This is a genomic window from Pedobacter steynii, assembly GCF_001721645.1.
Classification (GTDB): Bacteria; Bacteroidota; Bacteroidia; order Sphingobacteriales; family Sphingobacteriaceae; genus Pedobacter; species Pedobacter steynii_A.
Genome location: NZ_CP017141.1, coordinates 5,132,757 through 5,190,427 on the forward strand (window position 1 = coordinate 5,132,757; position 57,671 = coordinate 5,190,427).

The 57,671-nt window shown below is 43.1% G+C and carries 51 protein-coding genes (2 of these 51 cut by a window edge); 28 read left to right on the top strand and 23 right to left on the bottom strand.

The genetic code is table 11. The features are described 5' to 3' along the window. On the top strand, positions 1-1,047 hold the end of the coding sequence (locus BFS30_RS21140) for a glycoside hydrolase family 127 protein (protein WP_083252337.1). It extends 1,359 nt beyond the left edge of the window; only the last 1,047 of its 2,406 coding nucleotides appear in the window; its start codon lies beyond the left edge, outside the window; it ends in the stop codon at positions 1,045-1,047. A 20-nt stretch (positions 1,048-1,067) separates the two neighbouring features. Here BFS30_RS21140 and BFS30_RS27555 read toward each other — a convergent pair whose 3' ends face one another. Both BFS30_RS27555 and BFS30_RS21150 read right to left on the bottom strand, forming a co-directional pair. Further along, positions 1,068-1,769: a DUF4240 domain-containing protein gene (locus tag BFS30_RS27555; RefSeq protein WP_083252162.1), complete on the bottom strand. Its 702-nt coding sequence runs from the start codon at positions 1,767-1,769 to the stop codon at positions 1,068-1,070. A gap of 199 nt (positions 1,770-1,968) precedes the next feature. Next, entirely contained in the window at positions 1,969-4,326 is a 2,358-nt protein-coding gene (locus BFS30_RS21150) for a glycoside hydrolase family 127 protein (protein ID WP_069381107.1), read from the bottom strand. Between the two features lie 260 nt (positions 4,327-4,586). On the opposite strand from BFS30_RS21150, the gene BFS30_RS21155 reads away from it, so the two are divergent. The 6 genes from BFS30_RS21155 (at position 4,587) to BFS30_RS21180 (ending at position 13,490) form a co-directional block, all read left to right on the top strand. Then, the gene (locus BFS30_RS21155; protein ID WP_069381108.1) at positions 4,587-5,489 is read left to right on the top strand and encodes an AraC family transcriptional regulator; all 903 of its coding nucleotides are present in this window, start codon (positions 4,587-4,589) and stop codon (positions 5,487-5,489) included. Then, complete coding sequence (locus BFS30_RS21160) at positions 5,486-7,261, top strand: DUF885 family protein (protein ID WP_069381109.1); 1,776 nt, start codon at positions 5,486-5,488, stop codon at positions 7,259-7,261. The genes BFS30_RS21155 and BFS30_RS21160 overlap by 4 nt, the downstream gene beginning before the upstream one ends. Before the next feature lie 29 nt (positions 7,262-7,290). Continuing rightward, entirely contained in the window at positions 7,291-8,706 is a 1,416-nt protein-coding gene (locus tag BFS30_RS21165) for an APC family permease (protein ID WP_069381110.1), read from the top strand. A 173-nt stretch (positions 8,707-8,879) separates the two neighbouring features. Continuing rightward, positions 8,880-10,424, top strand: a complete 1,545-nt coding sequence (locus BFS30_RS21170; protein WP_069381111.1) for an alpha-N-arabinofuranosidase — start codon at positions 8,880-8,882, stop codon at positions 10,422-10,424. An 80-nt stretch (positions 10,425-10,504) separates the two neighbouring features. Further along, the gene (locus BFS30_RS21175; protein ID WP_069381112.1) at positions 10,505-11,164 is read left to right on the top strand and encodes a hypothetical protein; all 660 of its coding nucleotides are present in this window, start codon (positions 10,505-10,507) and stop codon (positions 11,162-11,164) included. A 73-nt stretch (positions 11,165-11,237) separates the two neighbouring features. Next, a complete protein-coding gene (locus tag BFS30_RS21180) occupies positions 11,238-13,490 on the top strand; it encodes an ATP-binding cassette domain-containing protein (RefSeq protein ID WP_069381113.1) in 2,253 nt (750 codons plus the stop codon). On the opposite strand, the gene BFS30_RS21185 is transcribed toward BFS30_RS21180, so the two are convergent. From BFS30_RS21185 to BFS30_RS21210, 7 genes are all read right to left on the bottom strand, one after another. Beyond that, entirely contained in the window at positions 13,480-14,655 is a 1,176-nt protein-coding gene (locus BFS30_RS21185) for a chromate transporter (protein WP_069381114.1), read from the bottom strand. The two genes, BFS30_RS21180 and BFS30_RS21185, sit on opposite strands and share 11 nt — an antisense overlap. A 9-nt stretch (positions 14,656-14,664) precedes the next feature. After that, positions 14,665-15,195 carry a hypothetical protein gene (locus BFS30_RS21190; RefSeq protein WP_069381115.1) on the bottom strand — a complete coding sequence of 177 codons (531 nt, stop codon included), beginning with the start codon at positions 15,193-15,195 and terminating at the stop codon, positions 14,665-14,667. 43 nt (positions 15,196-15,238) lie between these two features. Continuing rightward, positions 15,239-16,096, bottom strand: coding sequence for a chromate resistance protein ChrB domain-containing protein (locus BFS30_RS21195; protein WP_069381116.1), 858 nt, complete (start codon positions 16,094-16,096; stop codon positions 15,239-15,241). Between the two features lie 130 nt (positions 16,097-16,226). Then, positions 16,227-16,658 (bottom strand): DUF1810 domain-containing protein, encoded by a 432-nt coding sequence (locus tag BFS30_RS21200; RefSeq protein WP_069381117.1) that lies wholly within the window; start codon positions 16,656-16,658, stop codon positions 16,227-16,229. 11 nt (positions 16,659-16,669) lie between these two features. Further along, positions 16,670-16,927 (bottom strand): hypothetical protein, encoded by a 258-nt coding sequence (locus BFS30_RS21205; RefSeq protein ID WP_157262993.1) that lies wholly within the window; start codon positions 16,925-16,927, stop codon positions 16,670-16,672. 143 nt (positions 16,928-17,070) lie between these two features. Next, positions 17,071-17,220: a lmo0937 family membrane protein gene (locus tag BFS30_RS27830; protein WP_157262994.1), complete on the bottom strand. Its 150-nt coding sequence runs from the start codon at positions 17,218-17,220 to the stop codon at positions 17,071-17,073. Between the two features lie 50 nt (positions 17,221-17,270). Then, positions 17,271-18,005: an SRPBCC family protein gene (locus BFS30_RS21210; protein ID WP_069381119.1), complete on the bottom strand. Its 735-nt coding sequence runs from the start codon at positions 18,003-18,005 to the stop codon at positions 17,271-17,273. Between the two features lie 138 nt (positions 18,006-18,143). Between BFS30_RS21210 and BFS30_RS21215 the strand changes: the two genes are divergently transcribed. The 3 genes from BFS30_RS21215 (at position 18,144) to BFS30_RS21225 (ending at position 21,312) form a co-directional block, all read left to right on the top strand. Beyond that, the gene (locus BFS30_RS21215) at positions 18,144-18,752 is read left to right on the top strand and encodes a DUF4142 domain-containing protein (RefSeq protein WP_069381120.1); all 609 of its coding nucleotides are present in this window, start codon (positions 18,144-18,146) and stop codon (positions 18,750-18,752) included. 71 nt (positions 18,753-18,823) lie between these two features. Next, positions 18,824-19,765: a YihY/virulence factor BrkB family protein gene (locus tag BFS30_RS21220; protein ID WP_069381121.1), complete on the top strand. Its 942-nt coding sequence runs from the start codon at positions 18,824-18,826 to the stop codon at positions 19,763-19,765. Positions 19,766-19,797: 32 nt separating this feature from the next. Beyond that, positions 19,798-21,312, top strand: a complete 1,515-nt coding sequence (locus BFS30_RS21225) for a PAS domain-containing sensor histidine kinase (RefSeq protein WP_069381122.1) — start codon at positions 19,798-19,800, stop codon at positions 21,310-21,312. Here BFS30_RS21225 and BFS30_RS21230 read toward each other — a convergent pair whose 3' ends face one another. After that, positions 21,313-21,588, bottom strand: a complete 276-nt coding sequence (locus BFS30_RS21230) for a hypothetical protein (RefSeq protein WP_069381123.1) — start codon at positions 21,586-21,588, stop codon at positions 21,313-21,315. It lies immediately after the preceding gene. A gap of 59 nt (positions 21,589-21,647) precedes the next feature. Continuing rightward, complete coding sequence (locus BFS30_RS27560; protein WP_083252163.1) at positions 21,648-22,787, bottom strand: GNAT family N-acetyltransferase; 1,140 nt, start codon at positions 22,785-22,787, stop codon at positions 21,648-21,650. A 357-nt stretch (positions 22,788-23,144) separates the two neighbouring features. Here BFS30_RS27560 and BFS30_RS21240 point away from each other — a divergent pair, with 357 nt between their 5' ends. The 12 genes from BFS30_RS21240 (at position 23,145) to BFS30_RS21295 (ending at position 40,481) form a co-directional block, all read left to right on the top strand. Continuing rightward, complete coding sequence (locus BFS30_RS21240) at positions 23,145-24,083, top strand: lysophospholipid acyltransferase family protein (protein WP_069381124.1); 939 nt, start codon at positions 23,145-23,147, stop codon at positions 24,081-24,083. Between the two features lie 70 nt (positions 24,084-24,153). After that, complete coding sequence (locus BFS30_RS21245; RefSeq protein ID WP_069381125.1) at positions 24,154-24,729, top strand: RNA polymerase sigma factor; 576 nt, start codon at positions 24,154-24,156, stop codon at positions 24,727-24,729. Between the two features lie 122 nt (positions 24,730-24,851). After that, on the top strand, positions 24,852-25,976 hold the full coding sequence (locus tag BFS30_RS21250) for a FecR family protein (RefSeq protein ID WP_069382587.1): 1,125 nt from the start codon (positions 24,852-24,854) through the stop codon (positions 25,974-25,976). Positions 25,977-26,322: 346 nt separating this feature from the next. After that, positions 26,323-29,592, top strand: a complete 3,270-nt coding sequence (locus BFS30_RS21255) for a SusC/RagA family TonB-linked outer membrane protein (protein ID WP_083252338.1) — start codon at positions 26,323-26,325, stop codon at positions 29,590-29,592. A gap of 28 nt (positions 29,593-29,620) precedes the next feature. Beyond that, a complete protein-coding gene (locus BFS30_RS21260) occupies positions 29,621-31,138 on the top strand; it encodes a RagB/SusD family nutrient uptake outer membrane protein (protein ID WP_069381126.1) in 1,518 nt (505 codons plus the stop codon). A 32-nt stretch (positions 31,139-31,170) separates the two neighbouring features. Then, on the top strand, positions 31,171-32,040 hold the full coding sequence (locus tag BFS30_RS21265) for a PKD domain-containing protein (RefSeq protein ID WP_069381127.1): 870 nt from the start codon (positions 31,171-31,173) through the stop codon (positions 32,038-32,040). Positions 32,041-32,058: 18 nt separating this feature from the next. Further along, entirely contained in the window at positions 32,059-33,183 is a 1,125-nt protein-coding gene (locus tag BFS30_RS21270) for an acyltransferase family protein (RefSeq protein WP_069381128.1), read from the top strand. Positions 33,184-33,230: 47 nt separating this feature from the next. After that, a complete protein-coding gene (locus BFS30_RS21275) occupies positions 33,231-34,781 on the top strand; it encodes a DUF4832 domain-containing protein (protein WP_069381129.1) in 1,551 nt (516 codons plus the stop codon). 12 nt (positions 34,782-34,793) lie between these two features. After that, positions 34,794-36,410 carry a glycoside hydrolase family 31 protein gene (locus tag BFS30_RS21280; protein ID WP_069381130.1) on the top strand — a complete coding sequence of 539 codons (1,617 nt, stop codon included), beginning with the start codon at positions 34,794-34,796 and terminating at the stop codon, positions 36,408-36,410. Positions 36,411-36,415: 5 nt separating this feature from the next. Beyond that, a complete protein-coding gene (locus BFS30_RS21285) occupies positions 36,416-37,975 on the top strand; it encodes a right-handed parallel beta-helix repeat-containing protein (protein WP_069381131.1) in 1,560 nt (519 codons plus the stop codon). Between the two features lie 30 nt (positions 37,976-38,005). Then, complete coding sequence (locus BFS30_RS21290; protein ID WP_069381132.1) at positions 38,006-39,130, top strand: phosphotransferase enzyme family protein; 1,125 nt, start codon at positions 38,006-38,008, stop codon at positions 39,128-39,130. Positions 39,131-39,134: 4 nt separating this feature from the next. After that, positions 39,135-40,481, top strand: a complete 1,347-nt coding sequence (locus BFS30_RS21295; protein ID WP_069381133.1) for a Gfo/Idh/MocA family protein — start codon at positions 39,135-39,137, stop codon at positions 40,479-40,481. A gap of 70 nt (positions 40,482-40,551) precedes the next feature. Here the strand turns inward: BFS30_RS21295 and BFS30_RS21300 are convergent, their stop codons facing one another. Next, positions 40,552-41,346, bottom strand: coding sequence for an alpha/beta hydrolase (locus BFS30_RS21300; RefSeq protein ID WP_069381134.1), 795 nt, complete (start codon positions 41,344-41,346; stop codon positions 40,552-40,554). Positions 41,347-41,450: 104 nt separating this feature from the next. Beyond that, positions 41,451-42,299: a helix-turn-helix domain-containing protein gene (locus BFS30_RS21305; protein ID WP_069381135.1), complete on the bottom strand. Its 849-nt coding sequence runs from the start codon at positions 42,297-42,299 to the stop codon at positions 41,451-41,453. Positions 42,300-42,335: 36 nt separating this feature from the next. On the opposite strand from BFS30_RS21305, the gene BFS30_RS21310 reads away from it, so the two are divergent. The 4 genes from BFS30_RS21310 to BFS30_RS21325 all read left to right on the top strand — a co-directional run bounded on the left by BFS30_RS21310 (position 42,336) and on the right by BFS30_RS21325 (position 45,960). Further along, positions 42,336-43,184 carry a helix-turn-helix domain-containing protein gene (locus BFS30_RS21310; RefSeq protein ID WP_167353178.1) on the top strand — a complete coding sequence of 283 codons (849 nt, stop codon included), beginning with the start codon at positions 42,336-42,338 and terminating at the stop codon, positions 43,182-43,184. Positions 43,185-43,263: 79 nt separating this feature from the next. Beyond that, positions 43,264-44,457, top strand: a complete 1,194-nt coding sequence (locus BFS30_RS21315) for an MFS transporter (RefSeq protein WP_083252165.1) — start codon at positions 43,264-43,266, stop codon at positions 44,455-44,457. Between the two features lie 34 nt (positions 44,458-44,491). Further along, positions 44,492-45,274 (top strand): siderophore-interacting protein, encoded by a 783-nt coding sequence (locus tag BFS30_RS21320; protein ID WP_083252166.1) that lies wholly within the window; start codon positions 44,492-44,494, stop codon positions 45,272-45,274. Between the two features lie 101 nt (positions 45,275-45,375). Beyond that, positions 45,376-45,960 (top strand): DUF4136 domain-containing protein, encoded by a 585-nt coding sequence (locus BFS30_RS21325; protein WP_069381137.1) that lies wholly within the window; start codon positions 45,376-45,378, stop codon positions 45,958-45,960. 138 nt (positions 45,961-46,098) lie between these two features. Here the strand turns inward: BFS30_RS21325 and BFS30_RS21330 are convergent, their stop codons facing one another. Together BFS30_RS21330 and BFS30_RS21335 are read right to left on the bottom strand one after the other, a co-directional pair. Next, complete coding sequence (locus BFS30_RS21330) at positions 46,099-46,302, bottom strand: KTSC domain-containing protein (protein ID WP_069381138.1); 204 nt, start codon at positions 46,300-46,302, stop codon at positions 46,099-46,101. Between the two features lie 3 nt (positions 46,303-46,305). After that, positions 46,306-46,713 carry a hypothetical protein gene (locus tag BFS30_RS21335; protein WP_069381139.1) on the bottom strand — a complete coding sequence of 136 codons (408 nt, stop codon included), beginning with the start codon at positions 46,711-46,713 and terminating at the stop codon, positions 46,306-46,308. Positions 46,714-46,873: 160 nt separating this feature from the next. Here BFS30_RS21335 and BFS30_RS21340 point away from each other — a divergent pair, with 160 nt between their 5' ends. Continuing rightward, positions 46,874-47,083, top strand: coding sequence for a hypothetical protein (locus BFS30_RS21340; RefSeq protein ID WP_069381140.1), 210 nt, complete (start codon positions 46,874-46,876; stop codon positions 47,081-47,083). A gap of 85 nt (positions 47,084-47,168) precedes the next feature. On the opposite strand, the gene BFS30_RS21345 is transcribed toward BFS30_RS21340, so the two are convergent. Together BFS30_RS21345 and BFS30_RS21350 are read right to left on the bottom strand one after the other, a co-directional pair. Further along, positions 47,169-47,534 (bottom strand): YtxH domain-containing protein, encoded by a 366-nt coding sequence (locus BFS30_RS21345; RefSeq protein WP_069381141.1) that lies wholly within the window; start codon positions 47,532-47,534, stop codon positions 47,169-47,171. A gap of 41 nt (positions 47,535-47,575) precedes the next feature. Further along, positions 47,576-48,139 carry a type 1 glutamine amidotransferase domain-containing protein gene (locus tag BFS30_RS21350; RefSeq protein WP_069381142.1) on the bottom strand — a complete coding sequence of 188 codons (564 nt, stop codon included), beginning with the start codon at positions 48,137-48,139 and terminating at the stop codon, positions 47,576-47,578. Between the two features lie 138 nt (positions 48,140-48,277). On the opposite strand from BFS30_RS21350, the gene BFS30_RS21355 reads away from it, so the two are divergent. Then, positions 48,278-48,487 carry a hypothetical protein gene (locus BFS30_RS21355; protein ID WP_157262995.1) on the top strand — a complete coding sequence of 70 codons (210 nt, stop codon included), beginning with the start codon at positions 48,278-48,280 and terminating at the stop codon, positions 48,485-48,487. A gap of 62 nt (positions 48,488-48,549) precedes the next feature. Here BFS30_RS21355 and BFS30_RS21360 read toward each other — a convergent pair whose 3' ends face one another. From BFS30_RS21360 to BFS30_RS21385, 6 genes are all read right to left on the bottom strand, one after another. Next, positions 48,550-49,692: a TlpA disulfide reductase family protein gene (locus BFS30_RS21360; protein WP_083252167.1), complete on the bottom strand. Its 1,143-nt coding sequence runs from the start codon at positions 49,690-49,692 to the stop codon at positions 48,550-48,552. A 48-nt stretch (positions 49,693-49,740) separates the two neighbouring features. Then, positions 49,741-51,153, bottom strand: coding sequence for a RagB/SusD family nutrient uptake outer membrane protein (locus BFS30_RS21365; protein ID WP_069381144.1), 1,413 nt, complete (start codon positions 51,151-51,153; stop codon positions 49,741-49,743). Positions 51,154-51,164: 11 nt separating this feature from the next. Beyond that, on the bottom strand, positions 51,165-54,665 hold the full coding sequence (locus BFS30_RS21370) for a SusC/RagA family TonB-linked outer membrane protein (RefSeq protein ID WP_083252168.1): 3,501 nt from the start codon (positions 54,663-54,665) through the stop codon (positions 51,165-51,167). A gap of 225 nt (positions 54,666-54,890) precedes the next feature. Further along, positions 54,891-56,069: a FecR family protein gene (locus BFS30_RS21375; RefSeq protein ID WP_069381146.1), complete on the bottom strand. Its 1,179-nt coding sequence runs from the start codon at positions 56,067-56,069 to the stop codon at positions 54,891-54,893. A gap of 101 nt (positions 56,070-56,170) precedes the next feature. Then, positions 56,171-56,713: a sigma-70 family RNA polymerase sigma factor gene (locus tag BFS30_RS21380; RefSeq protein WP_069381147.1), complete on the bottom strand. Its 543-nt coding sequence runs from the start codon at positions 56,711-56,713 to the stop codon at positions 56,171-56,173. Between the two features lie 330 nt (positions 56,714-57,043). Further along, a protein-coding gene (locus BFS30_RS21385; protein ID WP_069381148.1) for an ADP-ribosylglycohydrolase family protein crosses the window boundary here: on the bottom strand, positions 57,044-57,671 show its end. The gene runs 902 nt beyond the window's last position; the window shows 628 of its 1,530 coding nt (coding positions 903-1,530); its start codon lies off the right edge, out of view; it ends in the stop codon at positions 57,044-57,046.

A 57,671-nucleotide genomic window follows, 5' to 3' on the forward strand; every position in this document is an offset into this window, starting at 1 on the left:
GGTTACCCATGGAACGGAAAGGTAGAGCTGAGCGTTGACCCCGCAAAATCATCCACTTTTGCCCTTCATATCCGCATCCCTGGCTGGGCCGCACAGTCGCCGGTACCTGGTGATCTGTACCGCTACATGGACCCGAATAAGGCTACTTTCAAATTGCTGTTAAACGGTGCACCTGCAACCTATAAAATGATTAAAGGTTATGCGGTAGTAGAACGCAAATGGAAAAAAGGTGATCAGCTGAGCCTGGACCTGCCGATGGAAGTAGAAAAGGTCGTAGCCAATGCGAATGTCAAAGATGATGTGGGCAGGTTTGCTTTTCAGCGCGGGCCAATTGTATACTGCCTGGAGGGACCGGACAATAAAGACGGATTGGTTCAAAACATTATGGTCGACAAAAATGCTCCTGTAACGACCACATTTAACAAAGCCAAACTAAACGAAATTCAGGAGATCTTAGTAGAAGGAACCGGTACCAAAAGACAGCTGAACTCGGATGAACTGATTGAGGTAAAACAAAAAGTAACCGCCATACCATATTATGCCTGGGCTAACCGCGGACCAAGTGATATGACGGTTTGGATTCCTTATGAAGCTTCCTCGGCGCGGCCACAACCTGCACCAACCATTGCATCGCTAAGCAAGGTGAGCGCTTCTTCAGATAATAAACGCCTGCTGGAAGCCATCAGAGACCAATACGAACCGGTAGATTCAAAAGACACCAATTATCCCTACCTCCATTGGTGGCCAAAAAAGAACAGTAAAGAATATGTTCAATATGATTTTGCCGAAGCTCAGACCGTTTCAGAGTCAGAAGTCTATTGGTATGACGATCAACCCTGGGGTGGCTGCCGCATCCCGCTTTCTTATCAGATCCTGTATCTGAAGGAGGGGAAATGGATACCGGTAGAGATTGCCAGCGATTCCGGAATTGCTAAAGACCGGTTTAATGTGATTAAATTCAAACCTGTACATACCACAGCCCTGAAACTGGAGGTCCAGCTGCCAGTAGAACAATCTTCGGGTATTCAGGAATGGAAAGTGAAATAATGAAAAAGGATGGCTGGCATTTATGCCGGCCATCCTTTTTCATTACTATAAGTTTCATAAGAAAGTCTGGTATACAGATTTTCGTCTTCGGTGTTCATCTTTTTATTGTAGGCCTCGTCTGCCAGATATAACAAGGCTTCAAAGTCCATTTCTTCCGGCATCTCGGTCGGATTACTGAGCACATGTTCGTAATATTCTTTTCCATTGGCAACCACACAGCATCGAACGTAAAGGAAATAATCAACGGAAAAATGTTTGCCGTCTTTATAAGAGTCCGGACCGATATTGGAAGCATAAGCAAGACCATCCAGCTGGTATAATTTTTCCGAAAGAATTTCAGCGAATTGCTGGATGTCGGTTACTTCCATGGCAACCAGTTTTTTCAATGCAGGTTTTAATACCGCATCATCATCACCGGTCTTTTTCCAGTTGAAAGCAGCGATAACCTCCCAGAACACATCTTCATCCATCGGGCGGTAGCTCGCTGCGGTTTTTTCGGGAATGGCCTGACCCGCTGCCAATTCTTTGTAACCGCTGCGTTGTTTGTCTAGGATCAGCTTTTCTACTTCTTTGGTACAGCTCGCTTCATCAACAAATTCCTTTGTGTTTTCCCTTGCTTTCGCGCCCACTTTGCCAAAGGTGACGGTATAACTTGTGCCCTTGATTTCAACTGTCCAAAGTTTATTGGATTCCCCCTCCTGATTTAAAAACGTTCTTTTCATTGGTAACTGGCTTTATCCTTTGAGTAAATTCATGCTCCTAAAATAAGATTAATTACCATTTAAAAATACTGGAAGATGCACTTCCCGAACGGATCTTTTTCCGTACTCACCATTCGTTTATGTTTTCTTCGGGTAAGATCAGAATACTGCCATCAATTAAAACATATTGGAAGTGCATGGGTTCCAGGTGCTTCTTAAGCTATCCCTTAACTGCCCGTATCACATAAATGGGCCCTGCGCTGTTTTTTGCTTTGGGAACCAGTTTAACTGTTACTTTACTTTTGCCATTGGTCAATGCAGCAGGGATGGGATAGGAGATCTCATAAAAACGACTTTCTTTATACTTGTTGAGGTCTTCGGTGGCAATCAATGTTCCATCTACAAATACTTCAAAGTTCCTTCCCCGGTTGTCCATTCCCCAATAGGAGGCAATAAGGGTATTGGAGAGTTTTGGATCTGTTTTCATATCGAACTGAAGAAATCCTTCTTCTCCGGCCATACGCCATTTCTTTCCATGTTCCTCACCGCTCGTTGCTTTTTCGGATAGGAAGTTATGATCGCGCTCCGGCTGCATTTCCCCAAACCTGAAAAGATCGGTGGTCCGGTCGTCCAGTTCTTTTTGGAGTCGCTTTTTTTCCTCATACAGCTTTTGCTGTACCAGCCATTGTTCAGGCGTGAAAACATCCCAGTAGACACTATAATGTTGATTTTCTGTTTGATTGAAGGGGATGAGTGTCACATCATGAGGTTTTGCAATGCCTGTGGTTTTGAAGCTGAGCTGCTTTTGATCCACCATTTTTAACCATTCCTTAGGATCCTGCTCGGCACTTACAAATACGGGTACGCCCTGCACCGGATCTGGTTCCGTTAATCCGAGGTCGCCGGCCAATAATACCGGGCCATAAAATACAGCTCTGCGGTTGGGATTGTCGGGCATAGCCTCTGTATACAGTTTTTCAGGTGTGGTATAGACTACCTGATCCTTGTTTTTCCAGGTTCTGCGGATCACATAGTAGCCATTTTCTTCCGTTACATTTGCTGGTTTTCCATTAACCAGGATTGTAGCATCAGCAGACCATTTCGGTTTTCTGATCCGTATGGCAAAGTTAGCAGCCTTGGTTGTGCTGATCCGCAGGCTGGTCTTATCGCCATAAGGCAGGGCAGATTCCTGGGTAACCCGTAAACCTTTTTCCTTCCAGTTCAATACCGAAGGGATAAACAGGTTCACATATAAACTGCCATCTGCACCTTTAAAGTAAATGCTTTCATTGTACTTGACATGGTTTTCCATCCCTGTTCCCACACAGCAGGTAAAGCTGTTGAACTCATCGCTATACTCTTTTTTGCCGCCCATTCGCAAGGGTACAAAATAACACATCATACCGGTATGGTGGTTTTGAGAAGCCAGGATGTGGTTGTATAATCCCTTTTCATAATAATCAAAAAATGTAGAAGAGGGATCAAGTGCAAACAGATGCTGGGTCAGCTTCAGCATGTTATAGGTATTGCAGGTTTCTGTAGTGTTCTCGGTCAGTTTATCGTTCAGCTTATCGGCCTCACTCAGGTATTCATAATTGCTGTTCCCGCCCGTTACATAAGAATGGTGATTGACCACGGTTTTCCAAAAAAAATCTGCAATGGCCAGGTCATTTTTATCGCCCGTAAGCTGGTACCTGCGGGCACTGGCAATGATTTTAGGGATTTGGGTATTGGAATGTTTGCCGGGCAAAATGTCTTTCTGCTCTGCCAGCGGATCCAGAATGCGCTTGTCGTAGAACTTATAGGAAAGATCAAGGTAGGTTTTGTTGCCGGTAATTGCGTAGAGGTTCACCAGGGTTTCGGCCATTCCTCCATACTCACAAATGAGCATTTTCTGATTTTGTTCCTCTGTCAGGTGGTTGATGGTAGCACTGGTCCATTTGGCCAGTTCTTTTGAAACGGTTAAGGCTTTTGAATTGCCAGCATATAAATAGGCATCCAATAAACCGGCCATGATTTTATGTACGGTATACCAGGGCGCCCATCCGCCATTCAGGTCAAAACCACGGGTTTCAATGTCGCCTTTTGCTACTCTTGCCCAAATGTTATCTTCGTTTGGAATGGCGCCGATGTATCCGGTTTTCCTGGCCTGCTGACAAACAACAAGTTCATCTACAATATAATTGATTCTTTTTAACAGCTCCGGATCTTTTGTCGCAGCATACTGAAAGGAAATGGCTGATAAATAATGTCCAAGGCTATGCCCCGCAAGGCCATCCGATTCCCATCCTCCGTATTTTTTCGCTTTCTCCGGTAAACCGGCATTGCTTCTGAATCCGGCCAGTAAACGATCTGATTCTATCTTAAGCAGATAAGCCACATCTGCATTCATCGCAGTTTTAAAAGGGCTTTCCAGCAGCGATACTTCCGAGAGCTGGAAAGCATAAGCTTTGATGGGAATGGTATTCTTAACGGTCATCCTGGTATCGTTTAATCTCGGTACGTAGGATTGGGCATTACCTGATAAAGCATAAAGCAATGCTGCCGTTAGTAGGTTAGTGCAAAGGGTTCTGTTCATATTTTTCGCTTTGGTGTCGATCTTAAAGGAATAAAATTAGGCAATTCAACAGCGGCCGATATTGCATTAATTTGCCGATACCACTAGCATTTTAGCCATTGTGCAAATTAGCTTATTTTATCGCGAATAATAAGCGTTAACTTGACGTATATTAGCATGTGTTGACCGTATTTTAACCTGTTTGCTATTGAATTCTTGACTGGTAGTTAATATCTGTACATTAATGCTCCACAACCTAACCACTAACCAAAAGACCGACCATGAAAGTACTTCCTTTTACTTTGCTTGTACCGGATGATAAAAGTGTAATATCCGAACAGATTGAGTTACCTTATTTCTATCAGTATCTTCACCGTCATGAAGAATGGCAGATCACCTGGGTAGAGCGGGGAGAGGGCACACTGATCGCCGGGAATAACATGCATGCATTTCGTTCCGGCGATCTGTTCTTAATCGGAGCCAACCTGCCTCATTTATTCAAAAGTAACCCCGAGTATTTTGTGGGTGATGAAAGTAAATGCATCAGGGCAAGCTCTGTTTATTTCAACCCTAATGGCAGATTATCAGGTTTGTTCAACATGCCTGAGCTGAAAACTGCAAGCGCTTTTCTGAAGAACAACAAGCACGGATTTAAAATTCCGGAGGCTTATGCTTCGTCATTAGCCGGGCGGATGCAAGAGCTGCATGAAGCCACAGGATCAGCAGTTCTGTTTGCTTTTTTACGACTACTGGAAGTCCTGCAAAGCGTGGAGGAAGCTGGAGAACCACTTTGCCCTGATTTTTATTCTTCCAACCTTTCGGAGCATGAAGGGATGAGGCTCAGCAACATCATCAATTTCATTATGCGCAATTACAACAACCGGATCGACCTGGAAGATGTGGCCAACGCAGCTTACATGACGCCTCAGGCTTTCTGTCGCTATTTTAAAAAGCATACCGGGCATACCTTCATCTCTTTTCTGAATGAAGTACGGATCAATGATGCCTGTAAAAGCCTGGTTTCGGATGAAAAGCCCGACTGTATTTCGGGCGTGGCTTATAAAGCCGGTTTCAATAGCATCGCGAACTTCAACCGGGTGTTTAAGAATTTAATCGGACGCTCTCCAAGGGCCTATATAGATGAATACCATAACGTAAGTCGAATCAACAGCATTGCAGGATGAAAAAACCATACCAACTACTATTTATTATCATGTGCCTATTGCCATCAGCTATTTTTTCACAGGAAAAAGCAGTACCCAGTCTCTATGAGCAAACCAGCGAAATGGGGACGACCATCATTACTTATCAAAGGGACCTGAGGGCCATCCAGGATTTTTATTCGCCTTATGTCATCGAAGGGACTTATCCCGAAGTTGCCCGGGTGTATTATTCGCCGGAACAGCGGAGCCGTTTGCTGGCCATCCAGAAGGAGTACCTGAAAGGAATGGAACAAATGAATTTTGATGCCTTCAGTATATATGGAAAGGTGGATTACCTCCTCTTAAAAAAGGAAATCAAAAAAGAAATCGCTCAGTTGGAAAAGACCGAAAGCAATGAAAAAGCGATCCTTAAATACATTCCTTTTGCAACAGGGATTTATGCGATTGAAAAGGAAAGACGCAGAGGAAAAGCCATGGATTGGCCGGCCGTAGCGGCAAAGCTGAACGCCATCGCTAAGGAAGTCGGCACTTTTAACGCCACATCGATAAATAAAGCGGCATTAAACAAGGCAAACATCAGAAATATCAATGAGGTGATCTATGGTTTGAAAACAAGACTACGTGGGGTATACGAATTTTATAAGGGCTATGATCCTTTATTCGACTGGTGGGTGTCGAAACCTTATGGAAACCTGGTCCAGGCTTTAGATAATTATGCTTCGCTGTTTGCTGAAAAAGGAACGGAAGCACCTGCTCAGAAAGACAGCAATTACGGAATAAAAGGAAACCCAATCGGACAGGCGGAGTTGTTGACGCAATTACAGGCCGAAATGATTCCTTATACTCCTGAGGAACTGGTTAAAATCGCGGAGAAGGAATTTGCATTTTGCGATCAGGAGTTGTTAAAAGCCTCGGCAGAAATGGGTTTCGGGAAAGATTGGAAGAAAGCCCAGGAGAAAGTTAAGGAAAGCTTTGTGGCACCAGGCAAACAACCTGAACTGATTGTGCAGTTACAGGACGATGCACTGGACTTTATCAAAAAGCAGGACCTGATGAACATTCCTGAGCTGGCAAAAGAAACCTGGGGCATGGTCATGATGTCGGCAGAAAGACAACTGGTCAATCCGTTTTTCACGGGAGGCCGGGAGATCAGTATTTCTTATCCGACAACAAGCATGACGGAAGGGGATAAACTGATGAGTATGCGGGGCAATAACCCTTATTTTTCAAGAGGCACGGTACAGCATGAGCTGCTTCCAGGGCATCATCTGCAATATTACATGAACAGTCGCTATAAGAATTACCGGGAACTTTTTACCACGCCATTTGGGATAGAAGGATGGACGCTGTACTGGGAGTTGCTGCTATACGATAAAGGTTTTGCCAAAAGCCCGGAAGAACGGATAGGGATGTTGTTCTGGAGGATGCACCGTTGTGCAAGGATCATTTTCTCTCTGAATTATCATTTGGGCAAATGGACACCGGGGCAATGTGTGGACTTCCTGGTAGATCGTGTAGGGCATGAGCCCGCAAATGCAGAAGGAGAAGTCCGGAGGTCGTTCGAGGGTGGTTATAGTCCGCTGTATCAGGTGGCTTATATGATTGGAGGATTGCAACTGATGGCATTAAAACATGAACTGGTAGATGGGGGTAAAATGAGCTATAATGAGTTTCATACCCGGGTAATGAAGGAGAACCTGATTCCAATGGAAATGCTCCGGGCAACTTTAACAGGACAATCTTTAAAAAGGGATTTTACCTCTCAATGGAAATTTTACAACTTCAATAAGTAAGCAGCAATCAGCTAACAAAGCAAAAATTCATGAAAGAGGAACCAACAGAATTTAAGTCTTCACTCCGGTTAATCGATGCAACGATGCTTGTTGCAGGGAGTATGATCGGATCGGGAATATTTATTGTCAGCGCGGATATCACCAGAAATGTAGGCAGCTCGGGATGGCTGCTGGTGGTCTGGCTGATTACCGGATTTATGACGCTGACTGCCGCTTTGAGTTATGGGGAACTCAGCTCGATGTACCCGAAAGCAGGGGGGCAGTATGTGTATTTAAAAGAGGCATACAATCCACTGGTCAGTTTCCTGTACGGCTGGAGTTTTTTTACAGTCATCCAAACGGCAACGATCGCCGCGGTGGGAGTGGCCTTTGCCAAGTTTACGGCTTATCTGCTGCCTCAGTTTGGGGAAGACCGGATCGTGGCTGACCTTGGCTTTCTGCAGGTCTCTTCTGCACAGCTGCTGGCCATTGTGGTGATTGTGATTTTAACCTATGTAAACAGCAGAGGGGTAAATACAGGCAAATCGATACAAACTTTCTTTACCCTGGCCAAGCTGCTGAGTCTTTTTGGCCTGATCGTATTCGGTTTGTTTTTCATGCAGAATGACATCTGGCAGCAGAACTGGAAAGATGCCTGGGAGCTGAAACCGCTGGGGGGGTCAACAGGCATAGGTTCATATACCACCATGGCCGCTTTCGGTGCAATTGCGGCAGCCATGGTGGGCTCTATTTTTAGTAGCGACTCCTGGCATAATGTAACCTTTGTGGCGGGCGAAATCAGAAACCCGAAGCGGAATGTAGGATTGAGCCTTGCCCTGGGCACAATCATGGTAATGGTCCTCTATATTTTAACCAATATCATGTATACAGGGGTACTGTCTCTTCATGACATCGGACATGCGGATAAAGACCGGGTCGCGGTTTCCGCTGCTCAGGTGATATTCGGGGCCTCGGGAACAGTAATCATCGCATTGATGATCATGGTCTCTACTTTTGGCTGCAATAACGGACTGATCATGGCGGGGGCAAGGGTGTACTACTCGATGGCGAAAGACGGTCTTTTCTTCAAAAAAGTAGGTACGCTGAACAAGAATGCGGTACCTGCTTTTGGGCTTTGGATCCAATGCCTGGTTGCTGCACTATGGTGCCTTAGTGGCAAATATGGGGACCTGCTGGATATGATTTCTTTTGTGGTGGTGATGTTTTACATGCTGACAATAGGAGGGATTTTTATCCTCCGGAAAAAACGCCCTGATATAGAACGCCCTTATAAAGCATTCGGATATCCTGTTTTGCCATTGATCTATATCATAATGGGCCTGGCATTTTGCCTGTTATTGATCATCTATAAACCTCGCTTCACCTGGCCAGGTCTGATCATCACTTTGATCGGTATTCCGGTTTACTATGTGATCGGTAAACTTAAAAGTAACCAAAGCACTTAGTTTTATTTCCTGAAACTTCCTGCTATACCAGGGGTATTTATGAAAATAAATACCCCTCAGATCGTTATTAATCGTCAAATTGACATTTATTTATTAATCGTCTATTTGACGATTAATAAATATTATATACATTCGGTAAATAACCAACCAGTTAGATTATACCAAATATAACGATGTTCAAAAAAAATCTATTTCATAAGCTGGGTCTTTCCCTGCTTATTCTGGGTAGTAGCCAGTCGCTGCTGGCACAGCAAACTACAGTAACCTTAGGGGCAGACCAGCCTGCAGGACAAATTAGTAAACACATTTACGGACACTTTGCCGAGCACCTTGGCCGCTGTATTTATGATGGATTTTACGTAGGGGAAAACTCGAAAATTCCAAATACTGCAGGGGTAAGAAATGACATTGTTGCCGCTTTAAAAAACCTCAGCATTCCAAACCTGAGGTGGCCCGGTGGCTGTTTCGCCGACAGGTACCATTGGAAAGACGGGATCGGACCTAAAGACCAGCGCCCATCAATTGTAAACACGATGTGGGGCGGGGTAACGGAAGACAATAGTTTTGGAACCCACGACTTTCTGAATATGTGTAAGCTGCTGGGCACGGAGCCTTACCTGGCTGGAAATACCGGAAGTGGTACTGTTCAGGAGCTGGCAGATTGGGTGCAGTATGTGAATTTTGAAGGCCGCAGTCCGATGTCTGACCTGCGCGTTAAAAACGGACAGGAAAAACCATGGAACGTAAAGTTCTGGGGCGTAGGAAATGAAGCCTGGGGTTGTGGAGGAAGTATGACCCCGGAATATTATGTGGGCGAATACCGTAAGTATGCAACCTTTATGGAAGGACGCAACTTATATAAAATAGCCTCAGGTGCCAATGGTGATGATTATCATTGGACGGAGACTTTAATGAAAGGAATTCCGCTGAATCTGATGGACGGTATTGCTTTACACCATTACTCGGTCCCGAACTGGGATAAAAAAGGTCCTGCAACGGGATTTACCGAGCAGCAATATTTCGATACCATGAAAAGTGCCTTGCGTATGGAGGAGCTGATTACCAAACATACCGCCATCATGGATAAATACGATCCCAAAAAGAAAATCAGTCTTGTGGTTGACGAATGGGGCGGATGGTATGACGTGGAAAAAGGAATAAACCCGGGATTCTTATACCAGCAGAATACCATGCGTGATGCGATGATTGCAGGCACTACCTTAAACACTTTCAATAACCATAGTGACCGTGTTAAAATAGCAAACCTGGCACAGTGTGTTAACGTTTTACAGGCCGTAATCCTGACCAGCGGAGAAAAAATGCTGCTTTCTCCAACTTACCACGTAATGGAAATGTATAAAGTACATCAGGATGCAACGCTGATTCCGGTATCGGTTAAAACAGGGGATTACGTTTTTGGCAATGAAAAACTACCTTCAGTTTCTGTATCGGCATCAAAAGATGCTGCCGGACTAACACATATTTCTGTGGTCAACATCAATAAAAATAAAGCGGAAGAAATACAAATTGACATTACCGGAAAAACCTATAAATCTGTTTCGGGACGTATCCTGACCGCGGCAAAAGTCGATGACCACAATACATTTGAAAACCCGGAAGCCATTAAGCCGGCGGTTTATAAAACGGCTGTGTTGAAAGATGGGAAACTGAACCTTAAACTTCCCGCATTTTCAGTAGTAGTTCTGGAATTGAAGTAAGGAACAAAGTTATTTCTACTGGTAAACAGGTATTGATTTTATATCCTGATAGAAATAACTTTGTTTAAAAAATCAGCCTTATGAATATCCCTAAATCCTTAAGCACCCTGCTAAGGGCGAAAGTAAACTGGCTTGTGCTTGCAGGCCTGCTGTCCGCGATAGCAGTTCATGCCCAATCTTTTACCGTTGAGCAAAAAGCCAAATTCAGCAAAGAGGAAACGATGAAACTGGTGACTGCCGGGAAATCCAGCATCAAAGGCCAGGCTTTTGCCAGAGATAATTCCAATGGTCTGAAAGGCATCGCCATTCTCAACATTAATAAAAAGCAATTTGCACCTCCTGGTACCGTTGTGATGCTCCTTCCTTTTACCGATTATTTCAAAGAATGGATGGAGGTAAGCAAAAAATACGGCAAACAAGGGAAGGTGGTAGAGTTGCCTAAAGAAGCGCGCGAATGTATCCGCGTAACTCAGGTAACCGATAAAGAAGGCCATTTTGAATTTACCAACCTGATGCCGGGACAATACCTTTTGTACTCTAGCTTTGGATACGAGCATACCCAGCATGCCACTGAGGTAGTGGGCCGTAGAGATCGTTATGTGAACAACACCTATCAGGGTTCCTCGGATATTGAAAGACACTTTAGCTATGGGGTAAATGCCAGTGCTTATGTCGATAAAATCGTGACCATCAAAGCGGATGGGGACGTAGAACAGATCAAATTGAAGAAAACCCTGTAAGCCCTGACATACGGTTGTCACAAGCGGAACTATTTTTGTAGCGTGTATCCACGTAACCAATCTGAAATCCCGTATGAGAACCATAAAAATATCCGGTGCCCGTCAGAATAACCTGAAAAATATTTCATTAGAGATACCCAAGAACCTGATCACTGTATTTACCGGCGTTTCAGGTTCCGGAAAATCATCACTTGTTTTTGAAACCATAGGAGCCGAAGCACAGCGCCAGATCAACGAAACGCAAAATAGCTTTACACGAAACCGTCTGAATCATATCGGTATTGCCGACGTTGATAAAATCCAGCATTTAAACGTACCTGTAATTATCAATCAAAAACGACTGGGAGGTAATGCCAGATCCACTGTTGGAACTGCTACAGATATCCTTGCTTCGCTACGACTGTTGTTCTCAAGAATGGGAACACCTTTTGTCGGATATTCCAATGTTTTTTCCTTCAATAATCCGCAGGGAATGTGTCCGGTCTGCGAAGGCCTGGGGTATACCAGTAAGATCGATACCGACCAGCTGTTGGACCTGGAAAAGTCCTTGAATGAAGGTGCCATTTTGTTTCCGACATTTCAACCGGGGGGATATAGGTGGTTAAGATACACACGTTCAGGATACTTTGACGCGGATAAAAAACTTAAAGATTTCTCTAAGAAAGAATGGGACCTGCTGCTCAATGCCGAGGAACACAAACCCGCACATCCGGATAGATCATGGGGAAAAACAATGCTGTATATTGGTCTGCTAAAACGAATAGAGAACGATTTCTTAAAGAAGGAATCCAAAGAGTATCATAAGAGAAAAAAAGACTTACAAAAGATCATTGTATCCGGGACTTGCCCGAAGTGCGAGGGTAAAAGGCTAAATGAAAAAGTACTTTCATGTAAGATTAAAGGAAAAGATATCGCCGAATGTACTGCGCTTTCCATTGAAGAACTGCTGGAATTTGTCAGGTCGCTTTCCTCCAGAACGGCCGAAACCATATTAAATGAACTGGAAAAAAAGCTTGAAAATGTAATTACTATAGGGCTTCAATACCTTACCCTGAATAGGGCAACAAATTCTTTGTCAGGAGGAGAATCACAACGGATCAAAATGGTCAGACATCTGGGGAATAGTCTGGAAGATCTGCTGTACATCTTCGATGAACCCAGCATTGGCCTTCATGCAAAAGATCTGGATAATATTTCCCAGATCATAAAGCAGATAAAAGAGAAGGGAAATACTGTTCTTATCGTAGAGCACGATCCGGATATCATCCGTATTGCCGACCACATTGTGGATATGGGCCCATTTTCTGGAGTTCATGGCGGCGAGATCGTTTATCAGGGAACTTTTGCAAATCTAAACACATCAGCGGGTAAAACCGGCAAATATTTCTCCTCCCAGCGTACTTATAAAATGAATCCCCGTATAGGAGTCGGTTCAATAAATATTAAGTCGGCGCGTATGTTTAATTTGAAAGATATTTCAGTTGAAATTCCCAAATGTGTACTGTCTGTTATTACCGGGGTCGCAGGATCAGGCAAGAGTACGCTGATCAGTAAAGTTTTGCCAGTTCAGTTTCCTGAAGTTAAAATTATTGATCAGTCTCCCATAGCAGGGCATTCAAGATCCACACTGCTGACTTATCTCGGGATTTCTGATCAGATAAGAAAGCTATTTGCAGATGCCAATAAGGTGAGCAATCAACTTTTCAGCAGCAATAGTAAGGGGGCATGTCCGAATTGCAAAGGACTGGGCATCGAAAAGATCGACCTGGCGTTTATGGATGATATCGAGCTGCCATGTGAAGTCTGTAATGGAACGGGATTTAACCCGGATGTATTGAAATATAAAATCAAGCACAAAAACATTGCTGAGGTGTTGAATTTAACGGTAGAGGAAGCGGAAACCTTTTTTAAGGGTCATGATTTCGTATCGTATTTTGACCTGCTGTCAGAACTTGGTTTAAGTTATTTGAAATTAGGGCAACGCCTTAATTCCTTTTCAGGAGGGGAGATGCAACGGCTGAAATTAAGCAGGGAATTAAAAGGTGAGCAGAATATACTCGTGCTGGATGAACCCAGTACCGGATTACATCCCTCGGATACGGAAAGACTGATGCGTATTTTAAATAGGTTGGTCGACGAAGGTAATACACTTCTGGTTATTGAACACAACCTTGATATCATCTCGCAAGCCGACTGGATTATTGATATTGGACCAGGTGCGGGCAAGTATGGCGGACAGCTGGTTTTTGAGGGAACGGTAAGTCAGCTGCTGGAAGATAAAACCTCCGAAACGGCCAGATATCTGAGAAAACACCTTACCTGCTAAGTACTATTCCAATTATAGCCGATGCGAGTATGAGATGCGGTTCTTTTATTTTTTTTAGGTAAATCAAAGCCAGCATACTGAATATCGCGATTAGGGCGGTAGGAATATCTACAATTGCGCGTGTAGCGATAATGATTACTGCACCAACCAATGCACCAATTACTACTGCTGTAATTCCGTCTACAAATGCCTTGATACTGGTGTTTTTTGCGATCTTTTTAAAGCCGGGTGCCAACGCTATGGTAAAAATGTAACAGGGTAAAAAAGTCGCTAAAGCGGCAACGCAGGCTCCGGGGAAACCAGCAACCAAATAACCAATAAACGCCACCGTGATGACAACCGGTCCCGGTGTGATCATCGCTACAGCCACAGCATCCAAAAATTCCTGTTCTGTCAGCCATCCGAATCCCTGAACTACTCCGCTATGTAAAAAGGGAACAATAGCCAGACCGCTGCCAAACACGAATGCACCCGCCTTTAGGAAGAACCAACCGATTTCCTGCAAGTTCTTTCCGTCATCATGCCAAAATCCAATACCCAATAAAATTACTGATGGTACAGCTGCAGTACACCTGATCCATTTCGGTGGGGATTTGACTACCATGTAAATCAGACCACATCCAATAAACAACAAAATATCTTCCTTTTCAGTGATGACCGTAACCACAACCCCAAGTGCATAAAAAATCCAAAGGAGCCATTTGGATTTGATTGCTCCAATATCAAGGCTACTCACCGATTTAATGGTCAGCTTGTAGGCACTGATGGCGATGATGCCAATGACGGAGGCGCTTACTCCATAAAACACAGCTTGCATCCCCGGTAAGCCACTATATAGTTTATATCCGATGCCCAATAACAGGACCATAACAAAAGAGGGGAGTACAAAAGCAAGTCCGGCTAAAGTAGCGCCGATTAGTCCATAATGGACAAAGCCTACATAGATACCAAGTTGGGCAGCTAATGGCCCTGGTGCCAGTTGTGACAGGGCAAGTCCTTCTTTATATTCTTCTTCAGTAATCCATTTCCTGTTTTCTACCAGGTCACGGTGCATATAGCCGACAAGGGCAACCGGACCTCCAAAACCCCAGGTGCCTAATTTTAAAAAGTAGGTAGCCAAATCACTTCTTGAATAGGCCGGTTTAATGATCAGTTCTTTTTTCATACAGGTCAATTAAAATGAAATGCCAAACTGGAAACCAATACCAAAAGAAGATGGAAGTTCGTTTCCAAAGCGGGCAGGTAAAGGAACCGCAATGAAATAGCTGCTGCCCTTATTTTTCTTAATTACTTTGTTCAATACGGGAGTGAGGCCATACCTGCCGGATGTTTCAAAGGCCGCGCGACCTGCAAAAGTAAAACCACCACCAAGGGCGACAAGAATCCCGGGATGAAATAAGACGTTGTTTACTTTGCTGCTCTTACCGGTGGCTTTTACAAAAGGTACAATTTCAGTGCTGAAACCGATTGTTGCACTCTTCCATATGTTGATCCCTATCGGCATTCCAACCACGTAGCTGTCTTTAAAATTTGTATGGGCTCCGTCGGAACTAAAAGTAACAATGGGATGGACAATCCCAACATAGCCGGCTATTTTGGGATAGGTCTGCGCAGATGCCTGCAGACCATAATTATTAATGAAAATCAAAAAGATCAGACCGCCAAAAAAGGGACTGAATCGGGTTTTATAGACTGTAGATCGCATAGCACAAGGCTACGGACCTTATAGAAAATAAAATAGAATGGTTTTAACTATTGGGATGTATTTTACCTTTTAAAGCATTCTTTCTGTAGGCTGAAGGAGTTAAACCTGTTTCCTGTTTAAAAATGCGGGCAAAGTGGCTTTGGTCTGAAAAACCTGTTAGGTAGGCAATTTCAGAAAAGGAATAATCAGAAGTATCCATGAACACAATGGCTTTATCTATCCTGAGTTTTCGGATATATTCCCCAAATGAGAGGTTATCAAAATATTTAGAAAACTCTCTGGAAACATAGGCTGGGTTTACCTTTAATTCCTGGGAGACCCCGGTTAAGCTGAGGGCAAGATTTGTATCAATCTGATCTTGTATAATCGTTTTTAATTCTGTCGCCCAGGCAGGTATTTTTCCAGTCTTTCCTTTTTTAAGGTACTTCTGATAAACATCAACTAAAAGCTGTTCAACCGGACTTTCTGTATGTTTTACATCCTGAAGGTGTTTTGCCCAGGTATATAGCGCATCGTAGATCACTGTCCCGGCTTGGAGCAATTCTAAGTCATCTTTGATGTTATAAGACATGCCAGCTGCAATTGCCCATAAACCAGCAGCCTGATTTGACAGGTGGTGCTGATCCGTATCGGCTGCCCTTACAATCGGGGCCATTGCATGAAGTGCGGGATCGTTTAGCTGATACTTTTTGATAAGGGCATCAAAAGTGCATTGATCCTGTTGATGTGTCAATTCAACGCCAGGGACATCAAAAGGAATGGCGTTTAATGCTGCGGCTTTTTCTATAACCTGATCAAATGGAACGTAAAAAAAATGAGCATCGCTATCAATAAAGTTCCTGATTAACCACGGACAAGCTATGCGATCTATTTTCGGTCTTTCGCGGGTAATCCAATTCACTGTCGTATCATTTAAATTTCAAACTTAAGCGTAATCTAGTTTTTTGAAATCAACTATGCAAAAAATCGTTAGGCCATAAGTCTGACGGTCACAACAGCAGTTGTTCTCCGGTTAAAAGCTCAAGCTATTTTTAAACGTTTTGTAACTTCAGTATTTTTAAGGTGATGTGGTCTTTTAAGCCATTATAGAATTTTTGCAGGACCTTTTCAAAAACCGGATCTGTATCGGGTACGGCTGAGAATAAGGTCATGCTGGATTTTAACTTCAGGTCGTCCGGACTGCCAAATATCTGGTGTGCATCGCTGGTTTGTAATTCCAGCAGCGTATTACACATTAAAATCAGCCTCGGACCTAATACCCGATGAGCGAGGTATTCGGTTGCTTCGCTTAAATCCTCGATAGCATAATGCCTGGAGGTTTCTGTAAAGCCCAGCCCCTGGATTTGAGGAAAAATATACCACATCCAATGACCCTGTTTCCTGCCGGCCTGCAGTTCAGCCAATGCGGTCTGGTAGACCGCCTTTTGTGCGGTAATAAATCGTTCCAGTTGGTGCGCTTCCATAGTTGAGACCGTTAAAAATCATCATCGTCATCGGTGTTTAAGCTCAGGTCGTCCTCTGTATCGTGATTCAGATCATACTCATCATCCTCCAGGTCTTCTCTGGAAGGAAAGTCGTCGTCATCCTCCTCTTCTTCCTCTTCCGGATCTACAGGCGGGCCATCCTGATAAAAGGTTGGATCCATTTCATCAGTTTCTCCGGTAATGGCCGGATCGATAAGAACGGTCTGCTCATCATGTCCCTCTGTTTGTGGTTGCTGGTAATTATTCATAACAGTTTTTTTAAGTTCTATTAAAACAATCATTGTCCCGAAAAGTTCTGCTACTCGATTAAATTCTAATCTGTTGCCTGTTTGCATAGGAACAGCAGGAGCTGGAACATTTAAATCCGGCCCCTGTGCAGGGCCGGATTTACTTAGGCTCTTCGTACGAGACCAAGTACAACGGCTATGATAGCAATCACGACCAGGGCGTGGATGATTCCGCCTGTATAAAAACCGCCAAAGAAACTAATGGCCCAAATGATAACTAAAATAACTGCGACGGTATAAAGCAAATTTCCCATGATGTTTGTTTTTATAGGTTAAGATATATAGGTGTATAAATAATTCCGTGTTACAAAGCCAGTCCTGCGTAGCGTTTGAAATCGGTTTCTTCTGCATAGCTTTTGAAGCGTTGGATATCCTCCCGGATCATACGCTCGAATATGCCGTTAAACAAAGAAGTAATTCCTCTGCCCACGCTGCCTGCCGGCGGGAAATAATCAATTTCTACGTGAAGTTCAGTGCCGGTACCGTTTAGGGTTTCCCGGAATTCCACCTTACCCGCATTGTCGATCATGGATCCTTCCAGAGATTGCCAGCCCAGGTATTCACCTACCTCTTCACGGGTAATCCCGGCATTCCAGTTCAGGTCTATCAATCCACCCGGTGTATTGGCTTTCCAAAGCGAAACCTCATCGCTGAGCTCATCTACACTCTTCAAATGCTTCATAAACTTAGGCAGGTTCGAAAGCTCCCTCCAGAACGCGTAAACTTTATCTCTTGGCGCATTGACCACAATGTCTTCTGTAATGTTGATCGCCTGAGGATCTGTAGTATCTTTATCCAGTTGCTTGTATAAAGGGCATACTCCGGTTGCTCCGCGGTAGAGCATCAGCCCGCCTGCGGCTGCACCTTGAAGTCCCAGGAAAGGATGTTTGCCCATTTTTTTCAGACTCTTATACAATAGCCAGCCCCCAGCAAGCAGGGAAACGATTCTTTCGCCCTTGTCGATGTTCTCTTTTCCGGTAGTGGCCAGCCCGAATGTCGTCAGGCGTTCCATAATTTGATTGTTGAGTTCATTTTTCATAGTGATGTTTTGACTGATGAACAATGTGGATGGGCTTTAGTTTTTACGATCTTAAAAAAAAATCCTAAAGCAACAGTTCTTGTTCTTTCCAAAACAACTGCGTTTTCCAGTTGTTAACCAATCACAATCTATACAACTATGAAAACTATAAACATTTCAAAATTTAGCGCAGCCCTGTTGATCTTTGCAGGCTTTGCCGCTTGTCAGAATACCGATAAAAGTGCGAACGCGCAACAGGACAGTGCAACGGTCGGAAGCGATTCCTTGCGAATGAATGACAGTTTAAAGGCCTCTAATAACGTGACGCACGAAAGTGACGTAGATGATGACGGAGCAGCCTTTATGGACACTGCGGCCCTCGGTGGAATGATGGAAGTTGACCTCGGAAAACTTGCCCTTGAAAAATCCCGTAATGAGCAGGTCAGGAAATTTGCCAGTCAAATGGTCGCAGATCATACCAAAGCCAACTCAGATCTTAAAACAGTGGCAGCAAAATTGAAACACCTGTTACCACTTGAGTACCCTGCAGAGGTAAAGACGCATATGGATGCGATGAAAAACCTTAAGGGAAAGGATTTTGATACTCATTATATGGGCATGATGGTGACCGACCATGGTAAAACACTAGACCTCTTCAGGTCCGTCAGCGGTCTGGATTCTGAAATAAAAGACTTTGCTGCACGCACTTTACCAGTTTTGGAAAAACATAACCAGATGGCTAAGGAGATAAACGCTTCCCTGAAGTAATTAGCTTTTTCATTTTGATCACTTTTGATAACCGTTTAAATTATCGGGTATGGATATAAAATAAATGATGCATGGAACGGGACCGAATTACTTTTAAAGGCACATGGAATGTCGTGAAAGCAACCTTTACCGGATTTGACGATCATAAGGTGACTAAACTGAGTGGCTCACTTGCTTACTATACGGTTTTTTCCATGGCACCCTTGCTGGTGGTGGTGATCTCCTTATGTGGTATATTCCTGGGCCAGGAAGCCGCTCAGGGGAAAATTTATGATCAGCTGGCTGGGTTTATGGGTAAAGAAACGGCCTTACAACTTCAGGAAATTGTTTCAAAAGCAGCCATCGGTGATAAGGGCGTGGTTGCTTTTGTCATAGGGATTGTAACCCTTCTTATTGGGGCGACGACCGTATTTGCCGACATACAGGATTCCATTAATACCATCTGGGGGCTCAAACCGAAGCCAAAACGGGGCTGGTTGAAATTCCTGCAAAACAGGTTTATCTCTTTTTCAGTGATCATTAGTCTGGGCTTCATTTTGTTGGTTTCGTTAGCCATTACAGCTTTGCTCGATGGTTTGAGCAATCGCCTTCAGGCCAGATTTTCTGAAGTTTCGGTAGTCATATTTTATATATTAAATCAGTTGCTTACGCTACTGGTGATCTCGCTCATTTTTGCTGTGATCTTTAAAGTGTTACCAGATGCGATCATCAAATGGCGGGATGTGCTATTGGGCGCTGTGGTTACCGCCCTTTTATTTATGCTGGGCAAATTTGGTATTTCCATTTATATCGGAGAAAGTGATGTAGGCAGCACCTACGGAGCTGCAGGGTCACTGGTTATTTTATTATTGTGGACTTATTATTCCTCAATCATTTTATATTTGGGTGCGGAATTTACAAAAGCTTATGCTATTGCCTATGGCTCAGAGATTCGCCCTTCAACTTACGCGGTAACTACTAAGGAGATTGAAGTGGAAACAGGCCATAATTCCATTCAGGAGAATGCCTCCTGAGCAAGATTTACTAAACCGACTCAATAATAACTATGAATAGTGTTAACGAATTGAAAGATAGTGTCCTGCAAAAGGAAGAACTCATTGCAGCGATGCAGCTCGTGGAAGAAAGAACTGCAACCTTAAAGGCAATTATCGATGGTTCGGATGATGCGATTATCAGTAAAAATCTTCAGGGGATAGTGACCAGCTGGAACCCCTCGGCTGAGCGAATCTTCGGCTACAGCGCAGCGGAAATGATAGGGGAGCCCATATTGAAACTGATTCCGGCCGACAGGGTGGATGAAGAGTCTGATATTTTAAATAGAATGAGGGCGGGTGAACGCGTGAATCATTTTGAAACCAAAAGGCTCACGAAAAACGGCGATCTTATTGATGTGTCACTGACCATTTCTCCAGTTAAAAATGCTACCGGGCAGATTATTGGAATCTCTAAAATCGCGAGGAATATTACCTTCCTTAAACAGGCGGAAGAAAAAAGTGCCATACTCAATGCCATTATAGAGTCAACTGATGACGCGATCATTAGTAAAGACCTTAATAGCATCATTACCAGTTGGAATATTTCTGCGGAAAGGATATTTGGTTATACAGCAGAAGAAATGATTGGCCAGTCTATATTAAAGCTTATTCCTACAGACCGTCATCAGGAGGAAACAATGATCCTCAGTCAACTGAAAAAAGGGGAGCGGGTAGATCATTTTGAAACCAAAAGAATGACTAAACATGGAGTGTTGATTGACGTTTCCCTAACGATCTCTCCGGTAAAAGATAAAGCCGGAAACATCATCGGTCTGTCTAAGATTGCCAGGGATATTACCGATAGAAAGCTGGATGAACAGCACAAGAACGATTTTGTAGCCATTGTTAGCCATGAGCTAAAAACGCCGTTGACTTCTATCAGATCCTATATTCAACTGGCACTGACCAAAGTCAAAAAACAACAGGATGGATTTACTGAGGATGTTTTGACCAGAGCAAATGCACAGACGCAGAAGATGGGTATGATGATTAACGATTTTTTAAATCTTTCCCGGTTAGAGGAAGGTAAAATGTCTTTAAATACCTCCCGATTCCTATTGTCTGATTTGGTTAATGAGGTGATTGGGGAAGCACGTCTTTTCGCTCCAAGTCATGTTATTGCCTGTCAGCGCTGCCCTGAAGCGACGATTCAGGGAGACCGGGAAAAGCTCGGCCAGGTGATGAACAATCTCCTGAGTAATGCTGTTAAATATTCTAACCCAGGTACAGCGATAAATATTTACTGCGATAGAGAAAAGGAAAAAGTGAAGATCAGTTTTGCTGATCAGGGTATGGGAATTTCAACTGAAGATCAGCAGCATTTGTTTGAACGGTTTTATCGGGTTGCAGACGGACATGCGAAAAATGTTTCCGGCTTCGGGATTGGCTTATACCTTGTCGCAGAAATTCTGAAATTGCATGGCAGCGAAATCAGGGTGCACAGTGAGCCTGGTAAAGGATCGGTATTCTCTTTTGAATTGCCATTTGAACCCGTTGCTTTTAGCGCAGTGGATGCATCCGTTTAGTTAATTTTGCTCCTGGTCTGATTCCATGTATTTTTTTATCTCTGATTCAATCTTTGCACAGGAAACCAAAAAAGGCTTATTGGTGATTTCTACAGCGACTAAATCTCCTTCAATAGCATAGTTACCACGAAAGGTAAAACCCATCGTAGAAAAGGAGAATTCGCCATTATTTTCATCTCCCTGGAAAAGACCATGTTGATTTGCAATAGCGGTTTCCAGGTTCCTGATCATTTCGGTCTTAGACCTGGTATAATCAATTGTGAATTTACATGCCATGGTAGATGAATCTATTTATTAATAGAACACCTGGCTCAGTCATTTGTTTAGGAATGGTATCAACTATTTAAATTCATTAAACCCCATTCGGACTTTAACAGCGCAAATTGATATTCGTTGATCCACTTACCGTCGATAAAGACATTTTCTATGAAGTAACCTTCTTCTCTGAAACCTAAGTTTCTCAGCAAGGCTATAGCAGCCTCATCTTTAGCATTCACCGTTTTTACAATCCGGTTAACTCCTGCATTTTTAAACAGGAAAGACAAGGCCGCAGATACCGTTTCTTTTGCATAGCCTTTGTGCTGTCCGGTAGGAGAGATGTTGATGTTAATTTCGGCTATATGCTGGTTGTTTTGTCTGAGTTTAAAGGCGAAGTCACCAATAATCTCATCATTAGCCTTGTTTTTTAAGAAATACTGATTCCAGCTTTTAGCTAAACCCAGTTCCTGATTCGGAGCGCTTATGGTTTCAAAATCTGAACCCGAAAATCCGAAGTCCAGGTCCGGTGTTTCCATTTTAGACGCTGTTTCTACAGTGCTTTCTGTTGCTTTACCGGCATTTAAAGAACCGGCATAAACACTGTTTGAAACCGCTTTCCCATCATCTTTGATAAAAGAGATATAGGCTTCCATGCGTTCTCCTGCATGGGCTGCATCGATACGGATACTGTCTGTCCCTTCAGCTCTTTTTGATCCGATCAAATGATAACAGCTTACTTTTAATGCAGGGAAATAAATCATTAGCATGGCACGGTCGTTATCATATTGATAGGACAAATCAGCCGGTACTTCCCAGCTAAATTCGATTTCAGTACCATCGACGTTCTGATTGATGACAGGATTAACCGCTACAGGAAGATCTCCCATACTCACAAGCACTTTAGTATAATCCAGGCTGATGTTTGGATATTCCCCTTGAAGGGCATTCAGTTTATTATAAGAAACGGCTTCATTATACTCATTTTTGTCTGTTCCGACAATCGCCAAACGGAATCCGGACCGGATGACAGGGAGCGAAGGGCTTAATATTTCGTTTACTACCTTCATTTTTTGGCAATTCGCTTTTCTTGCGGGGGTAAGCGGCTTAGTGCTGATACCTATTTTTCTGACGATGTGTTTACCTTTTAAGGTATAACCCACCAGATTGCCGATTCTGCCATGGAATCCGCCAAATATTCCGTTCATCAATTTTCCCATAATTATGTTTTTAATTAATTTATTAGGTTTTGCTGATAGTAAGTTACGAAATGTTTTGCATATACAATTAATATGCAACTAATTAAAGTTAATTATTGCCAGGTAGTAAAAAGGTTGTTAAAAGGTCTTTATGACCAATGATTGACCTATCAACTACCTATTAATGACTAAGTAATAGCCAATTATATATAAGCACAAATACCAGACATTTCATCCGCGTGGTAACAAGGTTTTCTTATACCGATCCACGCATTTGCCCTGAAGTTTTTTAGGTTCAGTTGTTTTTGTAAAAATCTAACAATTGTATGGCAATTGATTTTGATCCTAAGTTTAATTTTGGCCGTTAAATCAAACGAAATGATCAGAAAAGGTTTCTCCCAGGTTGGTATATTTTTACTGACCTCGATTTCGCTCTTACCTTTATTTATCCTGTATAGGGCGGCAGATGTGTTTTATTTGCTTGTTTACCATGTTTTTGGCTACCGCAGAAAGGTAGTCAGAGAGAATTTAATACGTTCCTTTCCAGAAAAGAGCCCCGCTGAAATTAATGATATTGAAAAGAAATATTTCAGGTTTCTGGCTTCACTCGTCGTGGAAATTGTAAAAATGAAGAGCATTTCTAAAAAGGAGTTGAATAAGCGGGTTAAGTTTAAAAATGTGGACCTGGTCGAAGCTTATTTGCAGAATCAGGAGAGCGTGCTTTTTTGCTCTGCGCATTATGGCAATTATGAATGGGTATGTATGGGCATCGGACTGGCATTTTCAGGAGAACATTATCCAATTTATAAACCTTTAAGCAATTCGCTTTTTGACAGTTGGTTTTTTAAGATGAGGAGCAAATTTGGGAACCGTATGGTGGCTATGCGTCAGACTTTAAGGGCAATTCAGGCCAATAAAAACCGCGCAAATCTATTTACTTTCGGTAGCGATCAGGCCCCATCAAAAGAGGAATCGAATTACTGGACTACCTTTTTAAATCAGGAGACCTCTATCCAGCTGGGGATTGAAAAAATAGCCAGAAAAACCAACAGACCAGTTTTTTATCTGAAGATAAACTATAAAAAGCGGGGTTATTATGAAGTAGATTGTGTTCCCATTTGCTTAGATCCATCTAAAACTGAGGAATTTGAAATCACAGAGCTTCAAACACGTTTTCTTGAGGAAATGATCAGTGAGGAGCCTGCCTATTGGTTATGGAGCCATCGCAGATGGAAGCATAAGCGGCCTGCGACTAAGGCGATTGGTGCTACAGATAGGTGTGAAAACCCTGGGGAGCTGACAGAAACGGTCCTGTAGCGGTACATCTGTGGTGCGAAACGTAAGATTATTATATTATTGCTGATAAATTCAATAACTTGTATTCTTTATGGCCAATTATAGCACCTGTACTGATAACGAGTTGATTGCTTTATGGAAAGAAGGTAATGATGCCGTATTTAGAGAAATTTATCTGCGATACGATAAGCTGCTATACTTATACGCTTATAAAAAACTCAGAAACAGAGAGGAATCAAAAGATGTGGTACAGGATTCTTTTACCTGGCTTTTAAATCACCGCAACGAGCTTCATCTCCATACCAGCTTATCCGGATATCTTTATAAAACCGTCCTTCATCAGATTCTGGATATCTTTAAACATAAAGGCATCATTAAAAAATATGCGGAAAGCGGGGAGCACTATATCGAAGTTAATTCTCCGGAAGCAGATTACCTGATCCGGGAAAAAGATATCGCCGCCTTAATAGAAAATGAAATTGCCGCCATGCCTCCTAAAATGAGGGAAATCTATACTTTAAAAAGAAGAGAGTTTTTAAGCACCAAAGAAATCGCAGGACAATTAGGGCTCTCTGCACATACGGTATCTACCCAGCTTAAAAGAGCAATGAAGCACCTGAAGGTAAAACTTGGGACGGTAGTGTTCATTCTATGGATTCTTTCCTAAAAATTATTTAGCTGTATATCAGTTGATTATCTTATTTATTCTTTTTTTTTATTTGGATGTACCTAATCCATGATCCTGAATCGCCTTTACTTATTGTTGAGCAACAAGAGCAAAGGAATTCAATGAAGAAAGACATAAAAGAAGTATTGGATAAGGTTAGTTCCGGCACTGCCACGGCTGAAGAAGAGACTATGGCCAGGCTTTGGCTGCATCAACTCCATCAGAACGATGAAGCAGGACTTTCAGAAACAGAACTAAATGAGGTCAGCGCAGAAATGTGGGCATCGCTCGAAAAGAATGAAAAGCAATTCGCACCTAAGACCGGAAAGTTGTGGCCTTATATCGCGGCTGCAGCATCGGTAGTTTTCGTGGCAGGTATGGCCTTGTATTTTTACAGCTATCAGCCATCTGCTGAAATAAAGGCTCCTCAACAATATTCAAATGATGTTCCTGCAGGGGGCAACAAAGCCTACCTTACCCTGGCCGACGGAAAGAAGATTGTGCTGAGCACTGCAACTAATGGAATGCTTGCACAAGAGGGAGGGGTAAAGATTACCAAAACTGCGGAGGGGCAACTGGTGTACACAATTGCCGATGAAGGAAAGAAATCAATCGGAAAATACAACCGCATCGAAACACCAATTGGAGGTCAATATGAATTGCAATTGCCGGATGGTACCAGGGTTTGGCTAAATGCAGCCTCTTCTTTAAAATATCCGGCCTCCTTCTCTGCGCTCAAACAACGCAGCGTAGAATTAACGGGAGAAGCTTACTTCGAAGTGGCAAAAGATAAAACAAAGCCATTCCTGGTGAAAAGCAAAGGACAGGAAGTAGAAGTTCTGGGAACTCATTTCGATGTGAATGCCTATCCGGATGAGCAGAGCATTAAGACGACTTTAATAGAAGGCTCCGTGAAATTAAATGGACAGCTGACTTTGAAACCCGGTGAACAATCTGTGCTCAGCGATGGAAAATTCAATGTGAAAGAAGTGAATGCTATTGATGCTGCCGATTGGAAAAATGGGGAGTTTGTATTCAGTAATGAACCTTTAACGAGCATCATGAGGAAAGTTGCCCGCTGGTATGGTGTCGGGATTATTTATACAAATGACCTTGGCAAAATACCTACATTTTCAGGTTCTGTTTCCCGCTCTGAAAATATTTCAAGTGTGTTAAATATGTTAGAAGAAACCAGTAATGTGCGCTTTACCATCGCAGGAAAACAAATACGTGTAACTACCAAATAGAAGATATACCAGATAACCAGGACCTAACCAGTCCGATAGTTAACCAACCTAACCATCAACAACTAACCAAACCGCATGAAAAGAACCAAACACAAAGCAAGTTAATACTTCAGGAGGTTTTTAAGAAAAAAGCCATGAAAGTGTATCAGCACTCCCATGGCAAAGATCTGAGTTAACCCAAAAAACAAATTTGAGATCCGTTCACGTATTAACCCAATCCAACAAAAGTATGAAATTAAATGCTTTTAACCTAGGTATGCTATGCCGATGGCTACTGCCTACACTTTTATCAGCTATGAACTTTGTTGTTGCGAAAGCGCTGGCAACAAATAAAAGAAGACTACTCATGAGAGTTAATTTGATCATCGCCATCATTACCACCTGCTTATTACAAGTCAGTGCGGCAGGTTTTGCTCAAAAAGTCAATTATGTAAAACAGAATACGACACTTCATCAGGTCTTTCAGGAGATCAAAAGGCAGACCGGTTTCCGGGTTTTATATTCTGACCAGAATTTAAACAGCCAGATGAAAATTAATGCCAATTTTAAAGATTCAGAATTGGCACAGGTGATGGAAACTTTATTAAAAGACCAGAACCTGACCTACAAAATGGAACGCAGGAACATCCTGATCAAGATCCGGCCAACTGACTTGCAGCAGCTCAATCCGATCCTTAAAGACATTAATATCAGTGGAAGGGTGCTGGACAAAGATAAAAAGCCATTGCCGGGGGCATCTGTCAGTGTCAAAGGAGCGAGTAAGGTGGTCAGCACCGACGAAAATGGAAATTTTGCGTTGAAAAATGTAGATGAGCAGGCCATATTGGTGGTTTCTTTTGTGGGCTATATAAGAAAAGAGGTGCCGGTTAATGGCGGAAGTGTTTTAAACATTGTGCTTGATGAGGATATCAGTCTGCTGGGCGATGTGGTGGTGGTCGGTTACGACACCAGGAAACAAAGCGAGCTGACCAGCGCCGTGTCTGTCGTTTCTTCTACAAAATTAAAGGATGTCACTGCCAATTCTATTGGCGCCATGCTACAGGGAAAGGTGGCCGGTTTGCAGGTCGTGAACAGCTCCGGTGCGCCAGGCGCCAATGCGGAGATCAGGCTGCGTGGCGTATCCTCTGTTAATGCCAACCAAAGTCCGCTGTTTGTCGTTGATGGGATTATCGGCGGGAATTACGATCCTAACGACGTGGAAAGTGTCACGATATTAAAAGATGCCGGCGCTACCGCCATGTATGGCTCACAGGCAAACGCAGGGGTGATCATCGTCACCACTAAAAGGGCCAAACAAGCCGAAACGAGATTCGAGGCTAAAGTATCTACCGGTTTCAGAACTGCCGATTTCGGCAATATGGAGCTGATGAACAGCAATGAACTTTATGATTACCAGAAAGAATTTTACCGCGACTATGTGGTGGGTGCTGCCAATAATTCTTATAAGATTGACCTCATTAAATTCTATTCCGAGCGCCCTTTATCGCTACGCAATCAGGATTACGACTGGTCCAAAGAGTCCTTTAAAAAAGCGCCGATTTATAATTTCTACCTCTCGGCCAGTGGCAAAACAGAGAAGAACGATTATTATGTAGGCGCATCCTATTATAAAGAGAAGGGCACTTTCATCAATACCGATTTTGAGCGGGTTAACCTGCGTGGAAACTCAACTTACCATTTTTCTAAAAAGCTGGATCTGACCAATAACATCAACCTCAGTGCTTCACAGGGCAAGAGCTACGATTACATGGATGCCTATTATTCTTTCCTGAATATGCCCTGGGATAACCCATATGATGCCAGCGGAAACCCGGTTTATGTAGATGGCAATTCTACCTTTAAATGGTGGTCGAGGGATAAAATAAATCCGATTCATACGGTACAAAATTCGGAACACCCTTATAAAGGTTTTAATGTAAATTACGATTTGGGGATCAATTACCGCATTACCGATTGGCTTACCTTTGCCAGTTCAAACCGATTGTCGGCTTCATTTGATAAAGGCAGCAATTATGTATCCTCACTGGCCGCGGGTACTTACCATGGGATGGGTTATCTCGATGAGTTAAATACCCTGAACTATGGCCTCGTGAGTAACCAGTTGTTTAAATTCAATTTTAAATTCGGTGAACACAGCTTAAGTGGTTTTGCCGGCGGTGCTTTTGAGAGCAGTAAAAACGAAACCTCCGGTGCTTCGGGTAAAGGTTTGCCGGAAGGATTGAAAGTACCGGGTGTGATCTCCAGCAATCAGGTGATCGTTGGTGCGCATAATAAGTACATCTTACAATCTTTGTTGTCGCAGGTAAATTACAACTACAAAAATAAATATTTCCTGTCGGGCTCGTTCCGGTATGATGGTTCCTCTAACTTTGCGCCAAGCAAACAGTATGGTGGTTTCCCATCTGTATCGGCAGCATGGGCACTGAACAATGAAGCTTTTCTGGCCGATAACCCCATCTTCAGCAACCTGAAAGTACGTGCCAGCTACGGCATCACAGGTACTCAGGATATTGGGGCATCCCGTTTCCTGGGCTTGTTTTCCCTCACCACCAAATACAATTCATTAGTGGCGGCGGTGCCTTACCAATTGCCAAGCCCTAACTTAACCTGGGAAAGCAAACGCCAGCTTAATGCGGGTATGGACATTGGTTTATTCAACCGGGTAAACTTAACCTTCGACGTTTATCGCAACGATACCAAAGACTTATTGCTGCAGGTATCACAACCTTTGTCGGTCGGGTTTGAAACCAAATGGGAGAATGCAGGCACGGTCATTAACAAAGGGATTGAGTTGGGGATCAATTCGACCAATATCACAACCAAAGACTTTGAGTGGATCACTGATTTTACCCTCAACTTTAACAACAACAAATTATCGGGTTTCCCCTCAGATATCGTTAAAACAGGTTCATGGAGCATCTCGCAGATTTACCGCAACGGCGGAAATCTGTTCGAGTTTTACATGCCAAAATGGTTAGGTGTTGATGCTCAAACCGGTGCACCGGTCTGGGAGAAGATCATCTACAATACAGAGGGCAAGGCTGTAGCCAGTGAAAAGACTTCGGATTATTCACAGGCTACCAATCAGGAAGTGGGTTCGGCGCTGCCTAAATACCAGGGCGGTTTTAACAACAGCTTCAGGTATAAAAACTTTAATCTAAGAGTGAGCACCTATTTTAATTACGGCAACAAGGTATTCAGTAATAACCTGAGATTTATGATGAATGATGGTCATGAGCCTTATTACAACCAGATTAAATTGCCGAAGGATGCTAAAATCTGGACCCATCCCGGTGATACAGGAGCTACAGAACCAAGTCCGCAGAACTCAGCCAACTCTACCGAAACCTCCACCCGTTATTTGAAAGATGGAAGTTACTTTACCATCAGAAACATTGCTTTCTCCTATACCTTGCCTTCGGCATGGGCGAAGAAAATCAGCATGAGCGATGTCACTGTGGGTATTACGGCCGATAATGTGGCTACCTTTTCTAACTTCCTCGGGCAGGATCCTCAGACTACCATCACGCCAACGCGTTATGCAACGCCAGGGGTGTCGGATTTTAAGTACCCCAACAATCGCCAGTATTTGTTAAACGTTAATTTCAGCTTTTAAGCAGGTTTCAACCTATTAAATTAAGTATATGAAAAATATTATAGTTACCCTCATCGTCTTTTTGATGGTTGCGGTAAGCAGCTGTAAAAAGTTGAGTTCTCTCCCAAGCGATGCCATCAGTACGGAAACACTGGTGAACACCAGCGAGGGTTTAACCAATGCCCTGAACGGAGCTTACGCTTTGTTTAAAGACCATATTGAATTTAACGGAAAGGTAGACATGAATAACATGTACCTGCGCCAGTTTTATCACTTAACTGACTTTGCCAGCGATGACATTGTCTGCGGACAGGTAACAACCGATCCATTGTATTATAGCTTTAGCCTGGACCATTCACCTGCTCAGGCCAACAGCCGCTATTACTGGTATTTATCGTACAAGATCATTACCGGCGTAAATACGGTTATCGATGCCGTAGAGAAATCAGGTAAAAATGATCCAGCCACCAATCAGTTATTGGGCGAGTGCTACTTTTTGCGTGCGTTCTGCCACTTTAACCTGGTCCGGTTATTCGGCAAGCCCTATACGGTTGACGCAAATTCGCCGGGGATCATCCTGCGTACCAACCTTAGTGATCCTGCAAAGAAGAAAAGATCAACGGTTAAAGAGGTTTACGATTCCGTACTTGCTGATGCTGAAAAAGCGGCGGGCTTGATGACCCGCTCGCGTGGGGTTCAATATGCCTCACAGGAAGCGGCATGGTCCTTACTGGCAAGGGTTAACCTTTATAAAGAAGACAATGCAAAGGCCATCGAATATGCCGACAAAGTGATCAACTCCGGTAAGTTTTCGCTGGCTACAAAAGAGACGTATCCAAAATTGTTCGCCAATGCAACCAGTGCCAGTGAAACCATTTTTTGCATTGCCTTTACCGTTGTGGACGATTATGGGAAATTCGGTTCCATTGCTTCCATGATTTACTCGGATGGTAACTCCGGCTGGGGCGAGGAATACGCCTCTTCTTCCTTACGGGCTGCGATGTCTGCACATCCTGAAGATGTGCGCTGGTCGTATATTGTTCCTTTAAAAGATGCCGGGGGGGTGGTACAGAAGAAAAACGGGATTGAAGTGTATTATATCAGCAAGTTCTCTTTCCAGGACAATCTTCCGAATTTAAGTTCACCCATCATGTTCAGGATTGCAGAAATGTACCTGATCCGTGCCGAAGCCAAGGCAAAGACAGGTGCTAATGCGGCAGCGCTGGATGATGTGGATATGATCCGCAAGAACCGTGGTCTGGAAGCTTCGCTTTACAATAAAGTAGTGCCTGCAGGTTCAAACGCGTTGGATATTGTCCTGGCGGAAAAACGCATAGAAATGGCATTTGAAGGGCACAGGACTTATGATGTTTTCCGCAATAAAAAAAGTCTGAATAAGGCGTATTGGGGGTATCACCTGACCGGTTTAAAAGAGACCGATGTAGATCTTTCGAGAACACCGGCGGGTTATCCTAACCTGACTGTGCCTTATACCAGTCCGCGCATCATTTACTATTTGCCGGTAGACGAGACCTTGAGCAATCCGCTGGCCACACAAAATCAATAACCTAAGGATCACCTTGTAATATACAAATTGATATGAAAAAATTAAAAGCTTATCTGTTCCTGCTGTCATTGGTGATCGCAGGTTCAATATTCAGCTCCTGTAAAAAGGATAAAACCGAGATCAAAACCGATTTATTATATGAAGTAACGGTGGATGGGGCTACTGCAACTTTCAGCATAAAAACCGAAGGTGTGAGCAATTACCAATGGGATTTTGGGGATGGCAAAACTTCAACCGAGGCAAATCCAAGCCATACTTATCCGGGTAAGGGCAAATATGTTCCGACCCTGATGGCCTCCGTAAACGGCAAACTTGTGGAAGCATCAACGGTATTGCAGATCGCCAAAGTTTCTCCGGTGAAGATTAACGACAATTCCCTGGACGACTGGAGCACGGTGACCAAAAATGTGATTCCTTTAGGATCGAAAAAGGGCATTTTTAATCAGGTGAAACTGGATTACGATGGCAACTATGTATACCTGTATGGAGAGATGACCGGCAAAAAGGCAGACGCGGTTATTTTTGATTTCTTCATCGATGCAGACAACAATCCGGCTACGGGCTGGCTTACCGGTACGTTTACTGATGGCGGTTATGATGTGTTAATGGAGGGTCAATTGCTTACCGCTGGTGTAGATATCTTTTACCATACGGGCGCCAATCAGAGTGACTTCTCCGGATTTAAACCCCAGTCGATAGCTGAGGCTTATACCGTAGGTACGGTGAAAGAAGAAGGCGGGCTTGTCAAATTTGAGCTGCGTATTTCACGTGGTAAGCTGAAAGGTTTAACGGGTACAGGTATGCGTATCGGGATACAGGTCATTAAAAATGACTGGTCGGTAAACCTGGGCAATGCACCTGACGAAGGAACTTCAAGTTTCTTCCTGGATATGAACGAATAATTTCAGTCACAACAATTTATGGAAAAGATTTTAACTGCTGATCACTCAGCTAAGGGGCGTTTAGTGTCCTTAGATGTGATGCGAGGAATGATTATGATCCTGCTTTGCGCGGAAAGCTGCAGGGTTTATGAAGCGATTATGCACATTGATCCCACAGCACCTATGGCTGGTCTGATCACCCAGTTCTTTCATCACCCATGGCATGGACTGCGCTTTTGGGATCTGGTTCAACCCGCCTTTATGTTTATGGCAGGGGCGGCGATGTATATTTCTTACCATCGTAAACTGGAAAAAGGACAAAGCTGGGGCGATAACCTGTCCCATATCCTGATCCGCAGTCTGAAGCTTTTTATCTGCGGGGTCGCATTGCATTGCGTTTATGCAGACAAGCCCGTTTGGGAGCTTTGGAATGTGTTGACGCAATTGTCGTTCACGATGATCGTTGCCTATCTGATCATTAACCGGTCTTATACCTGGCAGCTCGTGTTTTCCATTGGCTTGCTTTTACTTACCGAAGTGTTGTACCGTGGTTTGCTGATGCCTGGTTTTGACCAGCCTTTTGTGGAAGGGAGGAACTTCGGCGCTTATGTGGATACCCTGCTGATGGGTAAGATTAACAGCGATGGTTGGGTAACCATCAATTGCATCCCTACAGCAGCGCATACCATCTGGGGGGTACTGGCAGGTAAACTGCTGATCTCCGGCAATACGACCAGTTACAAAATAAAGGTCCTGGTGATCGCGGGGATCATTGCCCTGGTTCTCGGTTTTGGCCTGGACCTGTCGGGGCTGACCCCCATTATCAAACGCATCAGTACCAGCTCATTCGTATTGGTTTCGGTGGGCTGGGTCCTGCTGATTCTGGCTGCAGTGTATTGGCTGGTAGATGTGAAAGGCAATGTGAAATATGCCTGGATTTTTACGGTAGTGGGCATGAACGCCATATTTATCTACCTGTTTTTTGAGACCGTGGGGCTGCAGTGGCTAAACGGCAAGGTGGCGATTTTCTCCGGCGATCTGTTACACCTGTTCTTAAACGTACCGGTTAGTGTGGCTGCGATAGTATCGGCCATCACGGCACTGGTTGTCGAGTGGTTCCTGTGTTACTGGCTGTATCAGCGAAATATCTTTTTTAAACTATAGCAATTCTATTCCATATCAAAAATAGAAACCCTATTAAACATACGATCATGATGAAAAAAATGAGATGTGCTACCCTAAGCATTGGTCTGGCAGCAATGCTGCTAGCTGCTTCCTGTAAAAATCAGGAAAATAACCTGATTGAAATTGACAATATAAACGTTAGTTACACAGAAAGTACTGAAGATTTTCCTAACCCGGAGCGCGGTTTTTACCGTTATTCTGAAACCCATTCCAGTAACTATGAAGCATTGTCTGCGGAGGAACTGAAGGGCTACCGTTCGCTTCAGTCCATACAAAGTGCAAATTATAAGGTGTTGAGTACTTTGGTTTTCAGGTATTATGTGTTGGATGATGTGGTGAATACCGCCATTTCAGCCTCATTTATCAGCAATATTAAAAAGGATTTTGAAGCGGCGCGTGCTGCCGGTGTGAAATTGATCCCACGCTTTGTATATACGGTTACCGCAAAGTCGGGGAGCTGTCCGGAAGGTTTCATTTGTCCGCCATATGGTGATGCACCTAAAGCCATTGTGCTTAACCACATTGCACAGCTAAAACCTGTTTTGCGCGATAATGCAGATGTGATTGCCTGCGTGCAGCTGGGCTTTATCGGAACCTGGGGAGAGCAATATTATAGCGATTTCTTTGGCGATGCTTCCAATAACGGCGGTCAGGGGGGGAAATTGCTGGACAATAACTGGAGAGACCGTATAGCAGTGATCAAGGCCCTGCTGGAGGCAGTACCAGCTGACAGGATGGTCCAGCTGCGTTATCCGCAGATCAAGCAACGTTATCTTTATGGCGTTAACGCCCCGATCACATCCGCCGCTTTAACAGAGAGTAATGCTTTTACTCAAAGTGATATCGCACGTTTAGGTTATCATAACGACTGTTTTATGGCAAGCGTTAATGATTTAGGTACCTATGTAGATTATGGCAACAGCTCCTCGCCAAGCAGGTCGGATGGTGTGGTATTGAACACCTTAAAAGATTACTTCAAGGCCGACAGCAAATTTGTGGTGGTTGGTGGCGAAACCTGCTCCGACGATTATAGCCCTGCTAACAATTGCGAACCTGCCGGCAAAGCGCAGGCAGAATTTGCCTCATTACATTACAGTTTCATCAATGCCCATTACAACAACGCTGTCAATAACGATTGGCATGATGGGGGATGTATGGATAACATTAAACGGAACCTGGGGTATCGTTTTGTCTTACAGAGCGCTGGACTGCCCGATAATGCGGTTAAAGGAACCCAGATGAACATTAAGTTAAACCTTAAAAATGTAGGTTATGCATCACCTTATAACAAACGCACGGTAAAGTTGATCCTGCGCAATACCCAAAATGGGGCACTGAAGTCCTTCGACCTGGCCACAGATGTCAGGAAATGGTATTCCGGAGCGGTAACGGTTACGGAAGGCATTCAGATCCCTGCTGATTTCCCGGCAGGTGATTACGAAATGCTGCTCAATCTACCGGATGCTTATGCCAGTATTGCGACAAAACCTGAGTTCAGCATCCGTCTGGCCAATGCCAATGTCTGGGAGGCAACTACAGGATACAATAAACTAAACCATACGGTAAAGATTAACTAAACACTACTGTAAATGATCAGGTTCTTTAAAATATATTTGTCATTCAGCTTTCTGTTTTGTATTTCGGCTTTGCCGCTTTATGCACAAACCAGCCTGAACATTAAAGCGGGTGAGCAATGGTATGGCGGCGCGGTAAACGAAGCCCATCTGATGCCCTTTAAAGATGGCTATAGCCTGAATATGTATGGCGATATCCGCGGAAACCAGGCGGTGCCGTTATTGGTGTCCAGCAAAGGGAGGTTCATTTGGAGCGAAGAGCCCTTTAAGTTCAGCTTCGAAAAAAACAAGCTGGTCATCAGCGCCGCGAAAAGCGTTGTCACCATCGATTCCGCAGGTAAAAACTTAAAAGAGGCATTTGGCAATGCTTCAAAACGCTTCTTTCCTGCTAAAAATAAACTGCCAGATACCCTGTTGTTTAGCAAACCTCAATACAATACCTGGATAGAGCTGGTTTATAACCAAAACCAGCAGGACATTTTAAACTACGCCAGGGCGATTATTGATAACGGTTTCCCAGCGGGTGTATTGATGATCGACGACAACTGGGCCGATTATTATGGCCGGTTCGATTTCAGAGCAGACCGGTTTACAAACGCAGCGGCAATGGTAGATAGCCTGCATCATTTGGGTTTCAAAGTGATGCTCTGGGTGAGCCCCTTTGTATCACCGGATACGGAAGTTTTCAGGGAATTGCTTGCTAAAAAACTATTGTTGTTAGACCATGGGGGAGATTCCGGTATGTCATGGGAAAAAGCGGAGAAACCAGCCATCATTCCCTGGTGGAATGGTTATAGCTCCGTTATGGATTTTACCAATCCTGAGGCTAAAACCTGGTTTCTCGGCAGACTGGAGCATATGGTCAAGACCTATCACCTGGATGGCTTTAAGTTTGATGCCGGCGATGCGGAGTTTTATCCGGCAAATGGTTTAGCATTTAAAAAAGTAAGCCCAAATGAGCACAGCAGGCTTTGGGGAGAAATCGGTTTATCCTATCCGCTTAATGAATACCGCGCCATGTGGAAGATGGGAGGCGAGCCGCTGGTACAACGCCTGCGCGATAAAAAACACAATTGGGAAGACCTGCAAAAACTAATACCTCATTTGACCACGGCCGGTTTATTGGGTTATCAATTTACCTGTCCGGATATGATCGGTGGCGGAGAGTATGGTTCATTTATCGGTAAAGATAAACTGGATGAGCAGTTGGTGGTTCGGTCTGCACAATGCTCTGCATTGATGCCGATGATGCAGTTTTCTGCGGCACCCTGGCGTGTGCTTTCCAAACCAAATCTGGCTGCGGTTAAAAAGGCGGTCGCTATACGGGCTAAGTACACGCCATACCTGATGGAACAGGTAAAAAAGGCAGCTGCAACCGGCGAGCCCCTGGTACGCAGCATGGAGTACGAGTTTCCTGATCAGGGTTTCGCGGAGGTCAATGGACAATTTATGCTGGGCAGTAAATACCTGGTTGCCCCGATGGTATGGGATGGCGGTACGAAGACCGTTTACCTGCCAAAAGGCAGCTGGAAGGATGATCAGGGCAAAAAGATAAAAGGCCCGGTAAACATAACAATTGAAGTAGCCCTGGATAGGCTCCCTGTATTTGAATTATTAACCCCTAAAAATTAAACACGATGAAAAATCTCTTCCTATTGGGAATATTAGCATTCCTGTTGACCGCTTGTTCCAAAAACAATGAAATCAATGGTCTTTCCGCCAAAAATGAGAAAGAAAGTTCCGCACAAAACCTATTGGCCATTACCAGCTTTTACGTAAACGGCAGCAGCGGAAACGATGCGAATGCGGGAACCTCCCCAGCTCTGGCGCTTAAAACCATTCAGGCCGCATTATGGAAAACCACCGATGGTGCCGGCGCTACGATCTATGTAGCAGGAGGCACGTATAAGGAAAGACTGTACTGGTCAAATTCAGGAGCCTCAAGTGCAGAGCCGATTACTTTAACCAATTATAACAATGGGGTGGTGATCCTGGATGGGGTGAATGCCACTAACTCAGCTCAGAATGAGATGATCGCAATAGCCAGTAAAAGTCACATCAGGATTGATCACATCAGCATTGCGAACAATTACAGAAGTAACGCCAAAGGAATTTATATGGTAGGTTCCGGTACTGATGTTCATTTTACCTTTTGCAAAATTTATAATATCGGCTGGACGACCAATTCCAGTGCGGTGCCCTCCAGTACAGATAATGCCAGTCCACTGATCGTGGTTGGCTCAACAGGAACATCTTATAACGAGATCTATATTGGTAGTAATGAGATCTATAACTGTAATACCGGATATAGCGAAGGGCTGACCTTGACTGGTAATGTCGAGAATTTTCTGGTAGAATGTAATGTGGTTCATGACATTAAAAACATCGGCATCGATCTGTCAGGTAATTATTCCTGGACAAACGCACCTGCCAATGTTAATTTTGCGCGCAATGGCAATGTGAAAAACAATACCGTATACCGCTGTGTGTCGCCGGTGGCTACCTCTGCAGGCATTTATGTGGATGGCGGAAAATGGATCAACATCGAAGGAAATACCACCTATGAGAACTCCACAGGCATCAGTGCAGGCTGTGAAAACAATAACAACAACACGGAAGGGATCAATATCCGAAGCAATTTTATCTACAATAATGTGGAAGCGGGGATCATTATGGGCGCAAATGCACCCAATAGTAAAGTGATTAATTCTACCATCACCAATAATACCCTGTTCAAAAATTTCTCAAAAACCGGCTGGGGCGGAGAAATCCACCTTCAGAACACCGATCAGCTTTCTATCAGGAACAACATTATCCAGTCGGCCAGTAATATTGTGATTGTGGCTTCTGCTGGTTATAACGCTACAAATCTGTCTTTTAACTACAATAACTATTTTTCTGCTTCAGGTTCTTCCGCTAACATCACCTTCGACTGGGGAAGTATTAATCAGACTACCTATGGCTCTCTGGCTGCATTTAAAACTGCAACTGGTTTAGATGCCAATTCCACTTATGGGACACCTTCCTTTGTTTCCGCCAGCTTACCTAATCCAAACCTCCATTTAACCAGTGCTTCCTTATGTGTGAATACCGGCTTTCCCTCATTTGTGGCTCAACCCGGAGAATTGGACATTGATAAGGACGCTAGAGTTAGAAATGGCCGTGTAGACATTGGCGCAGATGAGACTGCCTATTAAAATTATCCGGAAACCCTTAATCGTTTCATTTTGAAAACTATAGAAAACTTATTTGAAATTACCTCCAAATTCAAATGTCATGTGGAGATCTCTACACTGAAATCTTATGGTACAGGACATATTAATGATACCTATCGCCTCAAGAATCTGGTGACAGAGGATTATGATTACCTGCTTCAGAAGATCAACCATCAGGTATTTAAAAATGTGCCCAAACTGATAGAAAACATGTGCCGGGTGATTGCGCACCTTAAAAAACAGATGCTCAGCACTGGAGAAGGCAATCCCGACAAGGAGGTCATGACGCTCGTTGCCACCAAAGAAGGACCTTATTTTTATCAGGACAGCAATGGGAATTATTGGCGGATGTGCCATTTCCTAAAGGATACCAAAACTTATGATGTGGTAGAAACAGCACAACAGGCTTATGAAGGTGGAAAGGCTTTCGGGAAATTTCAGGCCATGCTGGTTGACCTTTCGCCGGACCTGATGTATGAGGTGATTCCTGATTTTCACCACATCGGGAAAAGGCTGGAACAGCTGGCGCAGGCCAGGACTGAAGATCCTAAGGGCCGCGTTGCACTTGTGCAGGAAGAACTTGAAACCATTGATGCCTCTTCCGGATCGATGTCGTTTTTTCAGCAGGATGAACAACTGCTTACCTTGCCCAGACGCGTCATCCATTACGATACCAAATTCAACAATGTGTTGTTAAACTTAGAGGACAGGGCACAATGTGTCATCGATCTGGATACTGTAATGGCCGGTTATGTGGCCTACGACTTCGGTGATGCGATCCGCACGATCATCAATAGAACTACAGAGGACGACAAGGAATTATCGAACATCACACTGAACATTCCATTGTTTAATGCGTACACCAAAGGCTATATGGAAGAGGTCAGACAATTCATCAATGAATGGGAATTGAGGTCTTTGATTAAGGGCGTGCTTTTGCTTCCTTATATGCAGGCAGTGAGGTTTCTGACGGATTATATCAATGGAGACCGGTATTATAAAATAGAATCCGAACACCATAACCTTCAGCGTACCAGAGCGCAGCTGAAATTACTGAAAGAGCTGTTTGCGCATGCTGAATCCATGGAAGACAGGATATTTAAAGAGGCCAGAAAACACCAGCTAATTAACAGTTAAAAAGATGAACAGACGAAATTTTTGTGCCAAGGGATTGGTCGGACTGGCGGGATTAACCCTGATACCCGGGACATTATTTGCAAATGCCAAAGAGAAGATCCGATTGGGTTATATCGGTGTGGGTTTAAGAGGACGGAACCACATCAGTGAAGGACTCCTTCGTTCTGATGTGGAAATCACGGCCATTTGCGACATTCAGGAGCGTTCCCTGAAATATTGTCGCGCACAGTTTGTGAAGGCAGGGAAGAAGCTTCCTGCCGAATATACCGGAGGGGTTGAAGCCTATAAAAAGTTACTCGAACGTAAAGACATAGATGCGGTCATCATTGCCACACCATGGGAATTCCATAAAGATCAGGCTATTGATGCCATGAGGGCTGGGAAATACGTGGGTTGCGAAGTGATTGCAGGCATTACTGTAGCAGACCACTGGGAGATCCTGAAGGTTTACGAGGAAACAAATATCCCTTATATGACCCTGGAAAACGTCTCTTATCGCAGGGATGTGCTCGCGGTATTGAATATGGTCAGGAATAACGTTTTTGGAGAACTGGTCCATCTGGAAGGTGGATATCAGCATGATTTAAGAGGTGTTTTGTTTAATGATGGCGTAAATTTTAACGGTAAAGGTGGAGAATTTGGGCCCAACACGGTTGGTGAGGCACAATGGCGGACACAATGGAATGCCGATCGGAACGGAGATATTTATCCTACCCATGGTGCTGGTCCGATTATGAACTACATCAACATCAATTGTGGGAATCAGTTTACAAACCTGGTTTCCTTTGCTTCAAAATCGAAGGGCTTGCACAACTATATTCAGAAGGTATCTCCCGGGAATAAAAATCTTACTGTAAACTTCAAAAACGGGGATTTGATTACGACCATGCTGAACTGTGCAAATGGAGAGACGGTAACCTTAACTCATGATACGCATTTGCCAAGACCTTATTCCCTGGGATTCAGAGTGCAGGGTACAGAAGGTTTGTGGATGGATGTTGCCGATTCTATTTATGTAGAAGGTAAATCCGGAACCTACGACGAATGGGATAAAGCCAAAACCTGGCTGGATAAATACGACCATCCGCTATGGAAAAAGTTCGAACATCTGGCCGAGGGGGCGGGGCATGGGGGAATGGACTGGTTTGTATTCAATGCCTTTGTGGAATCTGTGAAGCAGAAAAAGCAAACGCCTATTGATATTTATGATTCGTTGACCATGAGCGTGATCACGCCGCTTTCTGAGCAATCTTTAAAAGAGGGCAATATGCCGCAAAAGTTTCCTGATTTTACCAAAGGAAAGTGGAAGGATGCCAAAAGTAAATTTGCACTGGATAGCAGTGGATTTTAAAAGGGCTTAAAAAAACCGCATTCACCTAAATCTCTGTTTAGGTGAATGCGGTTTCTTCAACTGATCTTTATTATTTTTTCTGTACTCCTTTTTTTGCCGCTTCGATAATCACGCTGGCTACTTTTTCAGGTTGAGACAGAAAGATCACATGGCTTCCTTTTACTTCTGTGATTTTTGTATTGGAGCGTTTGTACATCGCATGTTGGATTTCCGGAACAATACTTTTGTCTTCTGTAGCGATCACACCATAGGCCGGTTTATCTCTCCATGCTGCATGGGTAATTGCTGTGGTAAATCCTTTTGCATAAAAGGCTCCTTGTGAAGCGAACATGAAATCAGCATCTTCTTTACTGATGTCGGCGGCGAAACCTTTGTGGAATTTCGCTTTATCATAGTAAGCGATCCCTTTTTCGTCCGGAGGCAACACTCCGTTTTCCGGTGCAGGAGGAGCGGTCTGAAGCCATTGTATGCTGGTCTCGCCATTGTCCGGTTGCAATGCTGCGATGTAAACCAGGGCAGCTACTTTAGGATGATTTCCTGCTTCTGTAATCACTGTTCCTCCCCAGGAATGTCCTGCAAGAATTGTCGGGCCATCTTGTTTATCTAAAGCAAGCTGTGTTGCTTTTACATCATCTTCCAGAGAAGACAAAGGGTTTTGGACGATGGTTACCCGGTATCCTTTTTTGGTGAGCACCTGGTAAAGCGCTTTATATCCGGAGCCATCTGCAAAGGCGCCATGTACCAATACTACATTTTTTACTTCCTGAGCATTTACTTCATTCACTGCTCCTGCTACTGATGCGATAGCTACTGTTGTGGCCAATAAACCATTTTTGATTTTGCTTTTTAAATTTAGAGTTTTCATCTTTTTTATCGTTGAGTTTTTGGTTCGTATCAACAATACAAAGATGGGAGGAAAGGAGGCCTCAGGTAATAGACATACTTCCTATAAGATTGTAATTTTTTCCCTTATATCACTTGTTTTTTATTTCTATATCCAATGGGAGAGTAGGAAGTGTGTTTTTTGAAAAAGTTGCTGAAGTAAGCCGGATCTTCAAAACCGAGCTCATAGGTGATTTCCTTGGAAGACTTATCTGTGTAATATAACAGCCTTTTTGCTTCAATGATGATCCTTTCCTGGATGATCTGGATGGGGGTCTTTTGTTGAAATAAGGCAAAGAGATTTGACAATGTTTTGGGGGATCTGTTGAGCTGTTGCGCATAAAAGTTTACCGAATGCTGATTGTGAAAATTACCTTCCACCAATAGGTTGAATTTACGGATGATATTGAACCTGTCGTTCTGCATTTTGGGATCCGGGAGGTATGCTGATTTGGCCAGCTGGGTAACGGTAATGATTAATCTCTTCAATAACATGATCAGCATGTCGTTCTGCACATGGTCGGGAGTGTTCATTTCTGAAATGAACATGTTGAGCAATAACAACATTTTTTCCTGCGCGGCTTCGTTCAGATTGATGAACAGATTCTGGCCTATGGCAAATAGAAATCCTACACAGCTCACTTCTGCATCATGATCCACCATACAGTAAAATTCCCTGTTGAATTGCCAGGCTACGACATCTGCACTACGATCAAAAAAGAACGATTGATTGAACATCAGCGGTAGAACAGACTGTGCCGGAAATACCATTTCTTCCCCGTCAATCGTTACGGTCTGCTGCTCAGCCCGGTTCCAGACGATCGTGAAATATTTATTGTCGCGGTCTTTGGTATAGAACAGACGCTCAAAATATTGCTCTGCATTCATGAGCAGCAAATGGCCGCCGGAATTTGAATCAGTGAGGTGTAATTTCATTTCCTGTAAAAGTAAATGATTAATTTTGCAGTTTATATGAAAAAACAATCCATACCCATACATGTAGACGAACTGGAAGAGCATGGCATAGAGATCCATCCAATTGGCGGTAATATCGAAGCCTTTCGGATGCCTCATAGGGATGATCATTACATGTTCATTATCCAGCAGGAGGGTACATTTTTATTGGAAGTGGATTTTAAAGAAGTAGTCATAGTGGGGGCTTCTTTATGCTTCGTAGCACCTGGACAGGTACATCGTTACCTGAGCTTTAAAGATACCCAGGGTTGGATGGTATTTGTGGATACAGGTTTACTTGCAGCACAGAGCAGGGATATCTTCAGCGCCTATTTTAATGCGGGGCAAAGCGTCCCGGTTCAAAAAGACGATGCGGTATTTAAACTGGTGCCCATACTGGAGGAAGTATTGGGTAATGCTTTAGCTCCCATGCGCAAAAAGCTCATCGGTTCGCTTACAGACAGCCTGACGGCATTGATTGCTTCCAGTATCATCAGGGCACAACATGCTACACATGTGATCGGAGGACAAAAGTATAATACCCTGATCCGTTTTAAAAAACTGGTAGCTGAAAAGTACAGCCAGTTGAAACAGGTTAAAGACTATGCGGAGCTGCTCAATATCAGCCCGCTTTACCTGAATGAAATTATAAAGGAAATCACCGGATTCCCGGCCAGTTACTGGATCAGTCAGGAAATCATTCTGGAAGCCAAACGGATGTTGTATTATACCGTTCTCGATGTAAAACAGGTTGCTTATGCGCTGGGCTACGAAGATCATGCCTACTTTTCCCGCTTTTTTAAGAAACATGTCGGGATGACTGCCATGACATTCAGAAACATAAAACCATTATTTGTCCAATCATAACCCTTGTCTGACTATCTTTTGAGGCAGGTTCGCAGCCTAATTTTGTAGCCGTATTATAATTAATCACATACGTTACAAAATGAAAGAAACAAATAACCTTACTTTAGCTGTCGGCGGTACACGCGTCCAGGATAGACACATTATTACTCCAATCATCATTTCGGTTTTCGCCATTTACCTCACCATCGGAATGACCATAGGAACACTTCCCGGTTTTGTGAAAAACGAGTTGAAATTCAGCAGCCTCATCGTAGGGGTGGTGATCGGAATACAATTTTTATCTACCTTACTTACCAGGGCTTATGCAGGTAAGCTAACTGATACTAAAGGTCCGAGGTTAAGTAGCAAAATTGGCATATTGCTGATCATCTTGTCCGGTATCATCTATCTGATCGCCATGATTTTCAGCCAGCTGGCTTTAGTTGCTTTAGGATTGATCATCCTGGCGAGGATTGTTCATGGCATCTCAGAAAGTTTATCCATTACCAGTGCCTTAACCTGGGGGATAGGCCTGGTTGGCACCCAGAAATCAGGTAAGGTGATGACCTGGAACGGGATTGCGATGTATGCAGGAATCGCGATAGGTGCGCCCCTGGCGATCTGGATGAAAAGTACTTTTGGCATTTCTTCTGTGTTTTTTACGCTGATCGTACTATCTATCATCAGTTGGCTCTCTACCATTCAGCTTCCAACGTTACCGGTAGACGCCTCGCATGTCAGAACTCCGTTTTACAAAGTGATAGGCCTTATCGCCGGACAGGGGTTAGGACTGGCCTTTTCTTCTATTGGATTTGCCTGTATCTCGTCCTTCATCTCCTTGTTATTCGCCGCTAAAAACTGGGGCAACCCATCTATGGCTTTTATGATATTCGGGATGTCGTACATTCTGACGAGGGTATTTTTCGCTTCCTTCCCCGATAGGTTTGGCGGATATAGGGTTGCACTCGTGTCATTGCTCATCGAGGCTGCAGGCCAGCTTCTGATCTGCTTATCATTAACCGAAACCATGGCGCTTGTGGGTTGTGCACTTACCGGTGTTGGCTTTTCGCTGATATTTCCCGCCTTGGGTGTGCTGGCTATTAACAAGGTGGCACCGCAAATGAGGGGAACGGCCTTAGCAGGTTATGCCGCATTCTTTGACCTCGCTCTCGCACTGGCAGGACCAATCGCAGGTCTTATTGCAGGCTGGTTCAGTTATCAGGCAATTTACTTGTTTGGTACCATTAGTTGTCTGCTGTCGTTATTCATTGTGTTTTCTAATAAGCATAAGTAAACCATTTTTTTTCAGTAAATAAATAAAATCCACTATGGAAATCATAAAGAAAAAAGTAATACGCTCGGTTTTCAGCGTAAAGGAAAAAATATTCCTCAGCCCGCATTATATCCGCATCATCTTTGACATGACGGAGAAACAACTTGAAAAGTTTGCCAATGCAGGAATTGGTACAAACAATAAAATATTTATCCCTGCACCTGGTTCAGATGAGGTTTTGTTTCCGGATGATGCGCTTGAAATTGGTGGCGTAGCTTCGGTAAAAAGAACGTATACCACCAGACATATCGATATTTCAAAGAAGGAATTATGGATTGATTTCGTCGCCCATGGGGATAATGGCCCAGCCTCTTACTGGGCAAACCGGGCGGTTGCGGGAAGTAAACTGGGGATCGCCATGAAAGAAGGTAACCGGCCCCTGTTTCCGGAGAAAGCGACGTATTTCTTTGTTGGCGACAGTACCGCAATTCCCGTTATTGCAGTAATGATGGAGCAATTGCCGCCTCATGTACAGGTGAAGGCCATCCTTGAGGTATATGGGAAAGAGGATGTGATCAGTCTATCTACCAGCGCCAATGCCAACATTGACTGGATTTATAATGAGCAACCTGAGATGGGCAGCAAGCTTTTTGAGGTGGTCCGGGATTTAAGCTTAGCAAACCACCAAAGCTTCTTTTTTTTCGCAGGTGAATTTGATAGCGCGAAAAAGATACGACAGCACTTTAAGGAGACACTTGCCTGGTTACCGGTAAATTACTCGGTAGTTTCTTACTGGAAACGGGGAGCATCGGAAGATGAATCTTCTTTACTGCGTTAATCTTTTTCAATCCTTTATAGTCCAATATATAGGAGCGGCCGGTAACATCCGGTTAGAAATTAGCATGGGAATTTTTCTACTTCACACAAATAGAAAAAACAATGAAAAAGCAAGTTTTAATCCTATTGGGACTGATGGCTGTATTGTCGTCCTGTTCCAGTTACAATTATTATTCAGTAGGCAATAAAAAGCTGAATGCTGAATATCGAACCTATGCCTGGTTGCCTGAAGGAAAGTCCAAAGCCTCGAATATTTATGATAACGACATCGCGGCAGATAGGATAGTGGAGATGGCGAGTACGGAGCTAAATCGCAGGGGTTTTGAGCTGAATAATCGGAAACCGGATTTATTGGTCAGGTATACTGCCGTAGTGAATATGGAAACCAAGTCTTATAATGAGCCGGTGTATTACGATGCTCCTGGAAGATATATTCCGCGCGTAGGTATTCGCAGGGGCCGTGCATTTTATTATTACGCTTACCGTAATCCTTTTCCTGTCTATGTAGGCAATGAACAGCGGACCGTAAATGTAAAGCAGGGCAGTATTATGATCGATTTAATTGACCGCAGAACTAAAAAGGTGATCTGGAGAGGCTGGGCTGAAGGAGAAGTGAATAATCCGGAGAAGGCAATTAATGAATTACCGAAGGTGATTGAGAATATTTTTAAAAAGCTTCCAGCTTAAGGAAGGGTTGATTGATTAATTTTTACCAAAGCCGGGGTTTCCCTGGCTTTGGTTTATGTAGTGCAGTTGATGGTCTCGTGTACAAAACTGGTATTTAAACAAATTACCTTTTCCTGGTAGTGTCTGAGGGTATATGTATTAGTGATTTCTGATTTTTCTGTATTTGAATTTGTTCCGGATGTGGTGATTAAAATACCTTCCTTTTGACCCCGCTGCTTTTAACATCGCAAATACTTCAGGCGGAACATTCATGTACTTATACTTTAACCCAGATACGAATGTGATCAACAGTACAGCTGAATCCTGGTCGTAATCAAAGCTTTTAATCACACTTGAAGGCATCGCTTATGAATGTTGGTCTATGACGACAATTTTATCTGATTTTAATTTATCCTCCTGCTGTCTGGCAATTAGTTTTTCTTTTTTGAGGTCGATGCGAATGATGTTATATAAGCTCATATAAACATTTGCGATCCATATTATTGCGAAACCCGATATCAGATAACCCCTCCAATCAGGATACAATAGTTTGTATTGTGTGATGATCAGCAGGAGTATGGTTACATAATGACTGAAACAGTACTCACAGGTAAACATGTAGCAAATTTTCCTTACCAGCATATACCTGCTCTTTTCAGACCGGTTTGAAAAAAACACCTGTGCTTCTTTAAATATCTGTTCTTTTGTGACCGTCCAGGCGATGCAGGAAACAGGCAGTGCCAGGATGAAAATCCAGTATATTTTATCTTCCATAAGTTTCGTCGCTATCTTTTTAATAACAACTCCGGTTAACTAATGTTTTTTTAAAGCTACCAGCTGTAGTTTTTATCCTTTGTATGGATTTGATATTCAGGCTCTTTTAAACAATATCTAAACTAAGCTGTTCTAATAGCGGAAATCACAATCATTCGATATGGAAAATGACAGCAAAACTAAGAAAAACATAACTCCGTCCACTCCGGTAAGTCCGAGAGACGGGAAGGACAACACTGGTACTCAGGGGTACGATTCTCTGAGCGATGATGCTTATACCGGAACTTCTGATAAACCCGAAAAGAACCCCGAAGATCATGAAAGTCACACAGGAAGTTCTTCGGAAGATTTTGATGATAAAAACGACTAATTTCCTGAATCAGGCGATAACCTAAAGAAGCCCTGCTATTCTATTTTAGCAGAGCTTCTTTATTCCTTATTTGTCTGTTTAACGACTATTCCTCGATAAGATGTTTTTTCCAGTTTGTTGTTCCAGCCGAGGGGATTTTAATTTTAGTCGGGTCTTTCCTGTTGCTTTCTGAACCTTCCAGCTGACTTGCATGTTCCCTGACGCTTTCACGAAGATCAGTGATGTGTTGGTCGTCTGATTCGGCAGTTGTTGCGGTATTGTTTTTCTGGAACTGGCCAAAGAGGCCCCGAACAGCTGTGCTCAGCTTATTTCTGGATCGTTTGCCGGAATCCGGCGCGAATAAAACTGCAATAGCAGCACCCGTGGCTAAACCGATCAGTCCGGCAAAAGCCGTTAAGCTTTTATCCTGATGATTACTTAACGCGGAGTCGATTAACTTTCTATAATTCATAAGACGATGATTTAGGGTTTTTAAAAAGTGTTAATACCAGTTTAAACATGCTGCCCCTGATGGACACCCTCCGCAAACTCCTCTACGATTTTATCATTAAAAGCGGGAAGATCTTCCGGACTCCGGCTTGTCACCAGGCCTTCGTCAACAATTACCTCTTCGTCGTACCAGTCTGCTCCTGCATTAACCAAATCTACTTTTATGGTTTTTGTGGAAGTTAGTTTTCTACCTTTTACCACTTCGGCGGTGATGAGCACCTGTGGACCATGACAAATGGCTGCTACTGGTTTTCCAGCGCTGAAAAAAGCTTTTACAAATTCGATGGCGTCCTCGTTTTTTCTTAATGAATCTGGGTTTAATACACCTCCGGGAATGAGTAATCCGTCATAATCATCCGCATTTGCTTCGCTGATGGTTTTGTCTACACCCACCTCAATCGTCCAGTCATGATCGCCTTTCATGGCTTGTATCTTTCCCGGTTTAGCCGAAATGATATGAACGGTAGCGCCTTCTTCTTTTAATCTTTGAACCGGGCTCGTCAATTCTGTTTCTTCAAAACCATTTTCCGATAATACGGCAATGGTTCTATTGCTTAATTGTCCCATAGTACTATTTTATGTTTAACATTCGTATTGCTCTGTAATAACAACAATGCGCTTCCCGGTATGTTTTTATATTTTTTGAATAGCAGGCCGTTGCCAAACAAAAAAGCCGATTGGATGTTGAGTATCAAAAACAGACCTATGGAATCATTTGAAATACAGTTGCTTGAAGATCATTTTAAAATTGAGCCATTGGAAAATGGACTATACCGGATCTTGGAAGGTGAAAACAAGCTGGGGGTTATTTATGCGGAAGCAGATGGCGACCAGGTGGTTTGGGAAACTCAGGATGAACTGGATTACGATTTTGTACAGCAGATTGGGGAACTGATTACCGAGCACAATATGTAAAGATGAAATAAAAACACCGCCCCATCATTTTATTGATGAGGCGGTGTTTTATGTGGTTATTTTTATTTAAATAACTCCGCTAAAGTTTTATTCAGTTCTTCTCCTCTCAAATCTTTACCTACGACTTTACCATTTGGATCAATCAGGAAACTGGCAGGTACCGCTTTTACGCCATATTCCGAAGCCGCTGTATTTTGCCATCCTTTTAATTCAGAAACATGTGTCCAGGTTAAACCATCTGCTTCAATTGCTTTCAGCCATGCATCTTTTTTGGAATCTAATGAGATGCCAAGGATTTCAAAACCCTTATCATGGTATTTTTTGTAAGCAGCAACCACGTTAGGATTCTCTTTTCTACAAGGGCCACACCAGCTTGCCCAGAAATCGATCAGCACATACTTGCCTTTGAAATCAGATAGCTTAACGATCTTGCCGTCTTTATCGGTCATGCTGATCGCAGGAGCAACTTTACCTTTACCCGTTTTTGCGTCGATTGATAGTGATTTGGTGATCATCGCCCCGATAGCAGATTGTTGGGCTTCTTTTGTTAAACCAGTAAATAATTCCCTGGCGACAGGGAAGTTCGGATAGCCGATAAAACGATCGTAAATAACCGCTGCAGCACCAGCCGAGGAGGGATGTTTAGCGATGTAGTTTTTTACTGCCAGCTGATTTTTTTTGTCCAGGTCTGCAAATTCCTGATCAATTCCGGCACGTGTCAGGGAATCCACTTTAGTTCCGGCAGCTTTCGCTGCTTTTTCCGCTTTATCGAGCTTGCCGTAGATTCCACCTGCTATTGTCGTAATTTCTTTCCATGGACCGCTGTAAAAACCCATGTATACATCCTGAGCTGCAGATCCTTTGATCTCAGCCATCGAAAGACTATCGGCAGTTTTTGTGACGGTAATTGTTGAATTTTCCAGGATAAACTGAATCGGGTATTTCAGGCCTTTGTTGCTCAGACTGTAAAAGCCAGGAGATTTAACCGCTCCTTTGAATACAAATTCGCCATTGTTTACTTTAGCGGAATCTACTGTTACCGGGGTGCCGTTTAGCTCATGCGCCAGATAGATCTTACCTGTTGCACTGGCAATATTTCCCTTCAACAGGTATTTGCCATTTTGAGCGAAACTTTGTGCGCCGGAACAGATCATTACCGCTGCAAGCGGCAGTATTGCCAACGCTTTTTGTATGTTGTGTTTCATTTTTTTATGTTGTTAAAAGGTGATTTGTGTTTTTATTTAAGGTGATGGTTATTTGGTTACATTCTGTACGATAGTACCATTGCCCGGGTTTTTAATGGCTCCCAATGGAATAGGCATGGTCCACAAATGAGAAGTAGGAGAGAGTGAATAGTTCTGTCCGTTTTCTGTTTTCGTTAATGTAGTTGCATAGTTCGGATCCTTATTCAGACGACGTCGATCAGCGAAGGTGCTGATGCTGTTGATCAGCTCATTTGCTTTTGTACGTTGAATCAGTTTCACGGCCTCAACTGTGTTTGAGGCAGACTGCGGTACGTAGTTTTGAGCAAAGATTCTTTTCACACGCACCGCATTTAAGGTGTTCATCGCTCCGGGAATATCATTCAGACGCGCCTGACATTCTGCTTTGATCAAATAGACCTCAGTGGTGGTTAGCCCTCCATAGTTAAAAAAGCCAATGGTAATGCTTGTATAATAGGTATCCGCGGCAACTGTTCTCAATTTCCAGCGTGAAGCGAATCTGGCATCTCCGGTTTCAAATTTTGGTACACGATCTGTTCTCAATGCAGATTCACGTCCTGAGAAATTACTGCTGCCATGACGAAAATAATAGTTCTCTACAAAATCAAACCCCATAGGTGATGGAGCATTGGTGTAGACGTTCGGTTGTTCGATCTGGGTTTTGTAGGTGGCATAAAATTGAGGCCAGTCGAACAGTTTATCGTTATACTTCAATGCTTCATTTGCCGCGCTGAGGGCCTCTGCATACTGCCCCATAGTCAGGTAGATGCGGGCTTTAAGTGCATAAGCAGCGCCTAAATTCGGATGCAGTGCTGTCGCGCTTGTTGCACGAAGGTTTGGAATCGCTTCGTCAATGTCTTTCAACATAAACGCATACAAATCTTTGATGCTTACCTGAGTATGTGGCGCATTGATGTCTGCACTCTGAATAAGCGGCACAGATAGCTTATTCGCGGCGTTAGCGGCTTCATAAGTGTCAGCATAATAGTTGGCCAGTACATAATAGTTAACTGCCCTTAACACTTTTGCCTGAGCAATCAGTTGCGCTTTATCTGCATCTGAGCCTTCCGTTGCTGCAGGAACATGCTCAATTAACAGGTTACTTGTCGATATTCCAGTATAGGGAGTGTAATAAGGTCCCTCATCACTACCGCTGATCGGAATCCGGTCTGTATTCTCATTCCAGAAATAATTGACCGAATACAAAGGGTAATAATTCAGGTTCGCCGTGGTTTCGAACTTGTCGTTCATCAACAGGATGGCCTGTGTAATTGTGGTACGCTGGTTTCCATATTCATCACGGATCATGGCTTCATAATCGGCCAGCGTGGTTGGTATTTTTTGCCCTTTTGGAACCACGTCCAGGAATTTCTTACAACTGCTAAAACTAACTAATAGTATCAGTGCTGAGATTTTCAGTGTATTTGATAATATCTTCTTCATCTTTTCTTGATTTAAAAATTAAGATAAACACCCCATACATAATTTGCCGGGCGATATCCACTCAATAAATACTTAGCTTCTTTACTTTTCGCTATCGTGAATGCGTTCTCCACATTGAACTGGAACCTTAGATTTTCAAGGTTTGCTTTTTTAAGGAAGTTCTTCGGCAAGCGATAGGCGAGGGATACGTTTCTAAGGCGGATGTTTGAGGCATCAATCACATTGATGTCTGCTTTCTGATAGATCTCTGCACTCTGGCTGTTGTAGGCCGGATCTTCTGCAAATACCAATCTTGGGATATTCGTTCTGTTCTCATCACCAGGAGTTTTCCAACGGTCATTAATCTCTTTATTTACCGCAGTGATTTGAGTGACATAACCTCCAAGGGCGCCATTATAAGCACTTCCCAATACCGGAAGGAAAGTATTTCTCATTTTATGTCCACCTTCAAAGGTCAGCAAAAATGAAAAAGAGAAGTTTTTATACTCCAAAAGGTTATTAAAGGAACCGCTATAGGTAGGAACCGTTGAACCGCTGTAAACAATAGAGCCTAAGGTAGCCGGTGAATTCAATACTTTTTCTCCTTTCTCATTGAACACCTGAGGCAATCCGTCTGCACTTAATCCTGCCCATTGGTAGCTATAAATGGCATTGTAAGGGTTTCCGATTCTTGGATAGGCTTGCGGGTAATCCAGCTGCAAATAATACACCGGTGCTTCGACATTCACATAGGTAACTTTGTTTTTGTTGCGGGCATATAAAATGCTGGTGTTCCAGGTAAAGTCATTGCTACGGATTACATCAGCAGAAATGGATAGCTCAATTCCCTTGTTGGTCATTTCGCCGTTGTTAATCGAGTAGGTACTAAAACCAAATCCTTCTGTAGGCACACCCATGGTGCTTGCCAGGAGGTCCTTACCCTGTTTGTGGTAATAGTCCAGGGATCCGCTGATGCGGTTTTTGAACATGGCAAAATCTGCACCGATATTATCAGTTGTTGTTTTTTCCCAGGACAACAGGGGATTTGGACGGTTGCCTATGGTTCCCTGTAAACCGCCTACGTTATTATTGCTGTTGTAGTAGGCCGTCATGTAAGGCGCTGCATCTTTAGCAATGTTTCCACCGATACCATGAGAAACCCTTAATTTCAGGAGGTCTACCCAGTCGGCATTAAAGAAGGATTCTTTGTAAATGTTCCATCCTGCACCGACAGACCAAAGTGGTTTATTCTGGTATTTGGAATTGGTGCCCCATAAGTTGGAACGGTCCCAGCGCAAGCTTCCTGTAACCAGGTATTTACTATCGTAGGCATAAGCTGCGTTTGCATAAACAGATACGAATCTGTTGACATTTTCACGCTGACTGGCAATATTGCTGTTTGAAAAATATTTACCGCCAATAATTGCACCTGGTACGGCTGCTAAAGCTTTAGCATTGATCAGATCGAAGGATAAAACTTTTGGATCGTAGTTGTACAGATACTGATCTTCGAATTCCAGCTTTGTGTCTCTGATTTCAGTACCTACAATCGCCGTCAGGTTATGTTTATCTCCAAATGTTTTGTCGACATTTAATTGCTGGCGGAAATTATAGGCGGTACTAAAGCTATCCTGATCGTAATTGATGTTTCCATATGGCATGTTAAAGGTTACCGGTCCTCCGGAAACTTTTCCCGCATAGCCATTTACCTGATCTCTCACATAAAAAGAGTTTTTATCGTACAATCTGTTGAAACGATCTGAACCAAACTCGTATTGAAAAGTAGAGCGGTAAGATAGCCATTTGGTGAGGTCTGCGTTTAATTTAATGAATGACCTGTTGCTGAAACTTTTCAATCTGCCCAGGTTACGGCTTTGTTCATCCAACGCGGTAATGTCCATGTTGTAAAGACCATTGGAATTGATCAGGGACATGGTATTTGCGCTAAGGCGAGAGGCACCGGTAGAGGTAAAATTAGTGCCATCCTCGTTTTTTAAACGGTCGTATGGCAGATAGGCATATTCCGGAGATCGTGTGTTGTAGTTTTGTTGTGTAGCTCCATTATAAGATAAATAATTGCTGAGTTCCAGTGTCAGCCATTTATTGATTTTTGTGGTGTTGTTGATGTTTAAGCCCAGGGTTTCGTCTTCAGTGTATTTGTCTTCAGACTTATTGTTGCGATAGGTCAGTGACGAATAAAAAGAGTTGGTTTCGGAAGCACTACCAACGCTCACATTGTATTGCTGATAAAATGGATTGCGTTTGCTGTATTTTTCCATGTCATCATAATATTGATAACCAGATGAAGCCAGCTGGTTTAATTTAGCCTCCAGTTGTGCCTGAGTTAATGTTCCGGCATATTTTGCAAGGATGGCCTTGATGCCCTGGCTCTGGTAACCCGCATTGGTCAATACATTTGCCGCATAAGTGTCTGCATTTGCCGCTTTTAGCTTTGGATTGTTGGTTTCCCATTCTTTTTCCAGGCTCACAATATCTGCTGAGTTGGTCAGGTTATCGGTATATATGGAGTTAGTCGAAAGTGTAATTGTACTGGAAGCCGAGATCTGAGGCTTGCCTTTTTTAGGCTTTTTAGTAACGATGACCACTACGCCGTTTGCTGCTCTTGCCCCATAGATGGAGGCTGCTGCTGCATCTTTTAATACGGTGATGCTTTCGATATCTTCCAGATTTAGTCCTGGGACATTTTCGGTAATTGAGCCATTGGTGTTGTATTTTGTGTTCTCTACGGGGAAGCCGTCAACCACGTATAAAGGATTGGTTACCCCTTTCATAGAGGTGGTTCCCCTGATCAGACCATTGTTATATCCTGCAATCCTGCCTTCCAATAAAGAGCCGATACTGCTTAGGCGTTGTTGCTCGAGTTTCTTTGCAGGGATACTGGAGAATGCTCCGGTAACGCGTTCTTTTGGAAGGGTCTGATATCCGGTTGATACGGTAACTTCTTCCAGTTGTCCGGTTTGTTCGGTCAGGTTGATGGTTCCAAGGTTCTCCTGAACGGCAACTTCTTTATTTTGATAGCCCAGATAGGAAATGACAAGCACTGCTTTATCGTCTACATTACTGAGGTTAAATTCACCGTTGTGATTGGTTAAGGTTTGTTTTTTTGTTCCTTTTACCTTTACCGATGCTCCGGGAAGCGGAAGGTTGTGCTCATCAAGAACTTTTCCTTTTACATCAATTTCCTGAAATCGGTGGATCAGTTCCTCCACGAAACTGCGTTCTTTTTTCCTGATCAGTACGGTTTTGTTGCTGATGCTGAATTCGAGTGGCTGATCTTTGAAGATCTGCTCCAACACGTCTTTCAGCTCTGCATTTTTTACGTTGATGTTTACTTTATTTGCGTCTTTTAACAGAGAATAGATGACGATAAAATCATATCCACTTTGGTCGCTGATCCGGTCAAAAACGGTGAACAGTTCTGCATTCTTTGCAGAGAGAGTAATTTTTTGTGCATAGGTTCCGGCACTAACTTGCATGATCAATGCAAATAAGAGAAAAGTGGTTAGCTTCATGATTCTCCATAATTTATACTGCGCGCGTTGGCGGTATCGCAGATGAGTGCAATTTTTGTACATTTGTTTAGGTTGGTTGAAGCTATTGGCCTTGTATTTTCGAGATCGCGGCCTTTAGCGGTTAGTTGACAATTCTGTTGACAGCCGACCTTATTTTATACCAGTTCGATTGCAGTCGGACTGGTGTTTTTTTGTTGGTCTGGCTTTAGTAGTTTAGGTAAGTTTTTACTGCATTACGGTCACCCTCCTTCCTTCGACTATAAATTTAACTGCATTGGAATAGCTGAGCATGTTTAAGACTTCGCTAATGTTTTTATCGCGGGAGATTTTTCCACTGAATTTTTCTTTTGAAATAGGGCCGTGATAGGTGACTTCAATGTCATACCATCTGCTGATTTTCAGCATGATTTCGTCGATGCGTTCTTCGTTGAAACGGAAGTCTCCGTTTTTCCAGGCCATGATTGATTTGATGTCGGCCGGGGAAACGAGGATGTCTTCTTTATTATTTACGAGTGTGGTTTCACCTGGTTTTAGTAATTGTTGTTGTTTATGTTCATTGGTGATGCTGATGCTTCCTTCGAGTAGGGTTGTGCTGGTGTTTTGTTTATCAGGGTAGCTGTTGATGTTGAAATGAGTTCCGAGTACTTGTACTTCCTGTTGGTTTGTTTTTACAATGAAAGGGTGGTCTTTGTCTTTGGAGATTTCAAAGTACGCTTCTCCGGTTAGTTCTACTTTACGTTTTTTTAGTCCGGCAAAAGATGCAGGAAATTTTATGGAAGAAGCGGCGTTTAACCATACTTTACTTTGATCGGGGAGTTGGAGCCTGTAGGTCTGCCCGTTTACGGTAGAAAGGGTATTGGTTTTGTTTGCAGCGTTTTCTGTTTGATTTTTTATGCTGTAGGTTATCTCTCCGTCGGCTGATTTGGTAATCAAGATTCCTGATTCTGAGGCGAGTTGACCGCTTTTGGCGTTTGACAGGATGATTTTTTGACCGTTGTCCAGGGTAAGAGTTGCTGAGTTTATGCCAGCAGAGATGTCGTTATGGAAGATGTTTTTGTTGTGTTGATTGCCTTTTTGAAGCACGAGTCCGATACCAACAATGATAAATATTGCAGCTGCAGCCGCTGAGATTCTTAACCATAGTTTTATCTGTTGGCTTTTCTTTTTGTCGTTTGTATCAGTATGTTCTGGTTGTATTTGTTGTTTTAATTGAGCCCACTTATGGTTAGTGTCGAAAGTATTGTAGGCTTTAAAAGCTTGTGTAGCATCAGTTCTGATTTGTTGAAGTTCTTTTAACAGTTCTTCTTCTTCAGTATTAAGTTCCAGACCGGCGGCTTTATTTGCCTCCAGTTTCTCGAAAACTTTATCCCAATCCGGGCCAAATGGTGTGAGTTTATTATCCATAATCAATACTGTGTCGTAGGAAAGTAGGGTATGGGTGACAGCAGATCTTAAAAAAAGATGTGATTATGTTGTAAGTGATTGATTATAAGTATGATTTTTATTTACAGAATACTCATAAGTAAAGCAAGAGTTTTGGTTCGTAATGCGTTATATGCTCTTTTTAGTTGAGTTTTTACGGTGTTGATGGAAATACTTTGTTTCTCGGCGATCTGGGCGTAGCTGAGTTTGTCCATTGCATGGAGCATAAAAATCTTTCTGCGATCGGGTGGGAGAGACTGGATCATCTCGATGATTTTTATGTAGCGTTGGTGTTGAAGATCCAGATCTTCTTCTTGGTCTAAGATTACTTGTTGTTCTTCGAGTATGGTTAGTTCAGTGTTTCGCTTTTCTGCGATGGCCGTTTTACGGAGATAGTCGATGCTTTTGTATTTTATTGCTCTGCGGGCATAGGCTTCAAAGCTGGTGGTAAGGTTTATAAGGTCGCGTCTTTGCCAGTAGTTGATGAAGAATTCCTGGACGAGATCTTCAGCAATGAATTGATCGTGGACGTAGTCCATAGCAATCAAGCACAAGAATTTGTGATTCTTGCGAAATAGTACTTCAAAATCATCAATGTTGAGTGCGCCCCGATCTTCCCCCAGCATATGCCAAAGATATGAATATAGTTACGGAGAATTAAGCGTTTGAGTTGGAGATTTCAGAATTCATTTTCATTAGATTGGTTACCATTTCCATTTTAATCCTATAAAATATTATTTATAGTTTTTTTCTGTTATTGGCGAAGCCATCACGAGGCTCGTGACTTGTGAAGAGTCTCATGTCTAAAGGATTCTTGTTGGTAATTCCAAAGCGATTATATGTTTATTTTGGTAATAGGTGTTGATTGTTTTTCTTGTTCTGATAAGTTGGAGCATTAAGTCTAAGAATGAATATCAAAGAAGCTTAACGTATTCTATGCTTATCCTCTGCAGAAGCTAATTTTCATTTAGCAGTATTGCTTCAAATAGTTCTAGCTGTTCTTTTGACAAAGATCCATGATTCGATATAAATAATTTGAATCTTTCAAATGTATTAGGCAATAGTTTTTCTAAAGCTATCTTTAACAACTTATCCGATTTTGAGAAAATTTCTGGTTTTGATGTATAATTAAGATCATCAAATAGTTTAGATACTATGATGCTCTGGCCCTCATCTAGAACAGCTTCTAAGATTAAGTTGTACTTTCCCTTAGTAAGAGTTGCCTGTCTGTCTATGGAAGTAATTTTACCCTCACCAATTGGAATAAACTCGATCCGCTCATTTAATACATAGTTATCCGCTTTGGGATTATTTAAGGATTTCAATTTATTGTTCATTGCAATAGGACTTTCTTTTAATCTATCTTCTGATACTTGTAAAAGTCTATCCGCAATTTTATCGAGATACTCAATATCTTGGACATTTTTCCATTTCTCAGGAATTATCTTTTGTCCATGTAGCGCGCCTACGAGCCCTCCTGCAAATGCCGCTATACTATCTGTATCACTGCCTAAAGCATTTACAGATTCGATAATTGCTTCTAAGGGATTGTTTGAGTATTTTGCTGCCAGATAGATGCCAGCA

Bases quoted from the DNA above. Each gene is read 5' to 3' on its own strand.
- BFS30_RS21310 (WP_167353178.1), top strand. From the start codon at position 42,336: ATGAAAAAACAATCCATACCCATACATGTAGACGAACTGGAAGAGCAT.
- BFS30_RS21225 (WP_069381122.1), top strand. From the start codon at position 19,798: ATGAATAGTGTTAACGAATTGAAAGATAGTGTCCTGCAAAAGGAAGAA.
- BFS30_RS21220 (WP_069381121.1), top strand. From the start codon at position 18,824: ATGGAACGGGACCGAATTACTTTTAAAGGCACATGGAATGTCGTGAAA.
- BFS30_RS21150 (WP_069381107.1), bottom strand. From the start codon at position 4,326: ATGAACAGAACCCTTTGCACTAACCTACTAACGGCAGCATTGCTTTAT.
- BFS30_RS21375 (WP_069381146.1), bottom strand. From the start codon at position 56,069: ATGGATAATAAACTCACACCATTTGGCCCGGATTGGGATAAAGTTTTC.
- BFS30_RS21245 (WP_069381125.1), top strand. From the start codon at position 24,154: ATGGCCAATTATAGCACCTGTACTGATAACGAGTTGATTGCTTTATGG.
- BFS30_RS21360 (WP_083252167.1), bottom strand. From the start codon at position 49,692: ATGAAACACAACATACAAAAAGCGTTGGCAATACTGCCGCTTGCAGCG.
- BFS30_RS21260 (WP_069381126.1), top strand. From the start codon at position 29,621: ATGAAAAATATTATAGTTACCCTCATCGTCTTTTTGATGGTTGCGGTA.
- BFS30_RS21210 (WP_069381119.1), bottom strand. From the start codon at position 18,005: ATGAAAAATGAACTCAACAATCAAATTATGGAACGCCTGACGACATTC.
- BFS30_RS27555 (WP_083252162.1), bottom strand. From the start codon at position 1,769: ATGAAAAGAACGTTTTTAAATCAGGAGGGGGAATCCAATAAACTTTGG.
- BFS30_RS21190 (WP_069381115.1), bottom strand. From the start codon at position 15,195: ATGCGATCTACAGTCTATAAAACCCGATTCAGTCCCTTTTTTGGCGGT.
- BFS30_RS21280 (WP_069381130.1), top strand. From the start codon at position 34,794: ATGATCAGGTTCTTTAAAATATATTTGTCATTCAGCTTTCTGTTTTGT.
- BFS30_RS21265 (WP_069381127.1), top strand. From the start codon at position 31,171: ATGAAAAAATTAAAAGCTTATCTGTTCCTGCTGTCATTGGTGATCGCA.
- BFS30_RS21285 (WP_069381131.1), top strand. From the start codon at position 36,416: ATGAAAAATCTCTTCCTATTGGGAATATTAGCATTCCTGTTGACCGCT.
- BFS30_RS21340 (WP_069381140.1), top strand. From the start codon at position 46,874: ATGGAAAATGACAGCAAAACTAAGAAAAACATAACTCCGTCCACTCCG.
- BFS30_RS21350 (WP_069381142.1), bottom strand. From the start codon at position 48,139: ATGGGACAATTAAGCAATAGAACCATTGCCGTATTATCGGAAAATGGT.
- BFS30_RS21275 (WP_069381129.1), top strand. From the start codon at position 33,231: ATGATGAAAAAAATGAGATGTGCTACCCTAAGCATTGGTCTGGCAGCA.
- BFS30_RS21295 (WP_069381133.1), top strand. From the start codon at position 39,135: ATGAACAGACGAAATTTTTGTGCCAAGGGATTGGTCGGACTGGCGGGA.
- BFS30_RS21240 (WP_069381124.1), top strand. From the start codon at position 23,145: ATGATCAGAAAAGGTTTCTCCCAGGTTGGTATATTTTTACTGACCTCG.
- BFS30_RS21330 (WP_069381138.1), bottom strand. From the start codon at position 46,302: ATGCCTTCAAGTGTGATTAAAAGCTTTGATTACGACCAGGATTCAGCT.
- BFS30_RS27830 (WP_157262994.1), bottom strand. From the start codon at position 17,220: ATGGGAAATTTGCTTTATACCGTCGCAGTTATTTTAGTTATCATTTGG.
- BFS30_RS21170 (WP_069381111.1), top strand. From the start codon at position 8,880: ATGTTCAAAAAAAATCTATTTCATAAGCTGGGTCTTTCCCTGCTTATT.
- BFS30_RS21320 (WP_083252166.1), top strand. From the start codon at position 44,492: ATGGAAATCATAAAGAAAAAAGTAATACGCTCGGTTTTCAGCGTAAAG.
- BFS30_RS21355 (WP_157262995.1), top strand. From the start codon at position 48,278: ATGGAATCATTTGAAATACAGTTGCTTGAAGATCATTTTAAAATTGAG.
- BFS30_RS21370 (WP_083252168.1), bottom strand. From the start codon at position 54,665: ATGAAGCTAACCACTTTTCTCTTATTTGCATTGATCATGCAAGTTAGT.
- BFS30_RS21365 (WP_069381144.1), bottom strand. From the start codon at position 51,153: ATGAAGAAGATATTATCAAATACACTGAAAATCTCAGCACTGATACTA.
- BFS30_RS21165 (WP_069381110.1), top strand. From the start codon at position 7,291: ATGAAAGAGGAACCAACAGAATTTAAGTCTTCACTCCGGTTAATCGAT.
- BFS30_RS21380 (WP_069381147.1), bottom strand. From the start codon at position 56,713: ATGCTGGGGGAAGATCGGGGCGCACTCAACATTGATGATTTTGAAGTA.
- BFS30_RS21175 (WP_069381112.1), top strand. From the start codon at position 10,505: ATGAATATCCCTAAATCCTTAAGCACCCTGCTAAGGGCGAAAGTAAAC.
- BFS30_RS21305 (WP_069381135.1), bottom strand. From the start codon at position 42,299: ATGAAATTACACCTCACTGATTCAAATTCCGGCGGCCATTTGCTGCTC.
- BFS30_RS21200 (WP_069381117.1), bottom strand. From the start codon at position 16,658: ATGGAAGCGCACCAACTGGAACGATTTATTACCGCACAAAAGGCGGTC.
- BFS30_RS21185 (WP_069381114.1), bottom strand. From the start codon at position 14,655: ATGAAAAAAGAACTGATCATTAAACCGGCCTATTCAAGAAGTGATTTG.
- BFS30_RS21215 (WP_069381120.1), top strand. From the start codon at position 18,144: ATGAAAACTATAAACATTTCAAAATTTAGCGCAGCCCTGTTGATCTTT.
- BFS30_RS21270 (WP_069381128.1), top strand. From the start codon at position 32,059: ATGGAAAAGATTTTAACTGCTGATCACTCAGCTAAGGGGCGTTTAGTG.
- BFS30_RS21345 (WP_069381141.1), bottom strand. From the start codon at position 47,534: ATGAATTATAGAAAGTTAATCGACTCCGCGTTAAGTAATCATCAGGAT.
- BFS30_RS21160 (WP_069381109.1), top strand. From the start codon at position 5,486: ATGAAAAAACCATACCAACTACTATTTATTATCATGTGCCTATTGCCA.
- BFS30_RS21255 (WP_083252338.1), top strand. From the start codon at position 26,323: ATGAGAGTTAATTTGATCATCGCCATCATTACCACCTGCTTATTACAA.
- BFS30_RS27560 (WP_083252163.1), bottom strand. From the start codon at position 22,787: ATGGGAAAATTGATGAACGGAATATTTGGCGGATTCCATGGCAGAATC.
- BFS30_RS21155 (WP_069381108.1), top strand. From the start codon at position 4,587: ATGAAAGTACTTCCTTTTACTTTGCTTGTACCGGATGATAAAAGTGTA.
- BFS30_RS21335 (WP_069381139.1), bottom strand. From the start codon at position 46,713: ATGGAAGATAAAATATACTGGATTTTCATCCTGGCACTGCCTGTTTCC.
- BFS30_RS21230 (WP_069381123.1), bottom strand. From the start codon at position 21,588: ATGGCATGTAAATTCACAATTGATTATACCAGGTCTAAGACCGAAATG.
- BFS30_RS21315 (WP_083252165.1), top strand. From the start codon at position 43,264: ATGAAAGAAACAAATAACCTTACTTTAGCTGTCGGCGGTACACGCGTC.
- BFS30_RS21205 (WP_157262993.1), bottom strand. From the start codon at position 16,927: ATGAATAATTACCAGCAACCACAAACAGAGGGACATGATGAGCAGACC.
- BFS30_RS21250 (WP_069382587.1), top strand. From the start codon at position 24,852: ATGAAGAAAGACATAAAAGAAGTATTGGATAAGGTTAGTTCCGGCACT.
- BFS30_RS21180 (WP_069381113.1), top strand. From the start codon at position 11,238: ATGAGAACCATAAAAATATCCGGTGCCCGTCAGAATAACCTGAAAAAT.
- BFS30_RS21325 (WP_069381137.1), top strand. From the start codon at position 45,376: ATGAAAAAGCAAGTTTTAATCCTATTGGGACTGATGGCTGTATTGTCG.
- BFS30_RS21300 (WP_069381134.1), bottom strand. From the start codon at position 41,346: ATGAAAACTCTAAATTTAAAAAGCAAAATCAAAAATGGTTTATTGGCC.